Source organism: Rheinheimera hassiensis, assembly GCF_022436675.1.
Classification (GTDB): domain Bacteria; phylum Pseudomonadota; class Gammaproteobacteria; order Enterobacterales; family Alteromonadaceae; genus Alishewanella; species Alishewanella hassiensis.
In genome coordinates this window covers 1-57,671 of sequence record NZ_JAKUJZ010000004.1, presented here as the reverse complement: position 1 = coordinate 57,671, position 57,671 = coordinate 1, and the positions used below count along the sequence as shown (strand labels likewise).

Sequence of the window (57,671 nt, the reverse complement as noted above, 5' to 3'; positions counted from 1 at the left end):
AGCGCAAACGCCCCTTTCTTGGCGAGGACTAACTCCAATGCAACCGCCTGTCTGCATGCGTTGTAAAAATCTTGAGACTGCCCTTTCGGTTTGCCCTTGACTGCGTCGATGTACGAGAAGTCAGTTTCAGTACCATCCTGTCGAATAATCCAGAATCCAGCTGAGCTCCAGCCTGTCCCAGTATTCAGACGTCGCTCAAAGTGTGCAATCTGGCCAGCACCTTTTGTGGGCTCCCCAACGGCACTGAGTACCGGGTCAAAACGTTCAATGAGCGCTACCAGGTCAGCGTGGTCAGCTAGGTCTACGATCCGCTGGCCGTTCTGATACCGGTGAAGCAGAGCCTTAAAGTGGTCGAGGGCGCGGCCCTGAGTGCTGAAGCTCCTTGAGCCGATTACAACCGGTTTAGCCATTTTTCGTTTATCCTCAACTTATCAATCACTACTCCACAGCTGCTCGTCATCCTGGGTAGTGGCCCAGAAATCATCAAACAGCCCCAATTTTGCTTCGTTATTAGTGGGATATGTTCGAGGCCCAAAACGATCGCCAATCTTATATCCCCCAGCGACCAGTCTTTGTTGGGTATACGACGAGATTGTAGCCGTCAAGATTTAGAAAGCTGTTCCCCTTCACGGACACTTGCGCTGCAGCCATCGAGTTCGCCGAGCTGCACGGGTTGCGCAACTTTGCCTCACGCTGCTTAGGCCCCTAATAGTCGCCGCTCATCTTTTCGGCGCACACGCAGCTGAATCGTCCCTAGTTTTCTAGACATCTCTTAGTTAGGCAAACGAACTCAACGAGTTTATTTTTAATAAAATTGCTGAATACCCTTTCTCTTGAACTAAAGTTTGTCCATATATTTCTAACTCAGGTCCAAGCTTTGGAGCTCCCTCTAACCAATCATTTTCACAAAACTCAATGAACTCCGACACAGCATTTGCCTTCAAGTCGGGAACCTCATAACTCTCCGGTAAATCTGAACCTTTAAAGACTTTCAATTTGTATTTAAAATGCTTCAAATTTCGCCAAGCGTATTTAACTTTACGATTTTTAGTGAAAACTATCGCAACTGGTTCGCTACTCAATGGTATTGCCGCGATAGCAGTTGCCTCAAAACTCATCTGAAAAAGTACAGATAGTTTATTAATTAATTCGATATTGAACGCTTGATCGTTGATCTCAGGTGTTAAGAGATGACTTGGCAATAATAGCTTTTGCGCAAACTCGTTTGCTTCAGACTCTTCAGTATTCGAATTCTTCTTGAAATCGCTTGCTGTACACTTTCTCTCTCCAGAGGCGTGAGTAGGCAACAGAAAGTGTCCAAGCTCATGTCCAATCGTAAACCGCTGCCGACCAATTGGCCTGCTTTTATTAAAAAAGATGACTCCGCAGTCTTTAGCAGGTTCAGAACAGAGCATTCCTTCAATATTTTCGCTGTCTCCAGGTAAAGGCTGAATTTCACAAATTCCTACCCTTTGGGCAATCTGTTCAACAGGAATCGGAGCCTTTAATTGAGGGCATTGCTGAAATATGCAATTAACCAGCTCTTCAGGAGCAAAACAATCCGCAAGCTCCATCAAGTCCAATGAGATCATACTATCCTTGTTTGTGATTTTTAATCAGTGATAAAGCCATATCTATGGCTTGTTCTATCACTTTCAAATCCTCTTCGGAAGCATTTTCATGATCAATTTTTCGGAACATCGAATTTAATTTTCGAGATCGCAAGTCGACATCACTTTTACCGGCCAAAAAGTCCAAACTCACCGAGTAATACTCAGCAAATTTCATAAGAAGCTCAAGAGATGGATTTTGGGTCTTTCCCTTTTCTAATTCCCATACATGTGGCTTGGATATACCCACAGCATCAGCAACAACTTGCAGCGAAACCTTTTTATCCGCCCTAAGTACCCTCAACCTTTCAGCTAGCGACATATGCTCTCCTTGAAAAATGTGCCGTATGATATATCTAACACTAGCATACGGAAAGATCTTGACAAGAGATTTCTCACGGAATAACCTTGAATCGTTAGAATAATCTAACGCAATGTAAGGATCAAAGCATGGCTACAAATGGCAAATCAGGTGATAATCGCCGCCACGGGGCGGTAACGGGAAGATCTCAAACGCAAACACCCAGCGGTCACTGGGTTAAAAGAGATACTGAAACTGGGCAATTTATGGATGTGAAAACATCGGACAAAACTCCGTTTAAAGGAGTTCGAAAGGAAAAATAGGCATTGGTTGGCGCCAATACCTATTTTGTGATGCATAAGAGTGATGCCGAAATGGCATCCTCTTGGGACACTACCGGAGGTCTCATCCCTCGAAGGATATTCCGAAAGCGCCGAACAGCCTTGAGAATATCTGGAGTTGCATCGCATAACAAGAGTCTCCTCCCAATTAATTGGAGAAAAGACATGAGCAAACCAAAAGTTATTCATGTGACCAACTATCCCCGCTTTCGATTCGGCCGCTGGGAAAGCGTGTGTTCACACTGGCGTTCAATGCCCAGCTAATTGGAACACTTTTCAGAAGTGCTGAGAAAAGATCAGCACTTCTATTTAACTAAATCCAGTCATTTGAACGAGGTAAACTTTATGAGATTTCAAGGTGCAGTTGTCAAAGAACAAGGCGTTACTTTCTCAATAGTTATTGTAAAAAAATACATTGTTGACTCTCTTCAGCAGAGCGAAGAAGCAATTTCGTCTTTCACACCACTATTCCCAGGTATGCCTATTGTCCTAATGGCTCAAGATGCGCGCGGCACGCCGACGTACAGAGGCCGTAAGGACATTGTTAGCTTTCTGGCAAATATCCACATTAGTCAAATTCCTTGGAAAGAGTACACATTTAACTAAAAATGTGGTCTGAGACGTTTGGTGGCTTTTTAGCCTATTAAATATATCTAGTTGATATTTGAGGGTACTTTTTATGAAAATTCTTGATGGGGTAGTAAAAAAATTAACAAATGCCAAGAAAAGTAAGTTTTCAGAATCAAGTGATTGGGTAGTAGCTATAACAGGTTTAATGGCTTTCTTCGTAGCAGGTTACCTCGGACTGATGCTTGGAGACATTGTTCCCGACGTTGTTAAAAAATCTAACGAGGTAGGCTTTACCCCAGATGGTATCTTGCTAGCGGGGCTATTGTGTGGTTTCGGACTATCGTTCTGGTTCTTTAGCAATATTGCGGCTCGTTGTAATGGGATACTTTATGAACGTTGGTTTAAATGAAAATACAACTCTATCGATTTTTTTGGTTAATACCCTGCCTTATCAAGGAAAGGCAGGCGTCAGTCAGCATTGATTTATTACGGACCACAGCAAAAGCTACTTGGATCGTTAACACATCCGCTTTTAATTGACGCTAAATGCAAAATATTTCTGAAATAAAATTCGCGAACTTATTTTAGAACTTTTTTCCTGTTGAGGAGCATATGAAAAGAATATTAGTAACTATCACCCTGCTTTTGGCATTTGGTCTTGGTCTATCTATGTACAGTGGCTTGATTTTAAAGCCAGCAGCCGACGTTTCGATAGCGCTTGGTATAACGGGAGCACTTGGTTTGGCATTGATGATTTTCTCCGTAATAGGAGGCTTTGCCAGCCTATTACAGAGTAAAACGTTATATAACAGCAATTTTAGCAAAGGTTTAGCGCTTTGTGCCTATGCGGGTTTTACCGGATTTGTTCCCACGCTCATTCAAGGTTTTTTGATAAAGGGGCATGAAGTACCTAATATGGATTTACAGCTAACCATTTCGATGCACATGGTATTTTTTACGGTAATTGCATTTGCTTCAGCTGGGGCAGGAGGAAGTCTAATCGCTGTAGATGCAGTTGTGAAAGAAGAACTTAGATAGCGGAACAGGTATGCTTCTGGTAAAAACCAATCTCTAAAATAGTCCTGAGAGATCATAAAAGTTACACCTAGTCGACAACTTAACCAGTGAATATATTTCGGCATGCCGAAAACAGCTTGTCATCCTTTAGCGAAACACCAGTGTGTTTGATTTTGAATGGAAGTTGACGTAAGATTCTAGCTGTAGATTAAGTACATTCAACTACAGCGTTGGCACCAACCAGCGCTGAAATAAGGCCGCCATATAGGCGGCTTTTTCATATGTACTCCGGATACTTATAGTGATTCGCATGGTCCCAAAAGCATGATTAAAGCTGCTCACTTGGATAGATCCAAGCGGGCATAAATAGCCACCTATGCGGCGGAGTTCTCGATTGGAACCAGAGACTTTTGCTTCCGGTTTCTAAGCCACCTACGCGGCGGATAACTTGGTGGTAAAACACAGTCTGTTTTGCCATAATTTCTAAGCCACCTACACGGCGGATAACTGTTCGTCTTCTGGAATTCTGGGGCGGCCTTTTTTCTAAGCCACCTACACGGCGGATAACTATGCAGAACACCTAATAAAATAAATGAAATCAAGAAATTAGACCCATAATGGCTAGCCTACCCATAATTTATAGCTATTATTTTAAAGCTTTAAAATCAAATAGTTACCTCACACTCACAAATTAAGGGTCGTAGACAAGGCACTGACCCCTTAAACTCAGGTCTATTTCCTAATCCGTAGCTACTGAATTCTGATAGTTGTTTTTTTTCGCACTCCAAACGGCCGATAAAAAGCAAGAAATCTGCTCCACTAGAGCTACCAAAGGATAGCCTATGTGCAAAAGGTATCTCAACACATCCACGCCCACTTGTTTTAGGAGCATAGTCAACACCGGCTTGAATAGCCCTCGCTTGTAAACGTTTCAACTCTCTTTTTTTAGCAGATGCGGATTCTTTTTCCAGCCGTCTTTCACGGTAATAAATAAACTCCTGATATTCCTGATCACCAGGCAATACCTGAACACCACTGATTAGAAAATATCCCTCTTCAGACATTCGGACAAAATAATTTTGCTGACTAAGGGTAGTTAAGGATTGTGGCGACTCAGATATAAAAGCAATAGTTCGACCAATACTGCTTTGCCCCCAATCCGGGAATGACACACCAATACTGCGTAAGTTAAATCTGGTTTGATAGGCATGCAAAATGCGAATACATTTACCCGCCAGGAACTCGCAGTTTACGTCTTCAGGCAAATATCGAATATAGAAAAAGTACCTGCTCAATTGGCTGCCCCTTTCTGAAATAAACCACCTTTGATCAGATTAGCTGCCAAAAAGTGAGCTCTATTATTGGGTTGTTTTTTGGCCTTTATCTCGTCGGTCAGTTGCTCAACCTGCGTAAGGGTACTGAAAAAATCCAATCCATTTTCAGGTGTGCGCAATGCTGCACTTATCTTTTTATCTACCCCGTATTGACCCACTCGTAATGGCTCAACAACGTCATCAAACCAATCGTCAACCTGAGCGATTGCCGCACCAATTTTATAGGCACCTAAAATTGGGCTCTCAGTGCCATCTACCATAGTTTTTTGGAATACCCGCCCGGCAATATCTTCGCTGTCTCGATCACTAAATGCCTGACTGGGGTATATCTCCTGGCAGGTTATTGGGATAATCTCAGCTTCAACCTCGCAAAGTAAAAATTTGCCCGGGTGAATTAGCGCTTCACTAAACTCATCAACCAACTCTGCCCAGCCAGCTAAATTCTGTTGCCAGCCTTTTTGCCCTGAATGCGGCTGTACATTTTCAGCTACCAGATTTCGACCTTTGTGAGTTCGGATCCTGATTGTAGTACCAAGTGAATACTGATTTCGCCATAACCAGGCACCAGAAATGATCTGTATCAGGTAACGCTCGGCGAGATAGCTATAGCCTTTCACGGCTATATAGGACTTCACAAATTCAGACATGGCTCCTAGAACTTCATTGTCATTGCACACCTCAGGCGCTATAGAGTTTGCATTAACAGTCAACGAGAACCTGCAGAAGACTCGGTTCGCGTCGTAAGGTACATGGCAATATTCAATAGTGTGAGGGTTTCCCTCACCAAGTTTCTTCGCTGTAGCTGAGGCTTTGGGAATCATTTTGTTATCAAATCCTTCCGCCACCCCCTCTTTTTGACCGAGTACTTTCACTGTTTTAAACGGCAGTGGTCTTTCCTCTCCTTGCTTATTCATATAAGTGAAAACACCAATGCTGGGTGACAGTGAGCGGCGGTAGCTAAATCGTTGAGGCAGCTTCATGTTCAGTTCCTTCAGTCCCTAATAGAAAGGCATTTGGAAGTACTGCAAGCTTCCAGAAAAATTCATGATCCAAAGCATCAGCGCCGGCATGGCGTTGGTACACGTTCCCGAGAACCGGTTCTGCAAAGGCATGTGGCATATCATCCACAGCTCCCGTTTTTTCAGTAGGCGTTTCCAGAAGTTGGTAACCCACTGTTGTGAGCAGTAGCTCGGGTGTAAGAGTTAATGTTTCGACGTCACTTGGTGAAGAGTTAAGATCAGGTACCAGCCAGCGGCCTCGTTTTTCCGGTATCGCCTGGATTGCGCTATAAAACGAATCAATCCAGAGAAAACTCTCAAGCCGGTCTATTTGGGCGTGCACCGCCCCCTGACACAGTGAATTCGGCAAACATGAAATCAACTGGTTAGGCTCAAGTTGCAATTGAGCTTTGCGCACTTTTAAAACAAAACTGATGACGAAATCACAATAACGTGTTGGCAGAATTGCTGGAGTAACAAGCCTTTTGCCGTCCAGTTTAACTTCTCTGGTTAATCCACGGTCGTCTAATACAAACTGATGCAAGCAAAGAGCGAAGCTCTCAATCTGAAAAGTACGGCTGTTCGTCCGGCGTTGGGTATTCCGTTCAAACGCATGCAGAAAGCCCCATATTCCCATTAGCGATGGGATGCCCACGGTGTAAGAGGAGCTAAGTGCCGTAGCACCGGAAATTTTAATGCCTGGCAATACAAGATATTGATAGTTTCCCTGCGTTGTCGGAGAAACGTCATAATCGGATGATGTTTTGCTCATCAGCTGGCTGAGCAGTCTTGTTACATCGGGCTGATATGCTAGTTCACGACCGATCTTTGTCTTGCTGAGGTGCACGTTAAATTGCGCGACTAAAGTGCTGGCGATGAGCTCTTTTGGGATGTCGTATTGCTTAATCCAGATATCAATGTAATTAAGGACATCTTGTTTCCACTCATCGACCAGGCGCTTTCGATTATTGTCTGTCAGCAGCATCTGCTCAGCCTTGGTAAGCTGCTTTAATGCCAGCAAACCAGTGTCCGACAGTGATTGCTTCGGATTAAGGCTGTGCCGCATCCAGAGTTTTTTGGGCACAGTCCTGAAAGTGAACACCCGGCCAGCAGTTGCAGCAGCCAAATCACCTACACTTGCCGCTCTGGCGTGTTTAATAACACCTCGATGCCGTTTCTCGGCCTTTAGCGCCAGATGTATCTCTCGCTGCAACATATGCGATGCTACCGGAGTGACAGCGCAATAAGCGCTGCGATAAGGTAGCCGGATTTGGCGTAACTCCGGGCCAAGCTCAAGCAAGGTTTGTCTTGGCACAATTCCCTGCAATTCTTTAGTCAGCCAGATAACATCCTTTTTATATATCCCAGCTTCAAAGAGAAGCTCTTTAAAATTCGAATCCCCGTCGCGGATCAACTCTGCTATGCAGCTTACCCCGCCCTGCCAATTGAACGAGGCGCAGAGAAATAACTGGTAATTGATATCAGCGGAATTGTGTGACCACCCAAGCCTTGCATGGTCTTTACACCTTTGAGACGATATGTAGCCGGCTGGGAGCCGTCCTATTGGCTCAAGTCGCAATACGCCACGGTTCTTATAGTCAGGATACTTTAAATTATGCGAATGCCTGAACCCCACAGTCGAAAAGCATTTAATTAACCAGTCTTCAGATTTCAACAGGCTACAAGCTTCTGTTGCCGAGGTAACATCCAACGCGTCACTCAGTTTTGACGTCAGGTTTGCCAGAATATGGATGGTCTGAACTTCCAAACCGTCAATACAAACCCCTTCACTAAGAGCATTAAAAGCCCGCTTCAACTCGACATTTCTAACCTGCACATCTGGCAACTGTAAAAGCTCTGTTAAGTGCATCCGATTTACCACTTTGAAACCAGATAGCGCCGGTTTGACGTCTCACTCTGATAGGACGTGAGCCAGCAGCAGAGCACATCAGACAAACGAAATACCGGAGCAGTCACGGCCACAATTTGACTGCTCCTAAGTTGATATTTGGTTTGTAAGATACCTTGGTCATAAAGTGATGCTATCTGCCCAGTGGTAGTGTTAAGCAAAATCGCAGCCTCAATACTGTTAATGGCCAAATCGCCGAGTACACTACCTTTATCGATCACCTCATCAGACAAAAACTTCACAATGCTTCTAAGTACAATGTTGTCTGCAAGTGCCGAGCCCGGCAACCGGCAAGATACTATCAAGAGATCACCAAAAACGTCCTGAAAGGTCATTTCATTTGCAGGTGAAACAGCAAGTTCAATGGCCTTTGTGAAGTCCGATTTTAGCTTTTCGAACAAAGAGTCGGGCCAAGCCTTAAAGTAGCTAAAAAAAGAGTCCTCAGCGATACACACACCAGATTCGACATAGTGCCTGAACCAGTGAACAAGCCCCCATCTATGGCTTTGTGCAACGTTAGAAAGATGCTCGTTCGACTCCCCTGATAACCAAGCTGATAGTTTTAGCTCCGGATCAGACGCATTTTCAGTTTGCTCGAGCAAAGACGCCCCGCAAGAATGACAACAGCCAGAAAACTCATGTTCAACGATATTCAAGGATGCACCGCAACGGCAATGGTTTATCAGCGCAATGCCATGCTGATGGCAGGCAGTGTAGGATCGAAAATGCCACAATTGCCGGCCATATCCATTTTCATTGATACACAAGGGACATACAGGAACTTCGTGAAGTGGTCTTAGCTCATCGAGTGGTATGTTTACACCTTGTCTGTACAGACTCACGCGTCTTTTCGAAAAGGTAACCGCGCCGCGGGCCAAACAAATATCCAGTAAATCAGACAGCGTACAACCGGCCAGCTCTGCGAACTGACGCAACATGTCGATACGGCGACGACTGGAGATTTGAGAGTGGTGTAAGTTAGCACTTGCGATGTCTTCAGGTAAGAATGACTCAAATCTTCCAGCTGAGGAGTCAATAACACTGCTTTTTGCAGACTGAATGAACGTTGAAAAATCTGAATAACCGTTACCTCTGGCAACCCGCAGCATAAAGGATTCAAGACTTTCGTCAGATTTGGGTTTAGGGCGGACAAGGTAGCGCAAGGTTTAATCAAAGCTTGTTGTGGTTTCTTTGTAAACTAAGCATAGAGCCCCTCAAGCTTAATGCAATTATTGACCACGAACAAATTTAGAGTTTGTTACAGAGTTAATAAGGACAAAAACTGACCAAAATACGATCCCGCGTTATTACAGTAAAAATTTTACTGCTATTTCAAATAGCTTGCGAACTGTAACTATATTTTATTGAACTTAAATGAGAAAACAGATAGCTTGATGAATCAATTGGTCTAAGCAAACCTGTGAGCAATATTTTTCCCTTGTTCTAAGGGAGGTTGTACTTTTTAGATTAGGCGCACTCTTAGCAGTTATGTCTTGGATACAAAGATTGATTATTAATCTAATCCCAAAGTATACAATTAGTACATTTATCAGCTTAGCTATAAGGGAAGTATAACAAATGGATGATTCTCTGCTCTCTCACTCAATCGCAAAATTACTCAGTGCCGATTACAGCCGACTAATTTTAGTTGCTAACGCTTATCAGTGTGTACTTTATGCTGAAACCCAATCTTCTGAACTGAAAAATATTGGATCCATTGAGTTTAGTGACACCGAAAGAGCTAAGCTGCTTGATAAAACCATTAATAAAAAAGTGTTATGGCTGACAGCTGATAACCCTCAAAACGTATCACCGCAGGATATCCAAAGCTCAATCCAGGTTAACTCTGCTACCGTTAAGCAATGGATTAAGAAAAGAGATCAAGTTACAAATGGTCGAAATGGTGAAGTAAGTAAAGCGACAAGAGATGAAGTTTTAGCTTCTGCGGCTTGGCGATGTCAGTTCGAAGGGTGTGGTGAAGATTTACGGACACATTTTACATCTGGAGTTATAAAAGGTAATTTTAGTTATTTCGCGCATATTATTGCCTCATCACAAGACGGACCTAGAGGTGATCCATCAGCGTCACCTCTGTTAGCTGATGATCCGACCAACATTTTATTGCTATGTGACAAATGCCATCGAACTATTGATCGAGTCGCGCCGCTCGAATACTCAGTAACAAGGTTGCGACACATGAGAGAGAGCAGCATCGCTCAAGTAAAAAGAGCTTTAGATACTCTCAGGTATCGCAAAGTCAAAATAATTGTCCTATCCGGCAGTATAGAAGGGCAATCGCCAGATTTTGATCGTAGGAAGGCTGAAGAAGCATTGTGGCAATCTGAGCTTCGAAGTGAAGGAGAGCCTTTTTGGATCCTAAAACAGGCATATCAAATTTCCTCTGTTAATAAAGCTAGTTTCTGGTCCAACGCATTTGAATGGATTGTCCAAGAATATAGGAGTCTACGTTCATATTTATCTGGAACAAGTACGGCTGGCGGTGAACGTCTTCCGACAGCAGTTTTCGGAGTTGCAATGATGTCTCTGATGGTTCTTGCGGGTAGGATATTTGGTGAATCGTCGTCTATTTACCATTTTCAATTTCATAGAGACCAAAGTGCTGATAAGTTTGGCGGACAGTGGGCCTGGCTCGCCGACGAAGAGCCAAAAAACATTTTCTCCTTTGAGACATTAAAAGAGCATAACGGTGAAAATTCTGCGGTACTACTGTTCTTTTTGACAGCAAAACCTGAGTTTAACGAGCTTCCTCCTGATATCTATTTGAATGGAGAATTCCAGAAGCCTACCGTAATGATAAAGGCATCAAATACGTCATTTAAATGTATTAGGTCTAAAGATGATTTGATTAGACTTGGATATGTCATAGATGATGTTGTTAAGCTAATCCAGGACGAATGGCATATAAAGAATGTACAGATAATTCCCTTGGCTCCTACAACAGCCTGTTTTAAATTGGGACAAAAGATGCAGGCGCGTTGCCAGCCTGATTATACAATTTATGAACGATCTCTGGCTGGTAATCGCGATTTTGAACCAATTATAAAAATCACACCAACAAAAGCTGTATGCCTCGCTGGTTCATCCCAAGAAGAAGTACAGCTATAGGAATGTGTATGAACGAGACTTTTATATCTGTCGATATTGAGGCATCGGGCCCCGTGCCAGGTGAGTTCAGTATGTTATCTGTTGGTGCTTGCTTGGTTTATGAACCAACTGAAACATTTGAGCGAGTCCTTAAACCTATAACAATGAACTTCGATCCAGAAGCTCTCGCTGTTACAGGGTTTGACTTAGATCAACTTACAAGAAGTGGTCAAACTCCTGAAGAGTGCATGCGAGCCTTTGCGGATTGGCTTCAGGCTATAGTTCCTAGTGGCTCGAAACCAGTCTTTGTTGGTTTGAATGCTGCATTTGACTGGTCTTTTATTAACTATTATTTCATCAAATTTTTAGGAGTTAACCCTTTTGGATTTGCACCCTTAGACATTAAAGCAATGTACATGGGGCTATTCGGATGCGCCTGGAAAGACACCAAATCAAGCTTGATGTCCAATGCTCTCAATGCTGAACTTCAAGGTAATCACAACGCATTAATCGACGCTGTTTTTCAAGCGGAGTTGTTTCGATTAGTGCATAAAAAATCAACTATTCAGAAGCGAGATTAAATATGGATCTAGTACAACGAGACCTAGGCCAAGTTGATAACTGGGAGCTGATGCTTCTGGCAGCTATTGAGAAAATTTCCATTACAGAATCTCAGTATTCCCTGATAGAAAAACGCTACGGAGTATTACAAGACATCTTGTCTGGTTCGGACGACCCAATTCTACAAGATGCACATATTTTCATCCAAGGCTCAATTTGCCTGAAAACGACAATAAAACCAGTTCAAGAAGCAAAAGATGAAATGGCCACAATAGATGCTGATGCGGTTGTTTTATTACCTAACGCTCGTGGCTACTCTGCGGATGAAGTTTTAAAAAGTATAGAGAAAATTTTCTCTGCACGCTCTCGTGTGCAAAGTCCGATTGTCCCACTTCGACGCGGGATACGAATTGAGTACGCAGATGAAGACCCTGCATTTCACATCGACATAACACCGGCGATTTCAGCGTCAATCTATAGCGATCAAAAAGGATTCGGTAACCTAAAGGTTCCAGACCGTGTGCAAGGATGGAAGGCGAGTACGCCTAGAGATTATTCAGTTTGGCTAGAGGAACTTTCAGAACAACAAATTAATATATCTATGGAAAACAGGGCTATATTGAAAGGAGCGAACTACGACGCAATTTTCTCTGAGGCAACACAAGACCCTATGCCAAGTTATGATGACTACACTTCACATAACCCACTCAGAGCCACTATTAAAATTTTAAAAAGACTTAGAGACGTGTGGGCGATTTCGACGGAAAAAACAGACAGACGACCTATATCAGCAGTTATCACAACACTTGCGGCACAATCTTATGAAGCTGTTGTCGCCGCTTCAATAAGCAGACCTTTGCGACCATTAGAAGCAATCACCATGATTATTGAAGGAATGCCTAAGTTCATTAAAATGGACCAAGCTAACGGTGAGTATTTTGTTCTCAATCCCAAAGATGCTGGTGAAAATTTCGCAGAAAAATGGAACAGAGAAGGGGGACATGAGTATCGTCAAGCATTTTATGAATGGCATGGATTTGTCATGGAGGCTCTTAGAATTGGCTTTGTTCAGCACACATCTGAATTAGAATTTGAATCCAACTTCTCATCGAGCTTTGGACTCCCTAAGGCATGGGTTTCAGGCTTTATTGAGAAAACTTTACCTTCAAATAAAACTCTCCCAGGTTTGAAAAAAGGCGTTACAAAAAATACGTTGGCTATAGGGCTTTTTAGCGGCGGAGCCGCTGCTCAAGAAGACATAACATCGGTAGATAGACTTGGTTGATTTATCCGTACTAACTAAGTTACCAGAGCCCATTCAACAAGGAGTTAGGGCTCTGTTCGATGGTTTTGGCCCTCATATACACTATGTGTTGTCAGAAACTAAAACGAATTACAAGGAGGTGATTGCATTTCAAATGTTATTGCCTCTTGATTATTTGGGTGTTCAGCGTCACTTGCGAATCGGATTCCCTGAAAAATTTCCGCAGCAGAATCTGATTTTAAAAGTGGCACCTGATGCCTGGTTGAAGTGGCCACATACGTTTGAAAATAGCATCTGTCTTTATGGTGCTGGAGAACATCCTTCATCTTTAGAACCTATAGATTTAGTACATGAGGCGATAAAACGATTAAGGCTGTTAATTGGGTTCGTTGCCAAAGATGCATGTCCCATATCCAGGCAAAAAGAGTTCGAACGGGAAATATCTACTTATTGGAATCAGCAACTTACCCGTATTCATCAAACAGCACTTTTATTACGTATACCGAAGAAATCCTGTGCTCTTTACACGTTGAGCGATGCAGCAAACAGATCGCTTCGCAATATGCCAACTTGGTTTGCAGAAGAAGTTGGTGTGCTAAAAAATCATGCTTCTAAATCTTCAAAGCATACCGTTAGAACAGAGCATTTAGCACAATCAGCCTATTACTTAGCATTGAGTTCCGTACCATCTATAGAGATACCGAAATCTGAACAGCTCCTTCAATGGTTATCAGAGCATATTAACGGCACTGAACTCTCTAATTTCCAAAACTGGCTGGGTGAAAGCAGTAAGTACTCTACACGCTGGGTATTTTTAAAGCTTCCAGAAACAAATCCTCCAAAAATTCAAACTTTAATTATACGTGGGATGTCTCAACAAGATAAATTTATTAAGTTTTACGGGCATCGAACAGCTAAAAGATCGAAAACTAGAGATAACTTAATCATTCATCCTACGCTTCATACTACTGATGTTTACACACTCGAACCTTCAGTCATTCACTCACGAAACAACAGTGTTGATTTGGGGCATGTAGCTACCAAAAAAATCGTAATGGTAGGAGCTGGAACGTTAGGTAGCTTTGTAGCGTTGCAGTTAGCGAAGTTTGGTATTCAGAGACTTACTATCATCGATCCAGATAAGCTCTCTGATGCAAACTTAGGACGTCATGTTCTGGGTATCCCAGAGTTAGGCCAAAATAAAGCAGAGGCAATGCGGAGTTATTTACTGAGAAACATGCCATGTGAGAAAGTAAATGCAGTCCCAACTTACCTTCAGTTTGCTTTATATGATAAGCCATCAATGCTTGATGATGCTGATGTCGTGGTGATTACAACTGCCGACTGGGATTCTGAAAAATACTTGTGGGAGCTGAAAAGTCAGGGGGCGACTTGGGAGTTGGTACAGGCTTGGACAGAACCTCAAGCTTACATTGGTCATGCAATTGTCAGTGACTCCAAAATGAATGATGGTCGATATTTATTCGAGCCAGGGGGAAGGTTTAAACAAAGACTTTCCGATTGGAAAAAAGGTGGTGTAATTCCTCTACCTGGATGCGGTGAAAGTTTTATACCAAGTGGGCCTGTTGGTGTTATACAAGTGGCGTCAATGGTTGCTGACATTGTTATTAAGATTGCAACTGGACGGCTAGCTGATGCAGCTTGGTTTTCTATGATAAAAGCCCCTTCAACAATTGAAACTCTGGGTGGAGAGTACTTGGGACCGCAAGAATACCTCCACACAAATCTTACTATCCTTTCTAGAGCATGGCCAGATGACGTCTCTTAGTTCGTTATGTTCATGGACGTGGGAAAACCCGAAGTTGATACTGCATGTTACTGAAAATGTGATTAATGTACTATCTTCGCATCGACAATATGGCAACCGACGTGAAATGGGCGGACAGCTCTTTGTTGATATGAATCAGCCTGATGGAATTTGGCTTGTAAAAGCAACATTACCTCACCCTGCTGATAGAAGTTCATACGCTAGTATTGAATTTGACAAATTACGGTGTCAGCAAGAAATTTACAAGGCTTCTCAGGAAGGGCTTCAATTTATCGGTTATTGGCACACTCATCCTCAAAATATACCTGAACTTTCAAATCAGGATCTTATGAGTATGCGTAAATTTGTTGATATAAATAAGCATATTCAAAAATGCTTCGTAGCAGTTGTTGTTGGTCGCTCTTTATCTAATAAAGGTATCAGAGCTTGGCTATGTACAACTAACTCGGTGACTATTCAGCAGGAGCTCACTGCTGAGTAATGTCAAATTTAAAACACTGGACTATCGCTAACACAACTGGAAAACAGTCTAGTGTTGCGGTAGGCGGAATGGCTCAAGATTCTTAGACTACAAGACACTCAACTTCAGAACTAGCAGGCGTGATTTCAGAACTTAGAGAGCTCACCTCTAAACTAAATCGATTAACGTCCGGTTTTTGTTTGTAAGAAACACACCAAATCAGATAGTTAATAAGGCGTTCAACATGACAGATAAAAACAAAAAATTCTGGTGGGAAAAGACGATTGAATACCTTTTTGTTATGAGACACATAAAGGTGGATGATCTCATAGTACCTCTTGATGGAAATCATGAGATTAGCGGAGACGCTATTTTGGGACGCGTTTCTAAGTGGATTCTTATCGAGTTCAAGCGTGATGAAACATCACTCGCTTCAGAGGAAAGAAAGTATGGGACTCAAAAACGATTTAACGAAGCCAGGGAATCGTTACTCTTTGAAAGTAACCATCACTACTTTATTTACGGTGCAATAAATGAGGGTAAGCTAACTCTTAATGCGAAGGGCTATTTTAACTTAATAGACATTCCTGTTGCCCTTTTACTAGCGTCTGGAAAAGACGCAACTTCTTTTACCTTATACTTAAAAAAATTAATGAATTTTAAAGTTGGCAAAGAAGAAAGTGATGGAAGTTCAGGTTGGCGCTCAGTTGACTACAACAGAGTGATTGGAATTGATGAAAGTGGCGATGTGTCGGAATGTTTAACGATTCAAGAATATGCTAATCGATATTCACACGACTTAGATTTGAAGAAATCTTTCAAACTTGAACAAGAGCGTAAACGGTCTTTAGAGATTAAAAAAAACGAGCGCAAAATCGATGCCCCGAAACCTTGGTAAAGAAAGAGTTTTCTAAACGCTTTTAAAAGAGTATAAAAAAATCCGTGTAAGTGGTATTCCACCCCAACTGAAAGTATAAGGGATGTGTTTCGAAAGTTTATGTTTCTGAAATGGGACTGCTAAAATACCCCCGCAAAACTAAGCTCCTTTGGTTTATCTTTAGACCGAACATTTATTCCTTTTCCATGGTTGTAGTCATCCCAACCAACATACTCCCCAGGTTCAGATATTTTTAATTTATCCATCGGCAGCAAAAAAGGGTTGTTAGTTTTCGTGATGACAGAGCTCCGTAAGCTTGCCGTTTCAGCAAATCTCTTTTGACTGATACAAAGCTCACCATTTTCAAGAGTAGCTTTATACGCATCGTTCAGGAGGTTTTTCAACTTTCTGAAGTTTCCACTCGAATAAGCATACAATCTGCGGTACATCTCTTCCGATGCGAGCTCAGATGGTTCCGGTAAATCCATCAGTTTCTCAAACATAGATAAAAACGCCTGGTACTTATGCAATTCGCTATCAGTACTGATACGAAATGGGCTAAGCATTCTGCGGCGCTCAAAACGGCTTGATAGCTGACTGACGCTGTCCAAGATCACCGAACTGTACGGCATACCAAATAGCGCCATGGGTATTTTGGTGTCGACTATCAGGCTTTTTATAGAGTTTGCTGTTTCCTTGAGTATTTTCAGGCTTTTCCGTTCAATCAGGTGCTGGAATTCATCGATAATAATTAGCTCTAATCGACAGTTTTGGGCTATCGCCTTGATTTGCTTCCGTAGTGCAACTTCATTACTTGATTCAAACGGATACGGATGACCCAGATCAGCTAAAATTTGTTGAAATAGAGCCACCGAATTGGCCTCGCCAGGCAAGGTGGTCGACAACACTGGGATAACAGTGCCTTCGTATGAATCGTTTCTTGCGTTCAGTTCGAGGTACTTGTTAATGAGTGACGTTTTACCGGCTCCCGTATCACCGGTAATAATTATGCATTCAGGGTCGCCACCAAGCTTTGACAGCTCCCGGCATTCCTCAAGCTCATTTAGCACTGCTTTGAGAAATGGGCTTGCAACAAATGCTGAACGAAAACGAGCTAGCTTTGTCTTCATGTCTTCTTCACTGAGTTTTGCGACCATGTTAAAGGAACTCCCAGCCATTGGTGTCTATAGGTTTACTTGGTCTCTTCTTCGGTTCGTCTTTGACATTGAAGTCAGATGTTGGGCTCACAAGTTCATCCTGTTTCTCAGTAGCCAAAGTTTTTGCACGCATCGAGTCTTCGACATACCTTGCAGCTTTAGATGTTCGGCCTGTGCGTTTTGATGATCGTGCTTTTGCTGAAAAAGCCTCGTCAACTAACTGGTGAATACGACTATTGGCCTCCTGAATATCGTCATCGCAATAGCTATCTCCAACCTCTTGTCTGGCAGCTATACAGTTGATCTTGTGCTGATGGAGCGTCACTGAAGAAGCGTACTCAAACTTAACTGCCGGCACTTTAAGAAAGCACTTCGTCAGTTGATTGGACACATAGATATACCCGAGATTCTCTGGATCTACCTTAAAAACAACCTGATGATCACCAACTCGCGCCCGGAGCTCAGCCAATGCATGACTGGAGTAACGAAGGTGCCTGAACGTCACTCCATCCCGCCGCAACTGACCGCTAAGCGTCCGACAGAAGATCAGATTCAAATCTTCAATATCGAACTCAGTTTGAACAGGAGCAAACTTTTCAAACGCTTTCGTCCATGTATGGTTAGGGATGCGGTCTCGTTTCGCATTCGGGCCTGCATGGTAAATGTCACAAATCCAGATATGAATAATCTGCTGCAACCTATCCATATCAACAACAGCAGTTTTAGCAGGATCGTACTCTGCCGAGCCTTTTAATGAGGCCAAAGTATGACCGGGCTGTGCTCGCAGTAATTCAGAATTCAGCTTCCCGAAGTGTCGTTCGATAATTGGTTTTAGATAGGGCGTTGCAGTTGGATTCTTACCAGAATTAATCAGCAGCTTGCCCAATACCAACTTGAAATCCTTATCATCGAACTCTTTGCCGTTGTCTGACACGATGAGTTCAGGCTTACCGAAACAGAGCCAAGCGCTTCTAACGGCGGGATATCTGTTTAAAATATAGTCTTTTGGCAATAGAGCATGCTTTAACGCTCTGGCCACAGAAGCAAAACTTGGTGGAGTGAATCCAATATAAAAGCCCAACACAGAGCGCGAATGCACATCACATAGCGTTGTAATCCAAGGTCGGCCTAGTGGGATAAAGCTTTCCTTCTCGACCACAAAAAAATCAAGCTTGGTGTGGTCAATTTCAACCCGCTCCAGGAGACGGTTTGTTTTTACCATTTCACCAATGTGTTTGAACTCCTTGTTCGCTTTAAATTTGCCTTTATGTTTTACCGCTATCTCATACGGAGAAATTTTCTTAAAGCGCGCCCAGAATGTCTGAATTGAAGGCGCCCTAAGTTTTAGATCAGACCTTTGATTAAACTGGAACACTAAATGCTGGAGGTAACTGTAGGCGCTGGAGACTGCACCCGACTTGGCATCCTTAATTCTGTCCAGCGCTCGCTGGATTAACTCTTCCACTTCCGGATTTAGTCTTTTGCTTTTGTTACCGCGCCCGCCGCTGTTGGGGGCTAACGCTTTAACTGACCTTCCAGACTCTTGGTAAACTTTAGCCCAACGCCGGATAGTAGATATTGAGGGAGTTTGCGCCGCAAACTCAGACTCAAGTTCAGGGAGAATAGCTTTCAGACGCTGCTCAGAAAAAACGCCATTACAAAGCTCAGTAACTTTGCTGAGCACTCTCCAGCGGAACACCGCTTGTTCACGCTCCCGCTCAGGCAAAGCATCAAGATGTTCATACGATTCGGTTTCATCCAGGGCCTGTTTTACTTCATCAAGAAACGCTTCTTTCGATATATCATGGGTCACACCTGCAGGCACCGGGAAAAGTTGCTCGAATACGTTAGCCATGATTTACCCTCGCAAAGACGGTGTCAGAGCTCAACTCAGCATAAAGCGGAAACGACACCAGTTTTTTAGCTACCAGATTCAGCAGTAACTCTTTCGTGAAGTTTTCTGATATTTGAATGCCAATAGATATGTCATTCAGTGACTGCGGGCCACAGGTAAGGAGCGATATAATTAGCGCCTGCTCTTCGGTTACGCCTTCACGTGTCATATACCGGTGAACCAACTTCAGGTTTTCAGCCATCTGGCCACGCATCAGTTGCCTGTCAGTTACCAGTTCTAAGCTCAGATCTCTTTCGCCAAATGCCTTTTGTAACAACTGCCACTTTTGTCTAAACTTATCGGTGAGCGTAATACTGTGGGGTTTGATTTCGAAATATACTTCCTGCTGATCGTGCAGCCGAACTAAAAAGTCGGGAGTGTAGATAAGTGGCCGGTTGCTGTTTTCTTGCGGAAAGGCAAAACGCTGAGGTTGTGCTTCGAAATCGATGACCTGAGTGGAAAACTCAAAGTAGTGGCAAGCGATGAATTCGTTATAACCTTCGACGGTGATTGGGTCGGGCTTATGGCAGGAGACAAACCGGAAGATATTGGTTACTGCAGACTTAGTGATTTTTCGTTTCTGCACGCCCGGTCACTTTCGTAACAAAGTTACATAAGCGTGGCAGAAAATGACAAAAGTTCAAGTTATGCCTAAAAAAGTTCACTTTATGCTTAAAACGACAGTCAAAAACAAAAAACCGCCGAAATGGCGGTTGTTTGTTTTGGTGCACCCGCCGCGATTCGAACGCGGGACCTCTGCCTCCGGAGGGCAGCGCTCTATCCAGCTGAGCTACGGGTGCACAATCTGCAGTTATGCAGAAGCTGCGCATTATAGACAGCCTTGCTCTGTGTGTCTATCGCTTAGCTGAGCGTTTTTTCGGCACTCAGTTTACACAGGTGTATTTACAAGTTCGGCGCCTTAGCGCTACAGTGTTATTCGATCTTCTTTTGGTGTAACGCTTTAACTCATGCGCAATAAATTTCTGCCGTCGCTCTGGCAATGGCTGTTACTCATAATACTGCTGCTTATTGCGATATTTGCTACCGAAATGCTAGTAAAGAACGAGCAAAAACATGCCCGCAGCCAGCAGTTGCGCCATGAAATTGCCAGTGCCGGGCAATTGCGGGCGCTGATTGAATCTGAGTTGAATATACCGCTGTATCTTACCATTGGCCTTACTGCGCATGTACAGGCCCGCAACGGCGAAATTTCGCCGGCTGAAATGCACTTACTGCTGCCAGAACTGGTGCACCAGGCCCGGCATATCCGCAATATTGGTATCGCACCTGGCAATACCCTGCGTTATTTGTATCCACTGATAGGCAATGAGCAAGCCATCGGTCTGTATTACCCTGACTTAAAAGAACAGTGGCCGGATATTGCCGCCATTATCGCTCAGCGCGAAGCCCGGCTGGTGGGGCCGGTTACCCTACTGCAGGGCGGCACGGCCTTTATATACCGCCTACCGGTGTATATGAACGCCGACAGCTACTGGGGCATAATTAGCACAGTGGTTAATATCGATTCGGTGTGGAAACTGCTGGAGCAACAAACCTCTGAACAAGAGGTACAGGTTGCCATTCGCAGCCTGTCGGCCAAAGGCCGTGCCAGTGCTGCATTTTATGGTGATGAGCGTTTGTTTCATGACGACAGTATGCTGCTTGCAATTAGCCTGCGGGGTGCTTTATGGCAAATGGCGGTGCGCTCGCTTACACCACCAGCAGACCGTGCCTGGCCTATTCGTTCAGCTGCATACAGTGTAACAGTATTGCTGCTGGCACTGCTGTGCTGGTTGTTTATGTCGCGCCAGCATTTACGTAGCAGTGTGGCAGAGCAGCAGCGCAACAAATTACAACTACGCAGTATTATGGATAACGTAGCCGATGCCATTATTACTACCATGCCTGACGGCACCATAGAGCAGGTTAACTTATCGTGTTACCCGATGTTTGGTTATACCGCGGCAACCTTGCCGGGTATGTCATGGACTGCACTGCTGGCGGATCCGCTACAACTGGATGAATTGTATACCGCCACCTCCAGTAATAAAGCGGAATATGAAACAATGGGCCGGCGGCGTGACAACAGCTTATTTCCGCTGGCGATAAGGCGCAGCAATATCCGGCTGCAGCGCCAGGCACGCCAGTTGCTGGTGTTGCGGGATTTGTCGGAGCAGCGTAAAACCGAGCAGTTAAAACAAGAGTTTATTTCTACTGTCAGCCATGAACTGCGCACACCGCTAACTTCTATTTCAGGTGCGCTGGGGCTGGCAACTGGCGGCGCCCTTGGCGAGCTGAACTCATCGCAGCTACGTATGCTGCAATTGGCACAAACCAACTGCCAGCAGCTTACCACTCTGGTAAATACGCTGCTGGACATAGAAAAGCTGGCCAGCGGCAATATGCAGTTTCAGTTAAGCGTGCAACCGCTGCTGCCGTTGCTGCAACAATGTATTGATGATTGCCAGATACTGGCCCAACCACAACAAATTACGCTAACGCTGGCTTGCCCACCCGAGCTGCAGCAGGTGCAGGTGCAAGCGGATGCCTCACGGTTAAAGCAAGTGCTGCTGCATCTGCTGGGCAATGCGGTAAAGTTTTCGCCACCAAACAGTCCGGTGCAGGTAAGCCTGCAGTTGCAGCAACGCCAGCTAAGGGTATTAATTGCCGATCAGGGGGCGGGTATCAGTGAGCAATTTGTGCCTAAATTATTTAGCCGTTTTAGCCAGGCCGACAGCTCTGACAGCCGCATACATGGCGGCAGTGGCCTGGGTTTGGCTGTCAGTAAAAGCATCATCGGCCATATGCACGGCAGCATTGGTTATATGCCCAATACGCCGCAGGGCAGCTGTTTTTATATAGAACTGCCATTTGACGCATCAATTCAGCCAGGACAGTTGCCCTGAGCCGGTTTTTGTCTTAATTTGTTGGCGTCTGGCTGCAAACTTGGTTTATCGCTGAGTATTTTTGGCATACTCGGTCAGGCAGCCTGCGCTAAGGCGCAATTATTACAACAAAGCTTTACATCTTCCAGGGAGATACTCATGCGTAAAACGCTTATCGCCACGGCCGTTGGCACTGTACTGGCGCTTACCGCCTGTTCTGACAACACGGCACCACAACAAACCGACACTACTCAAACCCAAACGCAGCAAGATGCTGCACCGGTAGCCGATGTGACTACAACTAACCCGTTATTTGTAAAAAGTATGCTGCAGTACGAAGCACCAAACTTTACTGAAATAAAAGATGAGCATTTCCTGCCAGCCTTTGAAGAGGGCATGAAGCAACATATGACCGAAGTGCAGGCCATTGCCAGCAACCCCGAGCCTGCCACCTTTGAAAACACGCTGGTAGCTTTAGAAAAAAGCGGCGAGTTATTAACCCGGGTTTCTCGTGTATTTTATAATCTGGCAGGTTCAGATTCTAACCCGGAGCGGCGTAAAATTCAGTCAGAGCTGGCGCCAAAAATGGCCGCACACTCAGACAACATTAACTTAAACCCACAGTTGTTTGCCCGGATTAAAAACCTGTACCAGCAACGCAACGAGCTAAAGCTGGACAGCGAATCAGTGCGTTTAATTGAAGTGTACTACGAGCGCTTTGTCCGTGCCGGTGCACAGCTGACTGAAGAGCAAAAAACTGCTATTCGGGCGCTGAACGAAGAGCATTCTAAGCTCACTAACCAGTTCTCACAAAATCTGCTGGCCGAAACGAAAAACATCGCCGTTATCGTTGATACTAAAGAAGAGCTGGACGGTTTATCTGACTCGCAAATTACTGCCGCCGCCAATGCCGCTAAAGAAGCCGGCCATGAAGGTAAGTACCTGTTGAGCATTACCAACACTACCCGCCAGCCGGCGCTGGCTCAGCTGAGCAACCGCGAGCTGCGTAAGCGCGTATGGGAAGCCTCTGCCAACCGCGCGCAAAGCGGCGAAACAGACAACCGACCGCTGGTAGCCCGTTTAGCCCAGCTGCGTGCAGAGCGCGCTAAACTGTTGGGTTATGACAACTGGGCCAGCTATGGCCTGGAAGCGCAAATGGCAAAAACACCACAAGCGGTGTTTGATATGTTAGGCAGCATGGTGCCTGCAGTAGTAGCTAACACCAACCAGGAAGCGGCTGCCATTCAGGAAATGATCAAGCAAAAAGGCGGTGATTTTGAGCTACAACCGTGGGACTGGGAATACTACGCCGAGTTTGTGCGCCAGGCTAAATTTGATCTGGATGAAAACGAAGTTAAACAATACTTTGAGTTTAACCGCGTATTAAAAGACGGTGTGTTCTTTACCTTTAACCGCCTGTATGGCATTACCTTTAAACCACGGCCAGATTTACCAACCTACCACCCGGATGTTGACGCCTATGAGCTATTTGATGCCGATGGTACCAGCCTGGCTATTTTCTATGCCGATTACTTCGCCCGCGAAGGTAAGCGTGGTGGCGCCTGGATGAGCTCGTTCGTTGGTCAGTCACATTTAACCGGCCAAAAACCGGTCGTGGTTAACGTAATGAATATTCCCAAGGCACCACAAGGCCAGCCTACCCTGGTTAGCTATGACAATGTCACAACCATGTTCCACGAGCTGGGCCACGGTTTACACGGTATGTTTTCAGACGTGAAATACCCGACACTGGCAGGTACATCAGTATCACGCGACTTTGTTGAGTTTCCGTCTACGTTTGAAGAAGACTGGGCAGCACACCCTGAAGTGATCGCTAACTACGCTAAGCACTATGAAACCGGCGAGCCGATTCCGGCTGAATTGCTGCAAAAAGTGATGAACTCACGCAGCTTCAACCAGGGTTTTGACACACTGGAATATATGTCAGCAGCGCTGCTGGATATGGAATGGCACTCACTATCGGCAGACGAGCCACTGCAGGATGTTAACGCTTTTGAAGCGGCTGCGCTGAAAAAGCACGGTGTAGATTTAGCTGCGGTACCACCGCGTTATAAATCTACCTTCTTCTCACACTCTATGGGCGGCGGCTATTCTGCCGGTTACTATGCCTATATGTGGAGTGAAATTTTAGCAGCTGATGCTTACGCTTATGTACAGCAACAAGGTGGTTTAAAGCTGGAAAACGGCCAGAACTACCGGAAAAACATTCTGTCTGTCGGTAACTCACGCCCACCAATGGAGTCTTACAAAGCTTTCCGTGGTCAGGAGCCTACTACAGATGCACTGTTAATCCGCCGTGGCCTGAAAACCAAAGTAGATTAATGAGAAATTTATAACCGATTCTCATTGAACTGCGTATAAAAAAGCCCCGCTAAGTTAGCCGGGCTTTTTGTTGGTGGCCGCTTAATTAACTACCAGCCACCTGCATCTGGTTGATCAGCACCGAGCCGGTTAATACCCCGCCACGGCGGTCAACGTCGTTACCTACGGCGCTGATATTCATAAACATGTCTTTTAGGTTACCGGCGATGGTCACTTCTGATACCGGAAACTGAATTTCGCCGTTTTCTACCCAAAAACCAGCCGCACCGCGCGAATAATCACCGGTAACAGTATTCACGCCCTGGCCCATCAGCTCAGTAACCAGCAAACCTTTGCCCATAGTGCGGCACAGTTGCAATAAATCTTCATCACCGTGGTTTACCAGCCAGTTATGAATGCCGCCGGCATGGCCGGTACTGGCCATGCCCAGCTTACGGGCAGAGTAAGTGCTGGTAAGGTAAGTAGTCAGTACGCCCAGCTCTATTACCGCTAAGTCGCGGGTTTTTACGCCTTCGCCATCAAACGGGCTGGATGCCAGCGCTTGCTTTAAATGCGGCTGTTCAACAATAGTAATACCCGGCGCCATAATCTGCTGGCCTACTTTACCCACTAAAAAGCTGGAGTTACGGTAAATGGCGCCACCGCCAATAGCCGACACTAAATGGCCAAACAAGCTGCTGGCAATATCAGCGCGGAAAATTACCGGCACTTTTTGTGTGGCAATTTTACGGGCATTTAAGCGGGCGACAGTTTCCAGCGCGGCTTCACGGCCAATTTGTTTTGGGTCCAGCAACTGGCTGTACTGGCGTGCTACGGTAAAGCTGTAGTCACGCTGCATATCGTCGCCATCTTCACCTATTACCACGCAGCTAAAGCTGTGGCGCGAGCTGGGATACCCCACTAGCTGGCCATGGCTGTTGCCATACACCTTTAACCCCTGATGCGTTGAGAACGACGCGCCTTCAGAGTTGGTAATACGTTTATCGGTGGCAAAAGCCGCCTCTTCAGATGCTGCACACAGCGCTATGGCTTCATCGGTACTAATGCTGTCGGGGTAAAATAAATCCAGATCCGGCGGTGACATTTCCAGCCAGCTGGCATCAGCCAAGCCGGCGTGCGGGTCTTCAGAAGTATAACGGGCAATATCGGCAGCGGCTTCAACCGTGCGGCGCAGAGCCTGCGGGCTTAAATCGGCGGTAGATGCCGAGCCTTTGCGCTGGCCAAAGTACAGGCTGATACCTAAACCGCCATCCTGGTTAAATTCTACCGTTTCTACTTCGCCATGGCGGGTTTCTACGCTTAAGCCTTTGGTGCGGCTCATCGAGGCTTCAGCCGTGCTGGCGCCAAGCTGCTTGGCATGGGCCAGTACTTCGGCTACGGCCTGTTTAACTTCGTCAATTTCCTGCCAGATACTGGGTTGAGTTACTTGCATAATGTTCTGTCTGCCTGAAAAAATTGCCCTCAGCTTATCATAGTCTGCAAACGCTGGCTGCTGTTGCAACACCAGATCATGTATACTTAGCGGCATTATTGTTAAGAGTGAAGCAAGCATGACCGATTTTATTAACGGCGATACCTGGGATGAAGAAGAAGGTAAGAGTAAATCTCAGGTAAAGCGTGAAATGCACGAGTTACAAAAGCTGGGCGAAGAGCTGGTGTCGTTAAGTGCGGCCTCCCGCGCTAAAGTACCACTGGATGACGAGTTAAAAGATGCACTGCAACTGGCCGACAAGCTAAGCAATAAGCGTGAAGCACTGCGCCGCCATATTCAGTTTATTGGCCGTTTAATGCGTACCCGTGAGCTGGAACCAATAGAACAGGCTTTGGCGGTATTACGTAATACCAACCAGGCAGCCACACGGCAGTTTCATAAAGTTGAGCAATGGCGCGATAAGCTGCTGGCCGACAATGACACCGTAACCGACTTTATTGCCGCCTATCCTGACGTTGATGTACAGCAGTTGCGCCAGCTTATTCGTAATGCGAAAAAAGAGCAGGAAAAACAGCAGCCACCTAAAGCGTTCCGCGAGTTATTTCAGCTAATTAAGCCTTTGATTATTCAAGAATAGCTAGAGCTAGCTGGTGTTACAACTCCGTTGTGCTAACACAGCCTGATTGGGATGCCGTTGCGCACAGCCACAGACCATTTTCGCGTTAGCGAAGGCGGGTAAGGCATTCGTCAGGAACGAATGCCTTCAGCGCAAGCTGGCCCGCCAGATGAGGGGCAGGATTGCCCCGAATTCCACTGTGGCGAGCACAGCGGTAACCCAATCTGAGCAAGCAAGCCTTGTTTAACAAGATCTGCTTAACAAACTTTGGTTAGCCAGCCATGTTTATCTTCAGCCTTGCCCCACTGAATATCATTTAGTGCCTGGCGCAGCGCATTGGTGCTGCTGCCAGCTTCACCTGAGCCTACCTGATATTCTTTGCCATTATGGATCAGTGTACCCACCGGCGTTAATACCGCAGCAGTGCCCGATAAAGCAGCTTCTGTACCCGGTTTTGCTGCGCGCTCCAGCAGCTCATCTACCGTTAGCTCACGCTCGGATACTTTCATACCGCGGTCGCGCGCCAGCGTTAAAATAGAATCACGGGTTACACCGTGTAAGAACGAGCTATCCAGTGCTTTGGTAATAATTTCGTTGCCGTCGATCAGCAAAAAGTTAGCTGCGCCGGTTTCCTGTACGTCGCCATTAGGGCAAAACAGCACCTGATCGGCCTGCACTGCGGCGCGGGCTTTCATAATGGGCTGCAGCGCACTGGCATAGTTACCACCACTTTTCACCATACCCATATGGGCGGCACAGCGGGCGTTGTCTTCCAGTAGCAAGCGCAGTGGCTTGGCGCCACCGGCAAAATAATCACCTACCGGTGATAACAACACATACAGCATGGATTCCAGGCTGGGTGCGGCGGCTTTACCGATAGACGCCTCAGTGCCGATATGCGTCGGGCGGATATACATAGAACCCGGCGGCATCGGCACATCTGCGGCATAATGCTTAACAATATCCAGAATCATCCGGTTTAGCATGGCGCCGTCTACTTTGGGTAGAGACAGCAGCTCGCTGCTTTGCTGCAAACGGTTGACGTTGCGGTCCATGCGGAATACATAAATGCCGCCATCAGTGTGGCGAAATGCCTTTAAGCCTTCAAAGCAGGTGCTGGAATAGTGCAGCACATGCGCGCCCGGGTGCAGGCTGATGCTGTCAGCCGGAACCATTTGTGGCTGGCTCCAGCCGGATTGTTCATAACGGGAGATCACCATCTCTGGGACAAACACAGTGCCAAACGCTGCCATCTTGTTTTATTTCCTGCTGTTGTTTTGGTTTAAATGCCGCTTTAAAGCGGCTTTGCCTGTTATTTAGTGCTGAGTGCCACCTACGGTAATGGCATCCAGTTTTAATGTCGGCTGGCCGACACCTACCGGTACGCTCTGGCCCTGCTTACCGCACACACCTACGCCGGCGTCGAGCGCTAAGTCGTTCCCCACCATTGATACCTGTTGCATGGCCTCCGGCCCCATACCAATTAAGGTTGCGCCTTTAATCGGTGCAGTAATTTTGCCGTTTTCAATTAAGTAGGCTTCAGAGGCCGAAAACACAAACTTACCGGAGGTAATATCTACCTGGCCACCACCAAAGTTAGGCGCATAAATGCCTTTTTTCACGCTGGCGATAATCTCCGCCGGGTCGCTCTGGCCGGCCAGCATATAGGTGTTAGTCATCCGCGGCATCGGCAGATTAGCGAACGACTCGCGCCGGCCATTACCGGTTGGTGCCACACCCATTAGCATGGCGTTGTGCTTGTCCTGAATATAACCTTTTAAAACACCGTTTTCGATCAGCACATTGTGCTGGCTGGGTACGCCTTCATCATCAATATTCAGCGAGCCACGGCGGTGCGCCAAAGTGCCGTCATCGACAATAGTACACAGCTTCGACGCCACCTGCTCGCCAATACGGCCAGAAAATGTCGATGAACCTTTACGGTTAAAATCGCCTTCCAGGCCATGGCCTACGGCTTCGTGCAGTAATACCCCCGGCCAGCCGCTGCCCAGCACTACCGGCATAGTACCGGCCGGTGCATCTATGGCGGTTAAATTAACCTGAGCCTGGCGCACGGCTTCACGGGCATAGTGCTGCCAGCGCGGTGTGCCATCACTAAGCTCAAAGAAGTAACTGTAATCGGTGCGGCCACCACCACCGGCGCTGCCGCGCTCGCGCCGGTCGCCCTGTTGCAGCAACACGGAACAGTTTAACCGCACCAGCGGACGGATATCACTGGCGTAGGTGCCATCGGTAGCTGCCACCAGTATTTCTTCATACACGCCGGAGATACTTACCATCACCTGTTCGGCGCGGTTATCCAGCGTGCGGATATAGGCTTCAATCTGGTGCAGCAGAGCCACTTTATCGGTATTGGTTAAGCTTTGCAGCGGCTCGCATGGCAAATAGATATTGCTGTTACTGCTTTTGCTAAAGGCTTTGACACTGCCGTTCTGGCCCTGTGCGGCTATGCCACGCGCCGCTGTCGCGGCCTGTTTTAATGCCGCAGCGCTAATGGTGTCTGCGTAGGCAAAACCGGTTTTTTCACCGCTGATAGCGCGCACGCCCACACCACGTTCAATATTAAAAGAGCCATCTTTAACTAAACCGTCTTCCAGCACCCAGGATTCATGCACGCTGGATTGAAAATACAAATCAGCAAAGTCGAGCTGATGGTCAAATAAATAGCCCAGCGTTTGCTGTAAATCAGCAGCGGTCAGCTCGGAAGCGGTGATCAGGTTCTGCTCTGGTGCAGTCATGGTTTGAGCTCACTGTTAAATCGGTTATGTTGCGCCAGCGGCATGCTTTGCCGCAGCTGCACAACGTCAGTTAAATCTATTGTTGCTGATACCCAGCCCGTTGCAGTACCGGCATCGGCCAGTATCCGGCCCCAGGGATCGATAATCAGGCTGTGACCGTAAGTTTCACGGCCATTGGCATGCACGCCGGTTTGGTTTGGCGCCAGCACAAAGCACTGGTTTTCTATCGCCCGCGCTCTTAGCAACGTATGCCAGTGCGCCTCGCCGGTAACTTTCGTAAAAGCCGATGGCACTGTCAGCAGGTTCATGCCCTTACCGGCTAGCGCCTGCGCCAAGCCTGCAAAACGCACATCATAGCATATAGTCAGGCCAAGCTTTAACTCAGCCAGTTCCACCAGCGTGATTTTCTGTCCCGGATAGGTGCTGGCCGATTCGCGGTAACTGCCGGTGCTGTCACTCACTTCGACATCAAATAAATGCATTTTCTGGTAATCGGCCACTATGCTGCCATCCGGCGCAAATAAAATACTGCTGGCACTGAAACGTTGCGGCTCTGGGCTGCTGGTGGGTAAAGAGCCTGCCAGTAAATACACGCCAAACTGTTTGGCCAGTGCAGCACAGCCTTGCTGAATAACCCCCTGCCCCAGCGGTGCCTGATACTGCAATTGCAGGCCATCACGTCCGCCAAACACGGCAAAGCATTCGGGCAGGGCCACTAAATGCGGCAGGCCGTCGGCATAAGTATCTGCCAGCTGTTGCAAGTACAGTGCTACCTGCGCCAGGTTTTGTGCAGGATCAGGTGTGCTGGTTAGCTGAATGGCCGATACACGCCAGTTAGCCATGCGGTTTATTCCTGTCGGTTTCAGGCTGCGTTGCTGCCGGCAACTGTATAATCGCCTCGGGCTGGGCAACGCGCACCGGTACCGGTATTTCGGTACTGTGACGGTTTACTTCGGTAACCACGGGTTTGTCAAAACTGCCGGTAACGGTAAAGTTAATTTTCGAAATTACCTCTGCACTTTGAAACACTTCATCCAGCGCCAGTGCTGCCAGCCCGGTAGCCGGATTTACCATCCAGGCAATAATCACCGGTAAACTGGAGGTCACTTTGGGTGAAAACGCCATTTGGTAATCCAGTTTTTTGCTCACCAGATCGGCATAACCCTGAATTTGTAAATTGCCCGGCACGCCGTCAATACTGGCATCACTGGTTTGTGCTACGCCTTTGGCGAGAGCCAGATTACCGCTCATTTTGTTGTAAAAAAAGCCTTTGGCAAACACATCACGAAAATCCAGCCGCAGTTTACGCACCAGCGAATCGAGACTAAAAATAGAGAACAAACGTGAACCCTGATCGCTAACTTCAGTTAACGACCCCTCGCCCAGCGTATAACTCACATTGCCGGATAAATCGGCCACAGCATACTGGTTAGGCGCACCAGGCCAGTTCAGTGCAAACTGAATGTCAGCACTGCTGCCGGCAATGGCAGATGTCAGCTGAAATTCGTTCAGCATGGCGCCAATATTCGGGCTTTGCAGCTGGCCGGTAAATTCACTGACACCAGCATCGCCGTCGTTCTGCCAAAACCCCTGCACCTTTAGCTGATGTCTTTTGTAAAGTGCACTAAGCTCAGTAAGCTGCCAGCGCTGCGCGGTGCTATGGGCTTTGGCGCTAACCTGGCCAAAGCGGTAGTTACCCATGCTGCAATCGGCACAGCTTACGCTTAGCGGTGGCAATTCTAACAACCAGCGCTGCGCCGTCAGCGCCAGCTTTTCGGTTACTTTGGCGGCCTGCTCACTGGCACTGACCGTTTCACTTATTGGCAGGTGCAGGTAGTCAAAGGCAGCAACAATACCCTGCTGCTGCCAGTCTTTGCTAAATTGCCAGCGGCTGGCCAGCTCGGTGCCATTTAACTGTAATTGCCAGTGATCCGGCTGTTGCTCTGCATCGAACACGGTATTGTGCAGTCTTACTCCCGGCGCTACGTCCAGTTGCGCTACTTTACCGCGCACCTGAGCCAACCGCGGAAAAAATTGCTGCTCGCTATCACTGGCGCTGGCATCCAGCTGTTGCTTGATAACATCAAACCAGGCCAGAAAATCCAGCTCAGGTAAGTTAATGCTGATGGTAAACTCATCTGCGGCCGGTGCGGGTTCTTGCTGACCCAGGCTAAGATGAGCGCGGCGTAATTGCTGGGTGTCGTGTTGCAATAAAGCATTAAAGTGCAGCCGCCGGGCGTCATTCTGTTGAGCATCTTTTTGTTGAGCATAGCCAAGCGCTATGGCCGATTGCGCGCTGTTGCCGGTTACCGTCAGCGTTAACTCTGCGCTTTCATCTGCAGTTTTGCTATAGGGTGCAGGCAGCAGCAAAGCGGTGTTTTGCAAATTGCTGCTCAGCTGCGCCTGATAATTTATGTCGTCCGCTGCCAAGTTCAGCGCCAGCTGCAACTGCCAGTCGGTTGTACCGGCCACCAGGGTAGCCGCTGGCGCATGCAATGCCTGCAGTAATTGCTGGCTGTCCTGAGCGCCATTTAACTGCAGTGCCAGCTGGTAACCATCGGCAGTATTCTCACCCTGTAGTGCGGCAGTAACCGGCAGGCCGCGCCAGCTTAGCTGCAGTTTATCTGCGCGAATTTTGTCATTTGCAAAGCTTAAGCTGCCTGTTAGCTGCTGCACCTGCATTGCCGGGGCTTGCAGGTTAAGGCTGGCGTCAGCAAAGCTCACTGTGCCGCTTGCCAGCACTTGGGGCTGCTTCAGGCTAACAGCCAGCGTGACATCGCCCTCGGCCAGCCCTTGCGCACCGAGGTGCTGCAGTGTTTTGCCAATACTGTCACGCAGCGGCGATTGCTGCATTAATGCGCTGACAGCACTGGCTTCTACGCGGCGCTGAATATGAATATCCAGGGTTTGCGCATCAAATAGATCCGGGATTACGGCGCTAACGCCTTGCTCAAGCTCGATGCCGTTTAAACTGCCCGCTTCTGACTGAATGGCCATGGCTGCATTTTCAAACCATAACTGCGCGCTTAAACCTTCTATTTGCGGCCAGTCGGGGGCGAAAGCAAAGCGCCCTTGTTCCAGTTTTGTCAGCACCTGAAACACGCCTTGTTGTTCGGTATAAGGAAACTCGGCCGGTTTACCCTGCCACAGCATCGTTGCTTCATTCACCCGGCCACTGACAATAGCGCCGCTCAGATATTTGCGTGCACTCTGTGGCATATACCGCTGCGGAAAATAATGCGCTGCCCGGCTGGCATCCAGTTGCTGCAACCGTGCCAGAATACTTAACTCGTCGGTTAATTTGATACTGGCGTCTAACTGCAAATCGGCGCTGTGAAGGCTTAGTGAAGGAATGCTCAGCTGCCAGTTAGCGGCCTCTTTGTGCAACAATATCCGGGCAGATAACACATCGTACGCGGTGGCCTCACTGAACAGGCCATCCCAGCTTAGTTCACCGCCTAAACTATCAAGCTGGATTCTGGCCAGCGTTGGTGTAGCAATAAAATCGCCGCGCATATTACTGACACCGGGAATATCGCCCTGCGCCACCGAGCTGACATTGTCTAACCGGCCTTGCAACTGCCACTGCTGATCGGCAAAGCGCCATTGTAACTGTTGCACGTCGCCGGCGGGCTGATAAGCCACCAGTTTTTGCAATATGCTGATATCGTCTGCCAGCAGGTTCGCCAATGGCGTGATGGCATTGAGCGAAAAATTATTTACCTGGCCCAGCCACTGTTGCTCGTTGCGCTGTAGCTGAAACTCCAGCCCATGCCATTGCTGTTGCTGATCAGACAGGGTTAGCGGCCCGGAATGCACTACCCAGCCATCCGCTGCCGGTTGCCATAACAACTGCCCCGGCCCCAGTTGCAGGCTATGCGCGGTATCACCGCGGTGCCAGCTTAAGCTGTTATTAGCCAGTTCTACCTGTATCCGCTGCAGCAAACCTTTGTCTACCTGGCCCCAGGCTTTAAAATTGATGCTGGCTTGCTCCAGTTTCTGGCTGGGTGGTAACAGGGTTCGAAACCATGGCAGTACGTCCAGCTTGTCGCTTTCCAGATACAGCTGGCCGGTGGAGCTGTCCAGCGTATCGCCATGTAAATCGAGGATAAACGACACCGTATTGGCGGTAACACCGGCCAGTGCTAAATCGCCGTAGCCCTGGTGCCGGTTACCGCGATTGGCCCAGTCCAGCTGTTTAATATCGACAACCAGATCCGGATTGTCGTCATTTTGCAGCACCAGTTGGCTGTCTACCACGGAGAAATAGGTCAGTTGCTGAAAAAACAATTGTTCCAGCGCAGCAAAAACAGGGGCGCTGTCTAAGGCCGTGGCGCCTTCACTGCTTAGCAGGCTGTCGGCATCAACATAGTATTGCAGGCCGCTCAGCTCAAAATGCCTGGCTGTCAGTTGCCAGTTTCTCAGGCTGCGCCAAAAATCCAGCCGCACCCGGGTTTCACTGATATTCAGTTGCAACTGCCCGGCGCTATCAAGCAGCTTAACATCGCGCAACAACAGCGCCGGGCCATACTTTTGCCAGCCGGCACTAAGCTCACCAATGCTAACATCGGCGCCATAACGGTTGCTGATAAGCTGTTCAATATGGTGCTTGTAACTGTCGGCATGTGGCAGGGTGTAACGCAAAACGGAGATCGACACAGCCAGCAGCACCAGCGTAACAGCCAGTGCCAGCCAGAACTTATGCAAACAATAAAAACATAGCCGTTTTGTGCGTTGCACTACATCATCACCACATCAAATTGTTCCTGTGTGTATAAAGGCTCAGTGTGAATACTGATTTGTTTACCAATAAACACCTGCACTTCGGCCAGGCTGTGAAACTCGTCGTTGGTTAAGGCGTCTTTTACGGCCGGCGACACATATACGACAAATTTGTCGGCGGCATAGGCGCGGTTTACCCGGACAATTTCGCGCAGCACTTCAAAACATACCGTTTCAACGGTTTTTAAGCTGCCGCGCCCCTTACATACATGACACTCTGAACAGAGGATATGTTCCAGGCTTTCGCGGGTTCTTTTACGGGTCATCTCTACCAGGCCCAACGCCGAGAAGCCGTGAATATTGGTTTTGGCTCTGTCGCGTGCCAGCGCCAGCTCTAAACTGTGAAACACCCGGCGTTTATGCTCGGCGCTTTGCATATCAATAAAGTCGATAATAATAATGCCGCCCAGATTACGTAGCCGCAACTGGCGGGCAATGGCCTGAGTGGCTTCAGTATTGGTGTTGAAAATGGTTTCTTCCAGATTACGATGGCCGACAAAAGCGCCGGTGTTAACATCTATCGTAGTCATTGCTTCGGTTTGGTCGATAATCAAGTAACCACCGCTTTTTAGCGGCACTTTGCGCTCCAGCGCGCGCTGAATTTCATTTTCAACATCAAACATGTCAAAAATCGGCCGCTCGCCGGGGTAGTACTCCAGTAACGGCGATAAATGCGGAATAAACTCTTCACAAAAAGCGGTCAGCTGCTGAAAGGTTATCTTGGAATCTACCCGTATTCGCTCAAGATCGGCGCCGACAAAATCACGTAGAATGCGATACGTCAGGGTTAAATCTTCGTATACCACGCCTTCTTTACGGGTTTTTTGTTTGCGTTTAATAATTTTGGCCCAAAGCTTCTTCAGAAACTTAGCGTCTTGCGCCAGCTCTTCAGCGCCAGCACCTTCGGCCGCAGTGCGGACAATAAAACCACCGCTGTCGTCCAGGTTCTGGCTGACAATATCTTTTAACCGCTGCCGCTCACTTTCGCTTTCCAGCCGCTGCGATACCCCGACATGCGGTGAGCCAGGCATAAACACCAGATAACGCGACGGTAAAGTAATGTCGGTGGTTAAACGTGCGCCTTTGGTGCCCAGCGGATCTTTTACCACCTGCACCAACAAATACTGTCCCTCGCGCACCAGTACGCGGATATCCTTGCTCGCCGCCGGTTTGGCTTCCAGCTCGGCCAGAGTATCGTGCTGCACTATGTCTGAGGCATGTAAAAACGCGGCTTTATCCAGGCCGATATCAACAAAAGCAGCCTGCATACCGGGCAACACCCGGCTAACTTTACCGACATACATATTACCAACCAAACCCAGTTTGGCCTGGCGTTCTATATGCAGCTCCTGCAATACACCATTTTCTATCAGGGCAACCCGGGTTTCACTGGGTGTCACATTCAGTAGTAGTTCTGCGCTCATACCGGCTCCTGCCACTGCTGTAATAATTGTTCGGTTTCACATAATGGCAGGCCCACTACTGCGGTGTAACTGCCATTAATGCGTTGGACAAACTTTGCTGCCAGCCCCTGGATACCGTAACCGCCGGCTTTATCGTGCGGCTCGCCACTTTGCCAGTAGCTGTCAATATCCCGTGCTGTTAACGTTCTGAAATACACTTCAGTACACACCAACTGCTGCAAAGTGCGTTCGCGGCTTACCAGCGCAACGGCGGTCATAACTTTATGGCAGCGGCCGGACAACAACTGCATAGTCCGGTTAAACTCGGCAAAATCGGCTGGTTTACCCAAAATCTCGTTATTGGCTACCACTATCGTATCAGCACCCAGCACCGGCATGTCGGTGGTTAGACGTGCCAGCCCGGCCAGCGCTTTCTGCCGCGCTAAGCGGGTAACATACAGCCTGGGGGCTTCATTTGGGTAGGGGGTTTCATCAATATCAGCTTTCACCAGCTGAAAATCTACACCGAGCTGCGCCAGCAATTCACGCCGGCGTGGAGAGGAAGAGGCTAAGGCAATACGTGGATAACTCATTGAATTTTCAGCTGTCGGCGATAGCGCCGCAGTAACCAGAACAACCAGGGCCATACCAGCATACCAGTAACAACCGGCCACAGATATTGCGGCATAAAGTACACGCCGGTAAGAAAATGACTAAGCCAGAATAGCAGTAACTGATACAGCGCCAACAGTAACCCCAGCAGTAAAGACTGCTGCACTATAGAGAAATTACGTATTTTCAGGTGGTGCTGGGCAACAATAAAAATTACCACGGAAAATGCCAGGGCATTCACACCCAGTACAGTACCTACCAGCACATCAACGATAAAACCGCTGAAAAACGCGGTGCCAACGCTGATCCGCTGTGGTAGCGCCATTGTCCAGTACATCAGTACCAGCAGTACCCAGTCGGGCCGGGCCAGTTTTACCAGTTGTGGCATAGGCATCACGGTCAGGATCAGTGCCACAAACAATGACAGATAAATAAAGCCTATGCGGCCAGCTTTTCGCATCAGGGTTGCTCCTGTGGTGCAGCGCCAGCTGCTGGTTCTTCTGGCTGCTCAGGCATGCGCGGCGTATTGGATAACAGCAGTACATGGCGGATGCGATCGAGTAAGGCGTAAGGCTCGGCATACACCACCATAAAGGGCTGGCTGGCATCCTGGCTTATTTTTGACACCCGGGCTACCGGATACCCTTCCGGAAAGCGGCCATCCAGGCCGGAGGTCAGTAATCTGTCGCCTTCGCGGATATCCGTACTGTGTGGCAGGTGCATCACCCGCAGTGCGTCCCACTGGCCCAGGCCTTCAACAATAGCACGAACACCTGTACGTTCTGCCCGCACGGCAATAGCGTGGGTATTATCGGAAATAAGCAGTGCCCGGCTGCTGGTAGGGCCTACACTCACTATCTGGCCAACGATACCCTGATCATCAATCACCGCCTGATGCTCGGTTACACCATCTTTGGTGCCTTTATTCAGCACTACCTGATGGCTGAACGGATGGCTGTACACCGCCAGCACTTCTGCAACCAATCGCTTATCTTCAATCACCGCCGAAGATCCCAGCAAAGCGCGCAGTTTTTCATTCTCTTGCTGTAAATAGCGCAATAGCTGCAGCTGGCCACTTTGTTGCAGCAGGGTTTCTTTTAAACGGGCGTTTTCGTCCAGCACAGCCTGCTGCGACATAAATTGTTCTGACGCGCCGGAAAACAGTGTTTCCGGTAAGCTGGCGACATAAAACAACGGGCTTACTGCGGTAGTAAGATAACTGCGAAGCTGGGTTGAACTGTCGGTGTAACGATCCAGAAACATCAGCCCAGCACTGCACACTACGGCCAGAAAAAGCCGCAGTGGCAATGACGAGCCCCGACTATAACTTTGATTCATAACGCTGCCTGCACCGGCGATGCCTCAGTTAGTCATAACTGAACACATCACCACCGTGCATATCTATCATCTCCAGTGCCTTACCACCACCACGCGCCACGCACGTAAGCGGATCATCAGCCACTACTACCGGAATACCGGTTTCTTCCATTAATAAACGGTCCAGATCGCGCAGTAAAGCGCCACCACCGGTTAATACCATACCGCGCTCAGAAATATCTGACGCCAGCTCTGGTGGTGATTGCTCCAGCGCTACCATCACTGCGCTGACAATACCGGCTAACGGCTCTTGCAGGGCTTCTAAAATTTCATTGCTGGTCATGGTGAAGCTGCGCGGCACACCTTCGGCCAGGTTACGGCCACGCACTTCAATTTCCAGTACGTCATCGCTGGGATAGGCTGAACCAATTTCAGTTTTAATGCGCTCGGCAGTGGCTTCGCCAATTAAAATGCCGTAATTACGGCGGATATAGTTAACGATAGCATCGTCAAACTTGTCGCCGCCAATACGCACAGAAGACGAGTACACCACGCCGTTTAACGAGATAATAGCGACTTCAGTAGTACCACCACCAATATCAACCACCATAGAACCGGTGGCCTCTGATACCGGCAAGCCGGCACCGATAGCCGCGGCCATAGGTTCGTCAATTAAATAGACTTCACGTGCACCGGCCCCCTGGGCCGACTCACGGATTGCCCGACGCTCTACCTGGGTAGAGCCGCAAGGCACGCACACCAGCACACGCGGGCTGGGGCGAAGAAAACTATTGCTGTGCGCCTGACGGATAAAATGCTGCAGCATTTTTTCTGTGACGTAAAAGTCGGCAATAACGCCATCTTTCATCGGGCGTATGGCTTTAATATTGCCGGGGGTGCGCCCAAGCATACGTTTTGCTGCATGGCCAACTGCCGCAACACTTTTTGGCCCGCCAGCACGCTCCTGACGAATGGCAACAACTGAGGGTTCGTTCAGTACTATGCCCTGATCTTTAACGTAAATCAGTGTATTGGCAGTACCCAGGTCGATAGATAAATCGTTTGAAAAGAGGCCACGCAATTTATTAAACATGAAGAAACCGGATCCTTATAAACCTGAGCCGCCAAAGGCAGGTCAGCACTGCACCGCACTAAGGTCGCAGCAATGGTAAATATAGCGGCGTTTATTCTAAGTAACTCGCCAGCGTGTGAATAGCCTTATCTTACATTTTTGTGCAATTAAACCAAGTATTGCCTGTATTTATCTCTCAGCAACCACTTACCAGCGCTCAGCCTGTATTAGGCTGGCGTTTAGCGGAATAGTTCACGCCAGAAAATTTGCCTTGGATTACCGCGAAAACGGCCAAACATAATCTCTGCCTGCGGGTTTTGCTGATAATTCGCCGAAGCGCCACGCCAGTGATATTGCAGCCAGGGTTCGGCCATATATTCAACCTGCCAGATACCGGGAACACCCGGTGGTGCCAGCGTTAAAGACTGAGCCGGAAAGCGGCCATTTTGTACCATACCGCCCACACCTGTCATGCTTAGCGCCGGAGTGCCGCTTATTGTGCTGAGTAAAGCTGAACTATTGCTGATTAGGCTGCAATTATCTTCAATGTTATTGATAAAGCGCCCTCCCTGCCAGTACTCCGTTTTAAAAGCCAGTGGAACAGGCTCATCCTCAGGCCCGCCGCTATTTTGCAGTACCAGCCGGCCATAGCGCATATTTAGCGTACCGCTTAATGCCAGTGCATCAGTACCCAGCGTAAAGGCTGGGAAATTACGGCTATCCTGTTCTGACACTATCTGCAACCCCAGTTGCATATTGGTGTAAGGCCCGTCAGGCGCCGCTACCCGGTTAAAGCTGGCGTTATTTTGTTGTACCCGGTACACACCGTGCTGCCATTGTGCTGCCTGCACGGCTAAACGCTCCGCTGCCAGCCGTGTGCTATTGTCCTGCGCCACCGTTAGCATAGTTGCAGCGCCCGCAGGATAATGAGCACTGTGGTAGTTTTGCAACGTATTACCACCGCGGCCTTTGGCCTCCAGCTGGTAATTCACCGTTAGTGCCGGTTGTGACATATAACTGAAATTAGTGCAGCTGTTGCTGACCTCACTGCTGACCAGCGCAAAATTATCCGGATAAAACCGCCCGATCACTGCACTTGCAGGTTTAGCCGAAATGTCGGCAATGCCAAGATAGGTATCATTTAACATTTTTGCCTGCAGTGTAATGCTACCAGCTTCATTCCAACTGACGCCTGTTACTGTCTGCCGCCCGTTAAGTGCAGCAATGGCAGTGTCAACAGCCCCGCCATTAAAGGTACCGTTGTTACCTGACGGCGGATAAACCAGCTGATTAAATACCGCCTCTCCCCTTTGCCGGTTCAGTTCTTTACCAAAATTTGGTGTTGCCTGCCCGTCAGCATTGCGGGCTTCAATGACCACATTAAATGGCTCTGAGGCAGCGACAAAACCATTTCCGCCGGTTTGGGTGGCAGGGTTAGCGCTACCGTTTTGCCGCAGTGCCTGCACCACTGCCAGCGTATGCGGCCGCACCACAAAGGCATTGCTGCTGCCGTTTAGTGTTATGGCCGGATCAGGCGATTGCTCCGGCAAAGCCAGGCTGGCGTGCAAGGCTAACTGCCCCACATCGCTATAACGCATGGTTAGCGGTGCGCTGCCGCTGCTATTAAATGTCAGGTTAACACTACTGCGGTTAGCGCTGCTTGCTGCACCATTGCCTGCAATCTGGGTGTTGTTAATACTAAATTGTTGCCCGGCAATACAGCTGGACGGATTTTCACAACTAAAGCCCAGGCGCACAGGCTTGCTGCCTTCGGCTCTGGCCTCACAGGCTCCGGTAGTGGTATTGGTGCGAATGGCCCTTAGCACGCCGTTAAAAGCAACACCAGCTGTCTGATGACTAAGGGGGGTAACACCATCGGCCTGTGCAAACAATAAACCTGCATTGGCAAAATTGATCTGACAATTACTGCTGTTGCTCCCCACCTTGCATACCGTTTGGCTAAAAGCTTTTCTTGGCGGTACCGTTTCTGTTACCCCTATGGTAGCCACACCACCGCCGGGATTTCTTAAATAAGCAGTACCCACGCCATTGGTTAGGGTTATTGGATCTGTTTGCCAGTTACCGGCTGAATTAGAAAGATCTACTGAGACAGGGCTGGTGAACAAAGTACTGCAGTCTGCATTTAAACAGGCTTTTACCTGCACAGCAGAAGCCACACAAGCGATACCCGTTGCCTGATGTGTTAATTCAATATGATCTATTTGCTGGCCAACCGGGTTTGATCTAAGTGCGCAAATGCTTATATTATCCAGCTCGTGAATATTATTAGAGCCACCGGTTGAGCCGGTGAAAGATAACAGAAAATTTTCCGGTGGTACGGTTTGACCGCTAACACTCTGTGCATTAAACGGCGCTATTAAACTTGTAAAACCATTGCCAGTATTGCGCTCTACCGAGACTATCGTACTACCTGAGCTTCTGGTATCAATGATAAAGCGGTAACGATGTGGTGTGCTCTGATTACCATCAACCGCAGGCGACAAGCAACTATTCTGATTTATCGTGCCGTTGCTGCAACTGCCACGCAAATAATTATACCCATTGGTGCCACTGCCAGATCCTCTAATCACAACAGATTGCGGCCGAAAACCGACATTAGTAGTGCCGCCTTCGTTAGAGAAATTACCATATTCATCCAGACCAAAGCCAAGCCAGCCACCGGCAAAGCCCGGTATACCTGGTTTAAAACCGTAACCCAGTGGTCCACCAAAAGACCCAGCTTGCGGTGTTATTGTTGCATCTGACAGCACTACTGCCAGGCCATCAGCACCATTCCCACCATATGCCCAGTAATCAAACTCCACGACGACCCGATTATTTGCCGATGGATACAAGCGTTGATAAGTTGCTGATGTAGCCTGATTACCTATTGCCTGTGTTAGCCGTAAGCGCCCGTTGACTACCTGTGGCGCAAAGTTGCCACTGCTAATGCTGGTAACCCAACTATCCGTAGACAAAGCACCTGGAAAATTATCCGCCAAACACTGCAAAGCGCCACTGCATACCCGGCTTGCATTTTTATCAGCCAGATTTTCGGCTCGGGTTCTTACTCCCGGATAAAGACGAATTTCATCAATCACGCCATCAAAGTAATTTGTAATGTTATTAACCGCATACTTTGTCGCCCCCAGAAGCAAAGTACCGTTTGTTGTTTTGCCTTCAACAGCAAAATCCTGAAATTTAAAGATTTCAGACGCCAAAGGCGTATTTGAACTTGCAGAAAAAATTTCAAGCTGGATATCGATATCCTGACGGTATGACAGGCAGAAACCAAAGAAAGATGCCGTACAGGTGCGCGAGCGCAGAATCGTTGCCGTAAAAAAGTAATTCACATTGGGCGATATGCTGAAGTTAAGCGCCCGTGTTTCAGAATTGCCGAATATGTTGTAAACCTGCAGGTTCAAACGATTGCTCTGCAGAAAAACCCTGTAATCTTGTGAGGCTCCGCCATCCCCCTTGTGAATAATGGTGCCGACAATATCTGTTCTTCTGGTGTTAAACCAACCGGTTATTGTCATCGCAGAGCCCACACTTGGCACATAAGGTGATAATGCGCTGCTTCCCGGAACTTCGACATGATAACGAGCGGGATAATAAGTATTTAACGGGTCAGCATTATAACCTTCACCACGAAAGTCACCGGCGCGGCACACCACACCATCGCGAGTGCCTAAACCATTTATTGCAGTACCGTGATAATTGTTTCCAGAGCTGTCTCGCACTTCACCTGCAAAGCCCGTGAAATTATCTTCATCCATTCGCCATTCTGCTAACGGATTAGCCACCAAAGGTGAAACGTAAAATAGCGTAATAAATATTAAGCCAAACCAAAGCTTCATCAACGCACCTCTATTTGCACTGTACGGCGGGTTTGAAAACCTCCGACTTCACAGCTGGCGGTGCTGATAAGCTGGAACAATGTAATGTTATCTGGCTCCGCATTGGTAAAAGGGGTGCAACTGATACTGACACTGCAACTTTGCAAACTGTCGGCATTAAAACTGCGTGATGTTGTTACAGCTCCACAGCCAGCTGCAGTGCCATTTAGCGGAAATAGTTGTGTTAACGCAATATCAAGCCCGCTTTGCGCCGCAAACAGTGCCCGGGTGCCCTGCACTTCATATACAACAGTTTCACTGCTGCTGATTAGCAAGCGCGACAAACCCACTGCCAGCGCCAGCATAACAACGATAACAAAAACGGCGATAACCAGCGCACTGCCGCGCTGCTTTTGATAGTTAAGGTACATTGGGAATATGCACCTCGTAGTTAAAAAACATATCGGCGTTGCCACCATAGCCAAACTGCAAAAAGATATTCACCACCGAATTACGGGTTAGCACAGCGTCTGTTACGCGAAATATCGCAGATCTTAAGCCTTCGGCCATAAGCACATTATTGCGTGTAATATTAAAACGGCCACTGCCAGCACCTACCAAACAATACTGCACTGCTGCATCGGCGATATAAAAGCGCTGCTCGGGCGACTGGCGGGTAAAACGAAAACTATCAAAATTCAGTGTAAAGCGTGCGGTGCTTAGGTCCACCGTGTTCATACTATTAACCAACACGGTTCCGCCGGGGTTTGCAGCACTAGTCGGATATACCATAAGCTGGCGTCCGTTCACCGCAGCAGGTGTCGAGCTTATCGCCCGTAAATCCGGGCTTATTACTGTCATACTGGTGCCGTTTTGTTCAAAGGGCGCATTGGTATAGATACCACTATATAAAATTGGCCGAAATTGCAGGCAGTTGCTGGTACTGGAAAACACCACGCTATTTGGCACGGCATTACGCAGCTCGCGTACCATTCGCTCAGCAACAAAGCGGCTTTGACCCAGCACCTGCTCGCGTTCGGCGGCGTCACTGTACATACGGGCGCCCAAACCAATATAGCTGGTAATACCCAGCGCCAGTATTGCCAGCACTACCATGGTAATAACCAGCTCAATTAGCGTAAAACCGGCGCTGCGCATTACCAGTTTCCTTTATAGGCGGCAAAATCGATTTGCGCACCGGTGGGTGTAGTAACAGAGACTGTAATTCTTTTAACCTGCTGGTTATTTAAACCAAACTCCGCGCCAGCATAGGCTACGGCAACATTAAGTTTGTAACTGCGATAGTAATCAGACAATTCTGGCTGCAGATCTAAAATATTGCTAAAAATTTCACCCGTGCCGGTAAAGTTATGAAAATCATCTACGTCGTTAAAACTCAGCCGGCTTTCGCTGCCATCCGGGCCAAAGTTTGCCTCAGCAGTACAGCTTTGAGCTCCCGTTTCGTTACAGCGTAGCAAACTGCCGCTGCGGCTGCTGTTTTGATCATAAGATCGGCCCAATATTTCATTAATAAAACTTTGCCCCAGCTCAGCAGCACGCACCTGGTGCCAGGGATCAGCGCTTTTAATAAACAACGGGCCTAATACCGAGGTAATAATACTTAAGCTAATGGCCAGCACGACTATGCCAACGATCAGTTCTATTAAGGTAACGCCGCGGCTGCGTTTCAGGCTGAGTTTTAGCATGGGTGAATATAGCCTTCAGCTTCAATGCAAATGGGCAGCGCAACAGCCCCCTGAATGGTTATCCGGCAAGTGCCGGTTGCACAGTTACTTAGCGGGCGGCCTTTACTGTCAAAATTCAGCTGAATATTAAAGCCTGTTTTAGTTAACGTGATAGTGCTGCTATCGCGCGGCGCTATGCATAAGTGTGTGGCATCATTTAAACAGGCATTAGCGCCTGAAAATATTCTGTCGCTTTGTACTAAAACGCCCTGTGAGCCACAGTCGGTGCATTGCATCGCCTGTATTTGTATCCGGCGCAGTATATTCAGCGCCTGGTCGCGGTATAAATACTCAGATGTACCAGAGGCATCAAAAAAACGGGGTACTACGCTAACCGCGAGTACCCCGATCAATACCAGCACCACAATAAGCTCAATTAAGGTAAAGCCGCGGTGCTGTGATCTCATATTCGTTTACTGCTATCAGCAGCCTGAACTTACAACGGTAATCACGGGCTTGGTGACTACAACCGGAGTGCCAGTACTGGCAGTAGCAGGCTTATATAGCACATGGCAAGCTAAAGTGTCTAAGTCAGCAGCGTCTGTTCCAGCTGTCGCAATCACTATATCATCTGCAGCACTTCCGGCAGGCTCACCTGCTGTAGTTACAGGCAAAATAGCCCATTCCCCCGTTGATAATTCCGCAGCAGCTCGTATAGCTGCTTCAGTTGCAGCCGGATAACCATAAACAATAGCAATAGCGGGATCTGTTAAAGTCTCTGTAGCTTCAGTATGCTTACCAGCAATAATCGCTTTGCCATAAACCAGCGCTCCGGCAGATTCCAAAGCTCCGCGAACTCCACTTAAAGTAGATGCTTTGGCATCACCGGAGAAATTTAAAAACCGGGGGGCGGCTGTTACTGCCAGAATACCCAGAATAACGATAACAATGATTAATTCAATTAATGTAAAACCTTGATTACGTTTCATAGTAAGACCTTATAGCTTAGGGTTTAGTTAAAAATGCAGTGACTTGGCCCAACGCTGGAGCGTAAGTAAAACCATTACTGTTTGACTGATCAGATGGGATAGCAGTCAAACCAGCAGTTTGGTGATACACACATAATGTTGGTGTAGCAGTTGGCTGGTTTGAACCTGCTTGAACCCGAACATATAACTGCCGGGCAGTGATCTGAGCCAAAGTCGGGGACGTGTCGGCATTTGTGGATGTGGGTGCATTCTGTAAAATCGTATTTAACACCGTTTGGCATTGTGCTGGACTCATTGTATCAACGGAGCCTCCTCCTGCCGGATAACCGGTAGCGGCAACATTTACTACTACACCATCATAATTTACCGTATTAGTGGCAGGCCGGCCTTCAACTTCCCATTGTGCCCGCACCAAACCAACTGCAGAGGCAAAGCCGCCGGCGATGCCTTCAATTGCCGCATCTTCGGCTTGTGCGGTAACATTTAAAAACCGCGGTAAGGCGGTTGCGGCCAGTAACCCTAAAATAATAATTACTATAACCAGTTCTATCAGGGTAAAACCTGTTTGTCTTTTCATAACTATGCCTCCAAGTTGCTTATTGTCGTTAGTATATCGCTAATATTAGTAATTACATCCCAATGTAGCCCACAATTGTAAAAACGTTAACCGGTATTACCCTTATAAGCATTGAGCATATCCCACATTGGCGTAAAGATACCCAATGCCAGAATCAGTACCATCACCGCCACTATAGCGATAAGAATGGGTTCAATTTTTGCGGTCAGGCTCTTTAAATCAAAAGCCACTTCACGCTCATAAAAACCGGCTACTTCGCCAAGCATATCGTCCATGGCACCGGTTTCTTCGCCTACGGCGATCATTTGTAATACCAGAGGGGTAAACATGCCGCTTTGTTGGCTTACCCGCAATAAACTTTCGCCGCGTTCGATATTACGCCGCATATCACGGATTTTTTCGCCCATATATTCATTGTCTACCGCATCGGCTACCAGGGTTAAGGCGCTGGTCATCGGTACACCGGCTTTTAGCATCATGCCAAAGCTGCGGGCAAAACGGCCCAGCGTGGCGCGGTAAATAACATTGCCAATAATCGGGAATACCAACCGCCAGCGGCCCCACACAACCCGGCCTTTGTCGGTTTTGATATAACTGCGAAACCCAAACGTAGCACCAATTGCAGCAATAATAATTAACGGCCAGTAGGCGACAAAAAATGCCGAGCTGGCCAGTAATGCTTTAGTAGACCAGGGTAATTCGGCATTAAAGCGGGCAAACATATTGGCAAATTGTGGAATAACCGCCAGGTTAAGAATAAACATGGCCACTACCAGTGCTATCAGTACAAAAAACGGATAACGGGTGGCTTGCTTAATTTGTTTGCGGGTTTCCAGCTCTTGCTCAAAATAATAATTCAGCTGTAAAAAGGCTTCGTCTAAGCGGCCGGTGTTTTCACCCACGTGCACTATGCTAACCATTAAACGGCTAAATACCTTGGGGTGCTCGGCCAGCGCTACCGATAAGCTGCGGCCATTTTCCAGCTGACCAACCAGTTCGCCCAGCACCTTTTGTAAACGCTTAGAGCTGGTGCTTTGTGCCAGGCCTTCAATGGCACGTACTATTGGAATGCCGGCTTTCATCAGTGAATACATCTGACGGGAAAACAGAATTAAATCGGTTAGCGATACTTTGGCCTGCCATAACTCTAACTGGCCAATGGAGGTTTTACTTTGCTCCGCCTGACGCTGAATAGTTAGCGGAATAAAACTGCGCCGGCGTAGTAAGTCGGCGGCGGCGCCTTCGTTGCCGGCCTCTATCTGGCCGCTAACAGCATTACCGTTGTTGTCACGTGCGGTGTAAACAAAGTTAGCCATTGTGCTTAGGGCTCCACTGTCACTAAGCTTTCGGTATCAAGGTATTCCGACACCCTTATTACCTCGTCCAGGCTGGTAATGCCTTGCTGCGCATAATGTAAAGCCATAGTACCCAAGCTGACAAAACCCTCACTGTGGTGCGCCAGATGGGCAAAACCGGCCGTATCATTGCGCCGTAGCGCATCGGCCAGTGGCTTGGTGATTAACAGCAGTTCAAATACACCCAGGCGGCCTTTATAACCACTGTGATTACACGACTGGCAACCTTTGGCATGCCAGTAAGACGCGGTAGTATCTGCTTTATGATGGCGTAACCAGCTGCTTTCCAGCTCGTCTGGCTGATAGGGTTGTTTGCAGTAATCACATAAACGCCGCACCAGGCGCTGCGCCACTATAGCGCGCAGTGCCGACGCCACCAGATAGGGCGCCGCGCCCATATCAATTAAACGCAAGGTACTGGTTACGGCATCGTTGGTGTGTAATGTCGACAACACTAAATGGCCGGTTAACGCGCCGCGCAGGCCCATTTCGGCGGTTTCCTGATCGCGCATTTCCCCCACCATAATAATATCGGGATCTTGCCGTAAGGTAGTACGCAGCACGTTGCTGAAACTCAGGCCAATTTTATGGTTAACCTGTACCTGATTAATCCGCGGCAGGCGATATTCTACAGGGTCTTCCACAGTAATAATTTTGCTGCCAGCCTGGTTAAGTTCACTTAGCAACCCGTACAAGGTGGTGGTTTTGCCAGAGCCGGTGGGGCCGGTTACCAGAATCATGCCATGCGGGCTTTTGATAATACGCCGCAATTTACTCAGCAGTGGCGCTGGCATGCCGGTTTCTTCCAGTTGCAGCAAACCGGCAGATTGATCAAGCAAACGCATTACCACTGATTCGCCATATTGCACCGGCATAGTAGAAATACGCACATCTATCTGGTGTTTTTTTACATTGATCTGAAAACGGCCGTCCTGCGGCATGCGCTTTTCCGAGATATCCAGATTTGCCATCAATTTAAGCCGCAGCACCAGCGCTGATGCAATACTGACTTCATTCAGGATGTTTTCCTGCAGCACACCGTCAACGCGCTGACGAATACGCAACACTTTTTCGTCCGGCTCAATATGAATATCCGACGCCTTTACCTGCACGGCATCTTCAAACACCGACTGCAGCAACTTGGCGATGGTGTTGTCGGCATCGGCCTGCTCATCCAGTACATTCAGCTCAAGGTTGCTGTCGGCGCCATGCTCGGCTTTAAGCTGGGTAGCAAAACTTTCAATTTCTTTGGTACGCCGGTACAGAGTGTCGAAAGCGTCAATCAGCTGGCTTTCACGCACTACGGCCAGTGCCACCTCTTTTGGCGCCAGCAGCCGTGAAATCTGGTCCAGTGCGGCCAAATCGGCCGGATCACTCATGCCCAGCAGCACGGTATCGCCATTATCTTCCAGCACCAACGCTCTGAAGCGACGCGCCTGCACCTCTGGTAATAATTGTACTGCTTTAGGGCTTATCTGTTTTTGCGCAATATCAAGAAAGGGCACATTCAGCTGCTGCGCCAAAAACTGCAGCAACTGTACCTCTGTCAAAAATTTTAGCTCGGTAAGCGTAGATCCCAGCTTTCGGCCGGTTTCCTGTTGCCGGGCCAACGCCTGCTGTAACTGGGGTGGCGAGATAATACCCTCGTCTACCAGTAAATCACCCAAGCGCATTTTTAAACGAGGTCTTTGCATAAGATTACTCTGTTGCTACTAAACGTTGTTGAATATAAGTTTTGCTCTGCACTGACAAGCTGTCACCCCATTGCAACGCGTTAAGATAATACTGATGTGCCTCTGCCGGGCGCTCTAATGCCTCCAGCGACACAGCGCCACCAAGCCACCATTTGCCCAGTTGTGGCTGCAGAGCGCTTAGCTCGGCAAACCAGTCAAATGCCTGTTGATGCTGCCCAAGCTGCTGTAAAGCTGTAGCTTTAAGGCCGTAATAATCGGGGTGCAATGGCACAGCAAAACCGGCAGGTAATAATGCTTCTACCTGCAACCATTGCTGACGGCTGGCAGCTGCCTGGGCCAGCATTAGCTGAATATCGACATCCATAATACCCTGAGCTTTTGCCTGCAATAAACTGGCTTCAGCCTGCTGCGGCTGCCCCAGTTGCAACCAAAGCCGGGCCTGAGCCAGATAAACCAACGCATCCTGTGGTGCTAACTGCTGCAACTGCTGCCAGTATCGCAGTGCCTGCTGCCCCTGCCCGGCCTGCGCTGCTGCCATTGCCTGCTGGCGTAGTTTGGCCTGACTTTGTGCTGCTGTAGGCTCACGGCTGGTGACACTTAAACTGCTGGCGGTTTTAGCTGTTGGTGCTGCAGCCTGCACAACCGCAGCAGCTTGTGGCGGCGCATCAACCTGAGCAGTTACTTCGCCCGGTTTTATTTGCTGTGGCTGTGGTTGTGGCTGTGCTGCACTGGCTGCAGCGGTATCTTCCGATGTTGCTGTTTGCTCTGGTGCGGGGCCGGTTTTTACAATTGTGCTTTGTGTCGGCGCCGGGCCTGGTGTTGATGCAGGGCTTTCGGTGGGCGTTGGCTCAGGGCTGTTTTTTGGCTCAAGGCTGTCTGTTGGCTCAGGGCCTTCTGTGGGCTTAAGGCTGTGCGCTGCTATAGCAATGTCAGCCGGCGTGGTAGGTTCTGCTGGCAGCTGTGCAGCCGGCTCCGGCACCACAGTGGTTAACGTTGCCAGTGGCATAACGGCACTGCGGCTTAATACCGCGTAAATTGCAAAGCACAGTAAACCAAAGGTCAGCAGCAGTAACACTGTTAACCAAAGCGGCTGACCAGGTCGGCGGGCAATAACCTGGTTTACATTGGCGGCATTTTGGTTGCGCTGATCTAAATCGCGCAGCATTTTATTAATTACACTCATTGGCCACCCGCCAGCCGGAACAAGCCGGATTGCGATGCGGCAGCCACACATGCCATTGCCAGCAAGCCGGTGCTACCGGCGTACCACCACCAGGCTTTGGGCTTGGCGGTAACATCTTCGGTATCCATTGCCGCCAGTTTTACATGCCGCAGTACGGCATAAGGCTTGCCTTCACCAAAAGCCAGCAGCAGTGCTTTATGCGCCAGAATATTTACCAGCCTTGGTACACCGCGGCTGTAGCGGGCCAGAGCATTTAAGGCAAACCGGCTGAAGAGTGCACGGTTGCACCCGGCCTGCTGTACGCGCAGACAGACATAAGCGCCGATCTGGCTTTTGCTCATTAAGGTTAAGTTACTGGAAAAGGTAATACGCTGGCGCAACTGCCGGAAACGATAACCGGCCAGTTTTTTATTCAGCTCTGGCTGGGCAAACAGTACCACTTGCAGCAATTTACGTTTTTCTGTTTCCAGGTTGGTTAGCAGGCGCAGCGCCTCCAGTGTTTCATCCGGCAGAGCCTGGGCTTCATCAATCAGCACTATGGCTTTTTTGCCTTGCGCAGCCAGTAACAGTAACTGACGTTGCAGCAATTGCAGTAGCTGGGGCGGTTCGATATTGGCAGAGTGCTTCAGGCCCAGCTCTAATGCCAGAGCCCAGCGCAATTCCAACGGCGTAAGACAAGGATCCGGTATATACGCCAGTTGCCAGTCAGGCTCAGTTTGTTGTAACAGCTTGCGGCACAACAATGTTTTGCCACTGCCTACCTCACCGCATACTTTAATAAAACCTTCACCGGCACACAGCGCGGTTTTCAACACAGCCAACACATCTTCGTGCTGCTCAAGCGGCACAAAAAAGGCGGTATCCGGTGTTAAACCGAACGGCATCTGGCTAAGCTGAAAATGCTGCAGGTACATAATTAGTTACCCTGGCTCCAGTCAGATACCAGTTTTGAAGACTGCTGAATTTGCTGCTGCCATACGCCTTCGGTAACAACGGTTGGTTTTAGCAGTATTACCAGCTCTTTCTTTTTCTCCACTTTGTTGATGCTGGTAAATAATTTACCCAGCAGCGGAATAGCGCTTAATACCGGCGTACGCGACTCGTTGTCGGTGGTAACGGTTTGCATTAAACCGCCTATTACCACTATTTCACCACTACGGGCGCGGATAATAGTGTCAGACTCGCGGATATTGCTTTGTGCCAGCGGCAGCACTATTTGCTCGTTGCTAAAGCGGATGGTTTTATTTTGCTCAGCCGTTTCTGTAACAGAAGGGTGAACATGCAAAATAACACTGCCGTTTTGATCAATTTGCGGCGTAACATCCAGTGCTATACCAGAGAAAAAAGGTTGCAGATCGATAGACGGCGAGCTGATGGTGCCGCCCACTGTCGCCGTAGTTTCGCTACTGACATTGGTAACAAAGTACTCATCCTGCCCCACTTTAATAACCGCTTTCTGGTTATTCATGGCGGTAACCCGGGGGCTGGACAACACCTGAGTATTACCCTGAGTTTCCAGCAGGTTAATCACACCGTTAAAATCGGCATTGTTAAAGCTGATTGCCGTTACGCCGCCCAGTGAACTACTAATGGCATTGCTGGCGACACCGGCGCTGGTAGTAAAATTAAAGCCGGTGCTGCGCAGGTTCATTATGGCATTTTGCCAGTTAATGCCTTGCTGATATTCGTCGTTCAGCGTCACTTCGATAATTTTTGCCTCCAGCACCACCTGGCGCTGCAAGTGCTGCTCTGACTGACCAAGGTAGGCCTTAACAGCAGCGATTTCTTCCGGCATACCACGCACGGTAACTAAACCGGCTTGTGGCGTCACTACCACCATACGCTCCGGCCCGGCTCCCAGCACTGTACTAACGGCTTTTTCCAGATCTTTCCAGAAATCAGTTTTGCTTTCACTTTGAATAGTGCTGCCGTTAAATTGTTGCTGACCAGATTGCGACTGGCTCTGATTACTGAAATCGCCCTGATTGAAATTACTTTGTGACGAGCGATTGTTTCTGTTGTTCTGGCCATTCTGATTATTCTGGTTGTCTTGTGACACACCACCGGAATTTACCGCCACAGAAGAAAACCCCTGGCGCTGCATCATTAAATAGTTGACCGGTATGCTTTCTGTACGCAGGCCTGCCGGATATATTTTGTAGATAAGCCCCTGCTGGCGAACGTCAAAACCATACAGTTGCTGCACTATTGCCATCGTTTCCGGCAGGGTTACCTGTTTTAGCTGCAGGTTAATTTCGCCACTGACCCCCGGGTGCATCACCACACTGTACGGTGTATCTGCAACCAATGACTGGAAAAAATCATTCAGCCCGGCATTTGCTGCCGCGACATCAAAACGTGGCAACTCGGGCTGTACCGGCGTGTAACTGCTGCTAAGCAAATCCTGCGTTACGGCCAGCGGCACCGGTGCGGCTGAAGCGCGTGCCGGAGCCTGCTGCGCTGCTGCTTGCTGTAATTCACGCTCAGCGCCTTGTGGTACATCACTTTGCTGAAAAGCCTGACATCCGGTTAATAAAATACTTCCGCACAACCACCCTAACTTATTCACTGGCTTATTCTTCATCTTGTTTGATCGCCGTATTAACTAAACGCAGTATTTGCCGTTCACCATTTAGATCCAGTACAACATGATCAGCTGCAATATCATGCAGTTGATACTGTCTTATTTTTTCGCCTTTACGCAGCAGGCTACCGTTTATTACGGCAATACGGCCATTTGCTGTCTGTTTTATCAGTTGCAAAGATAATGCTTGCGGTTGTACTGCCGAGTCTGCTGTTGCCGTAGCCGCCAGCCAGGATGGCGCGGGCCGGGTAGGATCGGCCAGTGCCGTGGCACTGAGGAGCAACAGGCTACAAACGAATAAAGTCTTCATACTCACTCACTGTAATAAGTGTCAGGGTCAGCTCTGCCTGCGGATACTCAACCACCTGATAATCCAGCGCGGACCAGTTCAGCAACCAGGGCAATTGTTCCATACGTTGCAATGCTCTGAATAAATCTGTGTAACCACCGCCAATCACCAGTGTTGTAGTGTGTTGAAATAACATAGCAGGGTCGTCAGGTTGTTGCCCCTGCAAACGCACAGCTTTGGGTGCCGACGTCAGCAGGCTTTTTACCTGCACGCCTCTACTGCTTTGCAATATATTCCGCAGCAAGGTTACCATTTGCTCCGCGCCGATAAAGTAGCTGGCGCTTTGGTGGATACGCTCGTTCAGCTGTTGCTGCTGCTGTTCGAGGTTACTTATACGCTCGCGGTAGTCCTGGTTTAAATCGGTGCTGAGCTGGGCAAGCAATACCTCAGCCTGTTGTTCTGCATCTTGCAATTGCTGGCTGGTTTTAAGTTGTAGTGCACGCGTCTGCACTGTTTGATGCCACAATGGCTCCAGCACATAAATTACACTAAGCCATAGCAATAATAATAAGCTGCCAAAGAACAACAGCGACTTCTCACGCCGCTGTAGCTGGCTGAAACGATCTGACAGCAGTTGCCACTGGCTCACAGCGTTTCTCCTTTTTGTGCCATCAATACGAAACTGACGGCGCTATTATCAGGTACCTGCGCCATGCTCACCTGGCTAAAACGTTGGCCTTTAAAATAAGCGAGTTGTTGCAACCCTTCCAGCCACAGCGTAATGCTGGCAGGCTGTAACGTCACACCGCTAAAGCTGCTGCTGCCCTGGCGTAAGGTGAAATTAGTTAACCATAACTCGGCCAGATCAACTTGTTGTAAATGCTGCAGCACAGGGCTATAAAACTGGCTGGCCTGTTGCTGCTGTTCTGCCAGATGACTTAGCAGTTGCTGTTTTTGTGCTACAGCGTATTCAGCCTGCTGATACTGTTTTACCAGTGCTTCGTCTGGCTTACGCTGCGCTAATGCCTGCTGATATAAATCGGTTTGCTGTAATTGCCGCTGCAACTGCAGCTCAGTCTCTGCCAGCGCTGCATCAGCCTGTTGCTGTTGTTGCGATAAGAGCAGCCATCCCAGCACTACTAACGCGGTTAATGCAGCAGCGCTGCCAACCAGGCGTTGCAGGCTTAACCGCTCACGTACCGGATGCAGCCGTGCCTGATATAAGTTTACCCGTTGCTTAATATGACTGGTTTTAGCGGCTGCACTGGCGGCAGCCAGGGCCGGCCAGTTATGCAGTAAATCGTCCTGGTTTACCGCCGCGGCAGACTGTGCCCAATTTAACGGCTCTACCCGGCTAAACCCACTTTGCACAAACAACTCACATATCAGCTCTGTTTGGGCCATTAAGACACGAATATCGCGCACCGGCGGTTGTTTTAACTGGCTTTCGAAATAGTCCATTGAGCGCTGCAGTTCAAGCAGCAAACGTTCCAGCGTGCCTTCGCGCAGTTCTGATTCTGAATTAAGGTGTAAATGGCTAAAACCACGGGTACGGCGGGAAAAATACAACTGACCATCACGGATGATCTGAATTAGCATTTCCTGTTCGGGTTGATGCACTACCAACATGGTCGCTTGCGCCGATACAGGCAAAATATGGCTGAGCAGCCATTCTTCGGGTTGGATCGAGCTAACGCTAAGACCCGCTGCGTCAACCACTGCAATTAATTGTTTTAACCAGGCATAACTACATACCACTACATTGATTTTTTCCTGTTGGGTGTTACTACCGGGTAAGTCAATGTAGTCGAGCACCATATCTTCCGGCGCTATTGTAACCAGATCTTTTATCTGCCAGGGCAATGCCTGCAGTAATTCGTGCTCTGCCAGTGCAGGTTTATCTAATTGCACCAGTTGATAACGCTCGGCAGACAGCACCAGATGCAAAACACAGCCTGCGGGGACTGACCGTAATGCAACTTGCAGGCTGTCCTGCCAGTTATCAGCTTTGTAACTGAATGTTTGGCTCTGTTTAAGCTCAGCGCCTTGTAATATCACCAGCCGGATGCTGGCTGTTGCCAAATGAATTGCAACAACCGTGTCTGAATTTCCTGCTGCCGGGCGGAGCCGTTTTATTATTTTTCTCAGCATAGCGATGCCATGATCTCCTTATATGCAGCTATACTAGCGGCTATTCCGTTAACTGTCATTATTTCATACTGTTATGCAATCAGCAGAAGTTACCGCCGTACCTGTTTTGGCTGGTTGGCAACAAGTGCATCAGCCTGTGCTGCTACAGCATCAGGTTGAGCTATGGGTTTACCAGCTAAATACTGCAATTCCACAGCTGTCGGGCAATAAATGGCTAAAGTTAAAATACCACATTGCCCAGGCGCAACAAGCGCAAAAGACCGGTTTTCTGACCTTTGGCGGTGCTTTTTCTAATCATTTAGCCGCAGTAGCTGCTATGTGTAAATATCATGGCCTGAAAAGCCTGGCTTATGTCCGTGCCGATCAGCTCGACAAACATAACCCCACTCTGGCGTTTTGTCTGCAGCAAGGCATGCAAATTCAATTGCTGAACCGTAATCAATACCGGCGGCGTAACGATGCCGACTTTCTGCTGCAATTGCAACAGCAACATCAGCACTTACTAATCGTGCCGGAAGGTGGCTCGTCAATAGCAGGAGCATTGGGAGTTGCAGAACTGGATCTGGATTTAACACCGGCAGGAAATGCCAGCCATATTATTTGTGCTGCTGCCAGTGGTGGCACTCTGGCGGGTGTGATTAATGGCTCAGGCTGCAAGGTACTCGGTATCGCGGTGGTAAAAGATCCGTCTTTACCAGACCGTATTACCCGGCTATTACAAAGCGATGATACGCAACAACACTGGTCATTAAACACGGACTTTTGCGGCGCTGGCTATGCTAAGTTTGATGACACTATCTTGCAGTTTTGCCGTGACATGGCACAGCAGCGGCTTTATCTGGAGCCCATTTATACCGGCAAAGCTTTGGCGGGTGTATTTACCCTGATAAAGCAGGGTTATTTCCCACCAGGCAGCCGCCTTAGCTTCTTTCATACCGGCGGCTTGCAGGGCTTAGCTGGCTTACACTACCGACACCTTATTACTACAGCTGACTATGCGTTATTATCTGGTTCAGCGGTTGGCTGAAGTAAAACCCCTGCCCACCGGCAATACCTAGCTTTTGCAGAACCTGCCATTCGGCTTCAAGTTCAACACCGGTGGCCAATACCCGGATACTCTTACCGGCATAACTGGCGATTAAACCACGGACAAATAGTTGTTGCTCCAGATGCTGATCGATATTCCGGACCACAGAAGGATGTAACTTTACCGACTCAAGCGGCAACTCATCCAGATAAACGGCATTATCTATCACCAGCCCTACCTGATCTATAATCAAGGCAAAACCCAAAGTATGCAATTTAATCAGACTCTTGCGCAGCTGTTTATAGTGCTTTAACAGATGATGTTCAGTTATCTCAAGCGCCAGTGTATCTGGCTCTAACTGGCCAGAGATCACCATATGATCCAGCCACTGCCACCACTGGGGTTCAAGTAAGGCCTGAATGCTAATGTTTACACTGCACCGGCTATAATTACCCATGTCTGCGGCGCACAATTTAGCGGTTTTAATAAGTACATGCTGATCAATCTGGCTTGATAAACCGCAGTTATGCGCCATAGGCAAAAATATGGCGGCAGGGATCTGCCCATTATCACTGCTTTGCAGTCTTACCAGCACTTCATGCTGGATAATTTCACCGTCATGCCAGGAAAACACAGGTTGAAAACTTAAAGCAAATCGTTGTTCCTGCAATGCTTTATTAAGTTCTGACCGCCACCAGACAGAACCTTTTGCCTGCGGTTTGTCACTTTGTAAAATAAAACCAAAAGCGGCGTTCGGGCCATGCAGCTGTGCTGTCTTTAACGCCATATCTGCTTCAGATAAAATCTGATACGACGTTTGCTCACGCTGATATTCTGCATAGCCAATGTGTAATACATCCTGCTCGGCACAATCGGCAAAACAGCTGGCCCGGCTTAACAGCACTGCCATCCGGTCACCGAGCTTTTCCATTTCTTTTCCGCTCAGCCCTGCAATCAGCATCACCAGATCTGTATCGGATAAACGCGCAATGACGGTATCGGCATAACCAGCAGCAATACCATTGAGCACATCTACACAACCTTTAAGCCGACTTACCTGCTTTATGCCTGCCCGGCTGATTTCGGGGTGCGATAACTGGATAATATAAACCGCGCCATAACCCACCTCAGACTGATCACTAAGATAATGCTGCAGCTTGCTTTCAAAAAACACCCGGTTACCAACGGCCAGCTCATGATCGATCAACCCCTGCACCCGCACCAGATGCCGTACTTCCTGATCGCGCTTTAGCAAATGCGTAACCTGGCTGGTAACTTTAGCCAAAGCAGCTGAAGGCGAGTCATCCCGCGACGCTTTAAGCTCCAGTTTATCTTCCAACAACGCGACAGCAGAGCGCAGCTTATCAGCATCAGCCATATAGGTTTTTTGTATACAAATGCTAAACCAGAGCGTAAATGCGCCAGTACATAGCAGCACAATATTAACGCTAACATACAATAAAACAGCAGACGCTATCGGTTGAAAAGCCAGCATGACAGCATTGATAAACACTACGCCAAGCAAAAGCGCAGCAAGCTGCAACCAAACAGAGGAAGAATATGATTGAGGTGTGCGGGCCAAGGGCAACTCCTTTTGAACCTTGTCACAATGCTATAGCTTAGCAGCTGAGTTGCAGATTAATATAGAAAAATAATCTTAACAAAGCAAAAAGCCCTACGCGGATGCGTAGGGCTTTGCTTAATTGGGAGGCTGCGGGGCTGGCCATCCAGCGGTGAACTACTTTTCCCGGGCAGATAACCCACCGGCAATACCAATAAAAAAACCCCTCGTTTTCACGAAGGGTCCGTTTATTTGGGAGCCTGGCGGTGAACTACTCTCGCATAGCGAATGCTACACTACCATCGTCGCAGCTGCGTTTCACTTCTGAG

Annotated in this window: 50 protein-coding genes and 1 tRNA gene (1 of these 51 running past the window's edge); 14 read left to right on the top strand and 37 right to left on the bottom strand. The window is 48.1% G+C overall.

The window, feature by feature from the left end; translation table 11 throughout:
• From MJX74_RS21945 to MJX74_RS09010, 3 genes are all read right to left on the bottom strand, one after another.
• Window positions 1-410, bottom strand: partial view of a DCL family protein gene (locus MJX74_RS21945; protein WP_420851397.1) — the 5' portion only. It extends 337 nt beyond the left edge of the window; only the first 410 of its 747 coding nucleotides appear in the window; its start codon is at window positions 408-410; its stop codon lies off the left edge, out of view.
• A 366-nt stretch (window positions 411-776) separates the two neighbouring features.
• Window positions 777-1,592, bottom strand: a complete 816-nt coding sequence (locus MJX74_RS09015; protein ID WP_240222541.1) for an ImmA/IrrE family metallo-endopeptidase — start codon at window positions 1,590-1,592, stop codon at window positions 777-779.
• A 1-nt stretch (window position 1,593) separates the two neighbouring features.
• Complete coding sequence (locus tag MJX74_RS09010; protein ID WP_240222540.1) at window positions 1,594-1,932, bottom strand: helix-turn-helix domain-containing protein; 339 nt, start codon at window positions 1,930-1,932, stop codon at window positions 1,594-1,596.
• 128 nt (window positions 1,933-2,060) lie between these two features.
• On the opposite strand from MJX74_RS09010, the gene MJX74_RS09005 reads away from it, so the two are divergent.
• From MJX74_RS09005 to MJX74_RS08990, 4 genes are all read left to right on the top strand, one after another.
• Complete coding sequence (locus MJX74_RS09005; RefSeq protein ID WP_240222539.1) at window positions 2,061-2,234, top strand: hypothetical protein; 174 nt, start codon at window positions 2,061-2,063, stop codon at window positions 2,232-2,234.
• A 363-nt stretch (window positions 2,235-2,597) separates the two neighbouring features.
• Window positions 2,598-2,858, top strand: coding sequence for a hypothetical protein (locus MJX74_RS09000; protein ID WP_240222538.1), 261 nt, complete (start codon window positions 2,598-2,600; stop codon window positions 2,856-2,858).
• 73 nt (window positions 2,859-2,931) lie between these two features.
• Window positions 2,932-3,231 carry a hypothetical protein gene (locus tag MJX74_RS08995; protein WP_240222537.1) on the top strand — a complete coding sequence of 100 codons (300 nt, stop codon included), beginning with the start codon at window positions 2,932-2,934 and terminating at the stop codon, window positions 3,229-3,231.
• A 203-nt stretch (window positions 3,232-3,434) separates the two neighbouring features.
• Window positions 3,435-3,860: a hypothetical protein gene (locus MJX74_RS08990; RefSeq protein ID WP_240222536.1), complete on the top strand. Its 426-nt coding sequence runs from the start codon at window positions 3,435-3,437 to the stop codon at window positions 3,858-3,860.
• Between the two features lie 644 nt (window positions 3,861-4,504).
• Here the strand turns inward: MJX74_RS08990 and cas6f are convergent.
• From cas6f to MJX74_RS08970, 4 genes are read right to left on the bottom strand one after another with little or no spacing between them, the layout of a single operon-like run.
• Entirely contained in the window at window positions 4,505-5,134 is a 630-nt protein-coding gene (gene cas6f, locus MJX74_RS08985) for a type I-F CRISPR-associated endoribonuclease Cas6/Csy4 (RefSeq protein WP_240222535.1), read from the bottom strand.
• Window positions 5,131-6,153 carry a type I-F CRISPR-associated protein Csy3 gene (gene csy3, locus MJX74_RS08980; RefSeq protein ID WP_240222534.1) on the bottom strand — a complete coding sequence of 341 codons (1,023 nt, stop codon included), beginning with the start codon at window positions 6,151-6,153 and terminating at the stop codon, window positions 5,131-5,133. Before csy3 ends, cas6f begins: the two co-directional genes overlap by 4 nt.
• On the bottom strand, window positions 6,131-8,041 hold the full coding sequence (locus tag MJX74_RS08975; RefSeq protein WP_240222533.1) for a type I-F CRISPR-associated protein Csy2: 1,911 nt from the start codon (window positions 8,039-8,041) through the stop codon (window positions 6,131-6,133). The genes csy3 and MJX74_RS08975 overlap by 23 nt, the downstream gene beginning before the upstream one ends.
• Before the next feature lie 5 nt (window positions 8,042-8,046).
• Entirely contained in the window at window positions 8,047-9,243 is a 1,197-nt protein-coding gene (locus MJX74_RS08970) for a TniQ family protein (RefSeq protein WP_275692730.1), read from the bottom strand.
• A 415-nt stretch (window positions 9,244-9,658) separates the two neighbouring features.
• Here MJX74_RS08970 and MJX74_RS08965 point away from each other — a divergent pair, with 415 nt between their 5' ends.
• The 6 genes from MJX74_RS08965 to MJX74_RS08940 all read left to right on the top strand — a co-directional run bounded on the left by MJX74_RS08965 (window position 9,659) and on the right by MJX74_RS08940 (window position 16,157).
• The gene (locus MJX74_RS08965; protein ID WP_240222531.1) at window positions 9,659-11,206 is read left to right on the top strand and encodes an HNH endonuclease; all 1,548 of its coding nucleotides are present in this window, start codon (window positions 9,659-9,661) and stop codon (window positions 11,204-11,206) included.
• Between the two features lie 8 nt (window positions 11,207-11,214).
• A complete protein-coding gene (locus tag MJX74_RS08960) occupies window positions 11,215-11,766 on the top strand; it encodes a 3'-5' exonuclease (protein WP_240222530.1) in 552 nt (183 codons plus the stop codon).
• Window positions 11,767-11,768: 2 nt separating this feature from the next.
• Window positions 11,769-13,031, top strand: a complete 1,263-nt coding sequence (locus tag MJX74_RS08955) for a nucleotidyltransferase domain-containing protein (protein ID WP_240222529.1) — start codon at window positions 11,769-11,771, stop codon at window positions 13,029-13,031.
• Window positions 13,024-14,799: a ThiF family adenylyltransferase gene (locus MJX74_RS08950; RefSeq protein ID WP_240222528.1), complete on the top strand. Its 1,776-nt coding sequence runs from the start codon at window positions 13,024-13,026 to the stop codon at window positions 14,797-14,799. Before MJX74_RS08955 ends, MJX74_RS08950 begins: the two co-directional genes overlap by 8 nt.
• Entirely contained in the window at window positions 14,786-15,280 is a 495-nt protein-coding gene (locus MJX74_RS08945; protein ID WP_240222527.1) for a Mov34/MPN/PAD-1 family protein, read from the top strand. The genes MJX74_RS08950 and MJX74_RS08945 overlap by 14 nt, the downstream gene beginning before the upstream one ends.
• Window positions 15,281-15,503: 223 nt before the next feature.
• The gene (locus MJX74_RS08940; RefSeq protein ID WP_240222526.1) at window positions 15,504-16,157 is read left to right on the top strand and encodes a hypothetical protein; all 654 of its coding nucleotides are present in this window, start codon (window positions 15,504-15,506) and stop codon (window positions 16,155-16,157) included.
• A 119-nt stretch (window positions 16,158-16,276) separates the two neighbouring features.
• Here MJX74_RS08940 and MJX74_RS08935 read toward each other — a convergent pair whose 3' ends face one another.
• The 4 genes from MJX74_RS08935 to MJX74_RS08920 all read right to left on the bottom strand — a co-directional run bounded on the left by MJX74_RS08935 (window position 16,277) and on the right by MJX74_RS08920 (window position 19,987).
• Window positions 16,277-17,293, bottom strand: a complete 1,017-nt coding sequence (locus MJX74_RS08935; protein ID WP_240222525.1) for a TniB family NTP-binding protein — start codon at window positions 17,291-17,293, stop codon at window positions 16,277-16,279.
• A gap of 1 nt (window position 17,294) precedes the next feature.
• Window positions 17,295-19,148, bottom strand: coding sequence for a Mu transposase C-terminal domain-containing protein (locus MJX74_RS08930; RefSeq protein ID WP_240222524.1), 1,854 nt, complete (start codon window positions 19,146-19,148; stop codon window positions 17,295-17,297).
• Window positions 19,141-19,773 carry a TnsA endonuclease N-terminal domain-containing protein gene (locus MJX74_RS08925; RefSeq protein ID WP_240222523.1) on the bottom strand — a complete coding sequence of 211 codons (633 nt, stop codon included), beginning with the start codon at window positions 19,771-19,773 and terminating at the stop codon, window positions 19,141-19,143. Before MJX74_RS08925 ends, MJX74_RS08930 begins: the two co-directional genes overlap by 8 nt.
• A 137-nt stretch (window positions 19,774-19,910) precedes the next feature.
• Window positions 19,911-19,987 (bottom strand) — tRNA-Arg (locus MJX74_RS08920).
• Window positions 19,988-20,155: 168 nt separating this feature from the next.
• Here MJX74_RS08920 and MJX74_RS08915 point away from each other — a divergent pair.
• Together MJX74_RS08915 and MJX74_RS08910 are read left to right on the top strand one after the other, a co-directional pair.
• Entirely contained in the window at window positions 20,156-22,093 is a 1,938-nt protein-coding gene (locus MJX74_RS08915) for an ATP-binding protein (RefSeq protein WP_240222522.1), read from the top strand.
• 138 nt (window positions 22,094-22,231) lie between these two features.
• On the top strand, window positions 22,232-24,415 hold the full coding sequence (locus tag MJX74_RS08910) for a M3 family metallopeptidase (RefSeq protein WP_240222521.1): 2,184 nt from the start codon (window positions 22,232-22,234) through the stop codon (window positions 24,413-24,415).
• Window positions 24,416-24,500: 85 nt separating this feature from the next.
• Here the strand turns inward: MJX74_RS08910 and pmbA are convergent, their stop codons facing one another.
• Window positions 24,501-25,847 carry a metalloprotease PmbA gene (pmbA, locus tag MJX74_RS08905; RefSeq protein WP_240222520.1) on the bottom strand — a complete coding sequence of 449 codons (1,347 nt, stop codon included), beginning with the start codon at window positions 25,845-25,847 and terminating at the stop codon, window positions 24,501-24,503.
• 118 nt (window positions 25,848-25,965) lie between these two features.
• Here pmbA and yjgA point away from each other — a divergent pair, with 118 nt between their 5' ends.
• On the top strand, window positions 25,966-26,484 hold the full coding sequence (gene yjgA, locus MJX74_RS08900) for a ribosome biogenesis factor YjgA (protein WP_240222519.1): 519 nt from the start codon (window positions 25,966-25,968) through the stop codon (window positions 26,482-26,484).
• 236 nt (window positions 26,485-26,720) lie between these two features.
• Here the strand turns inward: yjgA and MJX74_RS08895 are convergent, their stop codons facing one another.
• The 24 genes from MJX74_RS08895 to MJX74_RS21940 form a co-directional block, all read right to left on the bottom strand.
• Entirely contained in the window at window positions 26,721-27,716 is a 996-nt protein-coding gene (locus tag MJX74_RS08895) for a branched-chain amino acid aminotransferase (protein ID WP_240222518.1), read from the bottom strand.
• Window positions 27,717-27,779: 63 nt separating this feature from the next.
• Window positions 27,780-29,222 (bottom strand): metalloprotease TldD, encoded by a 1,443-nt coding sequence (gene tldD / locus MJX74_RS08890; RefSeq protein ID WP_240222517.1) that lies wholly within the window; start codon window positions 29,220-29,222, stop codon window positions 27,780-27,782.
• Window positions 29,219-30,064 (bottom strand): carbon-nitrogen hydrolase family protein, encoded by an 846-nt coding sequence (locus tag MJX74_RS08885; protein ID WP_240222516.1) that lies wholly within the window; start codon window positions 30,062-30,064, stop codon window positions 29,219-29,221. The genes tldD and MJX74_RS08885 overlap by 4 nt, the downstream gene beginning before the upstream one ends.
• Window positions 30,057-33,962 (bottom strand): YhdP family protein, encoded by a 3,906-nt coding sequence (locus MJX74_RS08880; RefSeq protein ID WP_240222515.1) that lies wholly within the window; start codon window positions 33,960-33,962, stop codon window positions 30,057-30,059. The genes MJX74_RS08885 and MJX74_RS08880 overlap by 8 nt, the downstream gene beginning before the upstream one ends.
• Entirely contained in the window at window positions 33,962-35,428 is a 1,467-nt protein-coding gene (gene rng, locus MJX74_RS08875) for a ribonuclease G (RefSeq protein ID WP_240222514.1), read from the bottom strand. The genes MJX74_RS08880 and rng overlap by 1 nt, the downstream gene beginning before the upstream one ends.
• Window positions 35,425-36,000 (bottom strand): Maf family protein, encoded by a 576-nt coding sequence (locus MJX74_RS08870; protein WP_240222513.1) that lies wholly within the window; start codon window positions 35,998-36,000, stop codon window positions 35,425-35,427. Before MJX74_RS08870 ends, rng begins: the two co-directional genes overlap by 4 nt.
• Window positions 35,997-36,479: a rod shape-determining protein MreD gene (gene mreD, locus MJX74_RS08865; RefSeq protein ID WP_068227526.1), complete on the bottom strand. Its 483-nt coding sequence runs from the start codon at window positions 36,477-36,479 to the stop codon at window positions 35,997-35,999. Before mreD ends, MJX74_RS08870 begins: the two co-directional genes overlap by 4 nt.
• A complete protein-coding gene (gene mreC / locus MJX74_RS08860) occupies window positions 36,479-37,357 on the bottom strand; it encodes a rod shape-determining protein MreC (RefSeq protein ID WP_068227523.1) in 879 nt (292 codons plus the stop codon). Before mreC ends, mreD begins: the two co-directional genes overlap by 1 nt.
• A gap of 28 nt (window positions 37,358-37,385) precedes the next feature.
• A complete protein-coding gene (locus tag MJX74_RS08855; protein WP_008219881.1) occupies window positions 37,386-38,429 on the bottom strand; it encodes a rod shape-determining protein in 1,044 nt (347 codons plus the stop codon).
• Between the two features lie 218 nt (window positions 38,430-38,647).
• A complete protein-coding gene (locus MJX74_RS08850; RefSeq protein ID WP_240222512.1) occupies window positions 38,648-42,268 on the bottom strand; it encodes a DUF6701 domain-containing protein in 3,621 nt (1,206 codons plus the stop codon).
• Window positions 42,268-42,678: a type II secretory pathway component gene (locus MJX74_RS08845; RefSeq protein ID WP_240222511.1), complete on the bottom strand. Its 411-nt coding sequence runs from the start codon at window positions 42,676-42,678 to the stop codon at window positions 42,268-42,270. Before MJX74_RS08845 ends, MJX74_RS08850 begins: the two co-directional genes overlap by 1 nt.
• A complete protein-coding gene (locus MJX74_RS08840; protein ID WP_240222510.1) occupies window positions 42,668-43,405 on the bottom strand; it encodes a PilW family protein in 738 nt (245 codons plus the stop codon). Before MJX74_RS08840 ends, MJX74_RS08845 begins: the two co-directional genes overlap by 11 nt.
• On the bottom strand, window positions 43,405-43,953 hold the full coding sequence (locus MJX74_RS08835; protein ID WP_240222509.1) for a type IV pilus modification PilV family protein: 549 nt from the start codon (window positions 43,951-43,953) through the stop codon (window positions 43,405-43,407). Before MJX74_RS08835 ends, MJX74_RS08840 begins: the two co-directional genes overlap by 1 nt.
• Complete coding sequence (locus MJX74_RS08830; protein WP_240222508.1) at window positions 43,947-44,399, bottom strand: prepilin-type N-terminal cleavage/methylation domain-containing protein; 453 nt, start codon at window positions 44,397-44,399, stop codon at window positions 43,947-43,949. The genes MJX74_RS08835 and MJX74_RS08830 overlap by 7 nt, the downstream gene beginning before the upstream one ends.
• 15 nt (window positions 44,400-44,414) lie before the next feature.
• Window positions 44,415-44,921, bottom strand: a complete 507-nt coding sequence (locus MJX74_RS08825; RefSeq protein ID WP_240222507.1) for a prepilin-type N-terminal cleavage/methylation domain-containing protein — start codon at window positions 44,919-44,921, stop codon at window positions 44,415-44,417.
• Window positions 44,922-44,937: 16 nt separating this feature from the next.
• Complete coding sequence (locus MJX74_RS21750) at window positions 44,938-45,498, bottom strand: prepilin-type N-terminal cleavage/methylation domain-containing protein (protein ID WP_275692729.1); 561 nt, start codon at window positions 45,496-45,498, stop codon at window positions 44,938-44,940.
• Between the two features lie 86 nt (window positions 45,499-45,584).
• Window positions 45,585-46,814, bottom strand: a complete 1,230-nt coding sequence (locus MJX74_RS08815; protein WP_240222506.1) for a type II secretion system F family protein — start codon at window positions 46,812-46,814, stop codon at window positions 45,585-45,587.
• Between the two features lie 5 nt (window positions 46,815-46,819).
• The gene (locus MJX74_RS08810; protein WP_240222505.1) at window positions 46,820-48,547 is read right to left on the bottom strand and encodes a GspE/PulE family protein; all 1,728 of its coding nucleotides are present in this window, start codon (window positions 48,545-48,547) and stop codon (window positions 46,820-46,822) included.
• A gap of 4 nt (window positions 48,548-48,551) precedes the next feature.
• A complete protein-coding gene (locus MJX74_RS08805; protein WP_240222504.1) occupies window positions 48,552-49,730 on the bottom strand; it encodes a hypothetical protein in 1,179 nt (392 codons plus the stop codon).
• Window positions 49,727-50,644: an ExeA family protein gene (locus MJX74_RS08800; RefSeq protein WP_240222503.1), complete on the bottom strand. Its 918-nt coding sequence runs from the start codon at window positions 50,642-50,644 to the stop codon at window positions 49,727-49,729. Before MJX74_RS08800 ends, MJX74_RS08805 begins: the two co-directional genes overlap by 4 nt.
• A 2-nt stretch (window positions 50,645-50,646) precedes the next feature.
• Window positions 50,647-52,299, bottom strand: coding sequence for a pilus (MSHA type) biogenesis protein MshL (gene mshL, locus MJX74_RS08795; RefSeq protein ID WP_240222502.1), 1,653 nt, complete (start codon window positions 52,297-52,299; stop codon window positions 50,647-50,649).
• A 4-nt stretch (window positions 52,300-52,303) separates the two neighbouring features.
• Window positions 52,304-52,624: a hypothetical protein gene (locus tag MJX74_RS08790; RefSeq protein WP_240222501.1), complete on the bottom strand. Its 321-nt coding sequence runs from the start codon at window positions 52,622-52,624 to the stop codon at window positions 52,304-52,306.
• Window positions 52,602-53,252, bottom strand: coding sequence for a hypothetical protein (locus tag MJX74_RS08785; RefSeq protein WP_240222500.1), 651 nt, complete (start codon window positions 53,250-53,252; stop codon window positions 52,602-52,604). Before MJX74_RS08785 ends, MJX74_RS08790 begins: the two co-directional genes overlap by 23 nt.
• Window positions 53,249-54,007 (bottom strand): PilN domain-containing protein, encoded by a 759-nt coding sequence (locus MJX74_RS21940; protein WP_420851401.1) that lies wholly within the window; start codon window positions 54,005-54,007, stop codon window positions 53,249-53,251. The genes MJX74_RS08785 and MJX74_RS21940 overlap by 4 nt, the downstream gene beginning before the upstream one ends.
• A gap of 820 nt (window positions 54,008-54,827) precedes the next feature.
• On the opposite strand from MJX74_RS21940, the gene MJX74_RS08775 reads away from it, so the two are divergent.
• A complete protein-coding gene (locus MJX74_RS08775) occupies window positions 54,828-55,781 on the top strand; it encodes a 1-aminocyclopropane-1-carboxylate deaminase/D-cysteine desulfhydrase (RefSeq protein WP_240222498.1) in 954 nt (317 codons plus the stop codon).
• On the opposite strand, the gene MJX74_RS08770 is transcribed toward MJX74_RS08775, so the two are convergent.
• Window positions 55,738-57,363 carry an EAL domain-containing protein gene (locus tag MJX74_RS08770; RefSeq protein WP_240222497.1) on the bottom strand — a complete coding sequence of 542 codons (1,626 nt, stop codon included), beginning with the start codon at window positions 57,361-57,363 and terminating at the stop codon, window positions 55,738-55,740. The two genes, MJX74_RS08775 and MJX74_RS08770, sit on opposite strands and share 44 nt — an antisense overlap.
• Between the last annotated feature and the right edge of the window lie 308 nt (window positions 57,364-57,671).

Excerpts from the sequence above, each read along its gene's own strand:
- MJX74_RS09015 (WP_240222541.1), bottom strand. The coding sequence starts at position 1,592 with ATGATCTCATTGGACTTGATGGAGCTTGCGGATTGTTTTGCTCCTGAA.
- MJX74_RS09010 (WP_240222540.1), bottom strand. The coding sequence starts at position 1,932 with ATGTCGCTAGCTGAAAGGTTGAGGGTACTTAGGGCGGATAAAAAGGTT.
- MJX74_RS09005 (WP_240222539.1), top strand. The coding sequence starts at position 2,061 with ATGGCTACAAATGGCAAATCAGGTGATAATCGCCGCCACGGGGCGGTA.
- MJX74_RS09000 (WP_240222538.1), top strand. The coding sequence starts at position 2,598 with ATGAGATTTCAAGGTGCAGTTGTCAAAGAACAAGGCGTTACTTTCTCA.
- MJX74_RS08995 (WP_240222537.1), top strand. The coding sequence starts at position 2,932 with ATGAAAATTCTTGATGGGGTAGTAAAAAAATTAACAAATGCCAAGAAA.
- MJX74_RS08990 (WP_240222536.1), top strand. The coding sequence starts at position 3,435 with ATGAAAAGAATATTAGTAACTATCACCCTGCTTTTGGCATTTGGTCTT.
- csy3 (WP_240222534.1), bottom strand. The coding sequence starts at position 6,153 with ATGAAGCTGCCTCAACGATTTAGCTACCGCCGCTCACTGTCACCCAGC.
- MJX74_RS08975 (WP_240222533.1), bottom strand. The coding sequence starts at position 8,041 with ATGCACTTAACAGAGCTTTTACAGTTGCCAGATGTGCAGGTTAGAAAT.
- MJX74_RS08965 (WP_240222531.1), top strand. The coding sequence starts at position 9,659 with ATGGATGATTCTCTGCTCTCTCACTCAATCGCAAAATTACTCAGTGCC.
- MJX74_RS08960 (WP_240222530.1), top strand. The coding sequence starts at position 11,215 with ATGAACGAGACTTTTATATCTGTCGATATTGAGGCATCGGGCCCCGTG.
- MJX74_RS08955 (WP_240222529.1), top strand. The coding sequence starts at position 11,769 with ATGGATCTAGTACAACGAGACCTAGGCCAAGTTGATAACTGGGAGCTG.
- MJX74_RS08945 (WP_240222527.1), top strand. The coding sequence starts at position 14,786 with ATGACGTCTCTTAGTTCGTTATGTTCATGGACGTGGGAAAACCCGAAG.
- MJX74_RS08940 (WP_240222526.1), top strand. The coding sequence starts at position 15,504 with ATGACAGATAAAAACAAAAAATTCTGGTGGGAAAAGACGATTGAATAC.
- MJX74_RS08935 (WP_240222525.1), bottom strand. The coding sequence starts at position 17,293 with ATGGTCGCAAAACTCAGTGAAGAAGACATGAAGACAAAGCTAGCTCGT.
- MJX74_RS08930 (WP_240222524.1), bottom strand. The coding sequence starts at position 19,148 with ATGGCTAACGTATTCGAGCAACTTTTCCCGGTGCCTGCAGGTGTGACC.
- MJX74_RS08915 (WP_240222522.1), top strand. The coding sequence starts at position 20,156 with ATGCGCAATAAATTTCTGCCGTCGCTCTGGCAATGGCTGTTACTCATA.
- MJX74_RS08910 (WP_240222521.1), top strand. The coding sequence starts at position 22,232 with ATGCGTAAAACGCTTATCGCCACGGCCGTTGGCACTGTACTGGCGCTT.
- pmbA (WP_240222520.1), bottom strand. The coding sequence starts at position 25,847 with ATGCAAGTAACTCAACCCAGTATCTGGCAGGAAATTGACGAAGTTAAA.
- yjgA (WP_240222519.1), top strand. The coding sequence starts at position 25,966 with ATGACCGATTTTATTAACGGCGATACCTGGGATGAAGAAGAAGGTAAG.
- MJX74_RS08895 (WP_240222518.1), bottom strand. The coding sequence starts at position 27,716 with ATGGCAGCGTTTGGCACTGTGTTTGTCCCAGAGATGGTGATCTCCCGT.
- tldD (WP_240222517.1), bottom strand. The coding sequence starts at position 29,222 with ATGACTGCACCAGAGCAGAACCTGATCACCGCTTCCGAGCTGACCGCT.
- MJX74_RS08885 (WP_240222516.1), bottom strand. The coding sequence starts at position 30,064 with ATGGCTAACTGGCGTGTATCGGCCATTCAGCTAACCAGCACACCTGAT.
- rng (WP_240222514.1), bottom strand. The coding sequence starts at position 35,428 with ATGAGCGCAGAACTACTACTGAATGTGACACCCAGTGAAACCCGGGTT.
- MJX74_RS08870 (WP_240222513.1), bottom strand. The coding sequence starts at position 36,000 with ATGAGTTATCCACGTATTGCCTTAGCCTCTTCCTCTCCACGCCGGCGT.
- mreD (WP_068227526.1), bottom strand. The coding sequence starts at position 36,479 with ATGCGAAAAGCTGGCCGCATAGGCTTTATTTATCTGTCATTGTTTGTG.
- mreC (WP_068227523.1), bottom strand. The coding sequence starts at position 37,357 with ATGAATCAAAGTTATAGTCGGGGCTCGTCATTGCCACTGCGGCTTTTT.
- MJX74_RS08855 (WP_008219881.1), bottom strand. The coding sequence starts at position 38,429 with ATGTTTAATAAATTGCGTGGCCTCTTTTCAAACGATTTATCTATCGAC.
- MJX74_RS08850 (WP_240222512.1), bottom strand. The coding sequence starts at position 42,268 with ATGAAGCTTTGGTTTGGCTTAATATTTATTACGCTATTTTACGTTTCA.
- MJX74_RS08845 (WP_240222511.1), bottom strand. The coding sequence starts at position 42,678 with ATGTACCTTAACTATCAAAAGCAGCGCGGCAGTGCGCTGGTTATCGCC.
- MJX74_RS08840 (WP_240222510.1), bottom strand. The coding sequence starts at position 43,405 with ATGCGCAGCGCCGGTTTTACGCTAATTGAGCTGGTTATTACCATGGTA.
- MJX74_RS08835 (WP_240222509.1), bottom strand. The coding sequence starts at position 43,953 with ATGCTAAAACTCAGCCTGAAACGCAGCCGCGGCGTTACCTTAATAGAA.
- MJX74_RS08830 (WP_240222508.1), bottom strand. The coding sequence starts at position 44,399 with ATGAGATCACAGCACCGCGGCTTTACCTTAATTGAGCTTATTGTGGTG.
- MJX74_RS08825 (WP_240222507.1), bottom strand. The coding sequence starts at position 44,921 with ATGAAACGTAATCAAGGTTTTACATTAATTGAATTAATCATTGTTATC.
- MJX74_RS21750 (WP_275692729.1), bottom strand. The coding sequence starts at position 45,498 with ATGAAAAGACAAACAGGTTTTACCCTGATAGAACTGGTTATAGTAATT.
- MJX74_RS08815 (WP_240222506.1), bottom strand. The coding sequence starts at position 46,814 with ATGGCTAACTTTGTTTACACCGCACGTGACAACAACGGTAATGCTGTT.
- MJX74_RS08810 (WP_240222505.1), bottom strand. The coding sequence starts at position 48,547 with ATGCAAAGACCTCGTTTAAAAATGCGCTTGGGTGATTTACTGGTAGAC.
- MJX74_RS08805 (WP_240222504.1), bottom strand. The coding sequence starts at position 49,730 with ATGAGTGTAATTAATAAAATGCTGCGCGATTTAGATCAGCGCAACCAA.
- MJX74_RS08800 (WP_240222503.1), bottom strand. The coding sequence starts at position 50,644 with ATGTACCTGCAGCATTTTCAGCTTAGCCAGATGCCGTTCGGTTTAACA.
- MJX74_RS08790 (WP_240222501.1), bottom strand. The coding sequence starts at position 52,624 with ATGAAGACTTTATTCGTTTGTAGCCTGTTGCTCCTCAGTGCCACGGCA.
- MJX74_RS21940 (WP_420851401.1), bottom strand. The coding sequence starts at position 54,007 with ATGGCCCAAACAGAGCTGATATGTGAGTTGTTTGTGCAAAGTGGGTTT.
- MJX74_RS08775 (WP_240222498.1), top strand. The coding sequence starts at position 54,828 with ATGCAATCAGCAGAAGTTACCGCCGTACCTGTTTTGGCTGGTTGGCAA.